Source organism: Campylobacter concisus (assembly GCF_002913765.1).
Taxonomy (GTDB): domain Bacteria; phylum Campylobacterota; class Campylobacteria; order Campylobacterales; family Campylobacteraceae; genus Campylobacter_A; species Campylobacter_A concisus_BB.
In genome coordinates this window covers 57,672-115,342 of the sequence record NZ_PPCH01000025.1, presented here as the reverse complement: position 1 = coordinate 115,342, position 57,671 = coordinate 57,672, and the positions used below count along the sequence as shown (strand labels likewise).

Genomic DNA, 57,671 nt, shown 5'->3' with positions numbered 1-57,671 from the left:
GGTCTATCGCCCAGATCAAATAGACAAAAAAACCTATCTTATAGATCTCAAAAACAATTTTTTTAAAACTATAGAATTTAATATTATAAAATGTTAATGGGACTAAGCAAAAAGACACTAAAAAAGTTACGGATGTTACTATAAACTGAGCAATAAATATAGACTCAATATTTTGATAGTAATAAAATATTAATATTGTTACAAATGGTCTAAGTATTTCATCTAAACTTTTTAAAAAATTAACTTTTTCAAATTCATGTTTAGAATTTAAAAAAATCTTAACATTTTCCGTATAATGTGAAAAAAAGAAATTTGCAGCTATTACAAGAATTACTGATGAACTAAGCTTAATATTTAATAGCAAAAGTATACTTGCACCTATAAACTGAATAATATGAGAAATAATGTTACTATATAAAAATAATTCATTCTCATTTTTTTTATCTACTATATATTTTGGTAATAAAATGACCGTACCATGCATAGAACCCAATTGTAATAACGGCAATAAAGACAATACCATCGTTATATAAACAAAAGTGCCATAGTCTCTTTCTGAAAGACTCTTGGCTATATATATAAATGATAAAAAAGACAATCCTTTTGAACATATAGCTATTAGTAAATTCTGTAAAATAACTTTTTGCAACTTATCTGCCCAATATTCTTTTTACAAATTCTTTCATGCCTAGCTTATCTAATAGCTTTATAATTGCCTCCCTAATATAATAAGGGTTCAACTTTAAAACATGTAAAATATAATCTCTTTTTAATTGATTTTCGACCTTAACCGCCCATTTCGTCATCTCTTTATCATAAATTACAATATTATCTCTCATACTCCAATCAATAAGCTTTTGAAGTAAAAAAGTGCACCTTTCATTACCATATATTACCCTCAAGCCTAATGATTCGAAAAAAACCTTTAAGTAGTAGTAGTAGTAGTAGTTATGCACATGTGCATTTTGAAAATACAAGATTGGATTAAAATATGTCTTTTGAATATCAAATATGCCTGGTACTTCTACCAATAAATATCCTTCATCAGAAATCAACTCTATAATTTTATTCATTGTATTTATTGGTTCATTAAAATGTTCCATAACATGAGATAAAATTATTAAGTCCTGAGATTTCTTTGGAGTTTTATCAATATCAAACTCGCCTTGATATAAATTTAATCCTTTATTTCGTCCGAACCTTAAATATTTTTCTCCAAAATCACAGCCAGATACTCTTTTACCGTTCTGATAAAAAGGGTATAAGATTCCACCAGCACCACATCCTATTTCAAAAACAGTATTAATATTGCAAATTTCAATATTCTCTTGTATAAGATTATAAAAAATTTGACCTCTTTGAACTTGCGAGTTGAAAAACTCCTCGCTAGCTAATTCCATACCAACATATATATCCCTATACTCATTTCTATAAAATTCTGAAGTTGAGTAGTCGTCGAGGCGTTCTTTTAGTCTAATGATTCCACATTTCTTGCAAAGTACATTACAGCACGGTATCCCATATCTATCTTTTTCTGCGACAACAATATCTGTAAATTCATTAGTGTTACCACATAGGCATGGATTAGACACTAATTTATATTCGCCATTTTTGATCTTAGTTTTAAATTTTAGTATAGTATCTTTTTGTAGCCCATTTAAAGGCACAATTGCTTTTTGATCATTTCTCCAAATTGGGAAATGTATGAGATTATTTATCATGGTAATTTCCTAAGACATGCTCAGCGAATTCTCTGACAGCACCATCTCCACCTTTTTTTGAAAGTACGATAATATTTAAGACGTCTTTAATCTCTTGTGTAGCATCTAAAGGACAAGCAGCTAATCCTACGCTTTGCAATAGTTCTTTACAGTTTATATCGTCTCCTACATATGCCACTTCGCTAAGTAAAATATTTTCATTTTGGCATATTCTTTTAACTGCTTCTAACTTACCATTATGCTCTATTCCTTGACGTAAAAAATCTACTTTTAACTTTTTAGCACGATTCTCTACTATTTTTGTATTTTCGCTTGTAATTATTCCTGTTTTTATACCGGCACGGTGCAATAGTTCAAATCCTTTTCCATCACGAGTATTAAATTTCTTCAGTTCATTACCATTTTCACCATAATACATTCCAGCATCCGTTAAAGTGCCATCGACATCAGATAAGAAAAGCTTTATAATTGGTTTTATTCTTTTTGACAAAATATATTTATACATCATTTTCTCAGCTATTGTCCAGTCATCTTCTTCGTCTATTTCAATAGCTGTAAATTCTTTCATCTCATAAATAGACACCTTGCCGCTTAAACGATTTTTATATCTTTTTATATTGCCTATACTATTTATATAAAATGCTCCATTCTCCATAAAGAGACCATAAAAATCTTGTCTACGTGGACGATTTTTAAAATCATAATTTATGGGATTCGCATCACCATTCCAAAAAAATCTCTTTGTCCTAACGCAAGTAAGCAACGAATCGGCTTTATTTTTTTTAAACAACTTTAATGCTTCATCAAAATCCTCTGTCTGTGTAAGAGGAGAAGTTGCTTGTACCAAAAAAAATAAGTCGTCCTCTCTAAAATTATTTTTATAAATAAATTCAAGCATTACAGATTCTGTACTAGATGTATCTTCAGCATTTTTAGGATCTCTGTCATATACTTCGACTTTTGTAAAATTAAAGTTATTTACAATTTCTTTTATTTTATCACAATCAGTAGCCACAAATATTCTATCGATATTAATTGAATTTTGAAGCGATAAAATAGTCCAGTAAACAAGTGGTTTGCCACAGAATGCTTTAATATTTTTAAGTGGTATAGATTTACTCCCACCTCTTACTGGAATAAACGCTATATTCATTATTATTTCCTATTTTTTAATTTTTCTCTTTGAATTTGTTCTATAAATAAAATTTCTTCTTTTTTATAGTGTAGTGCTTCATATGTAGCGTTAAGATCTCTTATAAGTTTTCTTAGACCATCTGGCTCAAGCGAAGCCGCATGATCAGTTCCTTTCCAAGTCCTATCCTTTGTAAAATGCCTTTCTATCCATCTAGCACCTAAAGTATAAGCCGCTACATCAAGCGCAATACCCAAATGATGTCCAGAAAATCCTATTTCATTTATTCTATGTTCATACTTTTCATAAAGCCGATTAATCTCAAGTAAAGAAACATCTTTTGCCGGTACAGGATAGCCTGAAGTACAAGAATAAATGAGCAATCTCGATTTTGCTTTATTTGTTTCTTCAAAAAAATTCACTATTTGTTCAATTTCATTTTTTGAAGTCATGCCAATAGAAAGCTGGACTTGCCCATTAAACTCATCTCGAAGAATTTTTAACATTTCAAAGTTGTTATTACAAGCTGACGGAACTTTTAAGAATTGTGGATTAAGAGATATCATCTCTCTTGCACTAGTTGTATCCCAAACTGAAGTAGAATAAACTATTCCGATATCATCACAATATTCTTTTAAAATTTTATGCTGCTCTAAATTAAATTCTAAATACTCTCTATGCTCACCATAAGTAGCACCATACGAATTCTCCGGAACAGGATGTGGAGCATTGTATTGTTCTTCTGTAAGCAACTCTTTATTATTTCTTTTTTGAAATTTTACATAATGAGCCCCCGCTTGCTTTGCTAAAAATATAAGCTCCTTCGCTATGTTAAGTTGTCCCATATGATTGCACCCAATTTCTGCAACCACTTTTGGTTCTATGTAGTCAAATTTAAATGACATTTACATCTTTCTCCTATTTATATTTTTTCTATTTTCTACCATATTTATCAGCATATCTGATAATATCATCCTCACCAAAATATTCCCCCAGCTGAATTTCAGATAGAACAATATTTTCATCACTATTATTAATAATTTGATGTTTGCATCCTCTTGGTATATAAATATATTTTCCAGGAAAAATATCAGATAAAGATTCATCCAATATCAATTTGCCTCTACCTTTTATTATAATCCAATGTTCTTCTCTTTTTTTATGTTCTTGGAGGCTTAACTCCTCTCCAGGAAATACTGTGATTATCTTGGCTTGCGCATTTGACGTTAAAATTACACTCTTATAAAAACCCCAAGGGCGATTATAGATTTCATGTTCCAAAACATAGTGGTCAAATGATGAAAAATCATACTTTAAGTCAAAACTTATATTCTCTAAAAGCATAATGTGAAATTGTTTTTTTGTAATCACATTAAGAAGTTTCATATTTTTATCCACTATCGGCAAAAAATCTATCTTATCGGATTTAAATTTCTCACATACATCATTGAAAGTTGATTCTAAAGACAAATATTCAAAATCAACATTTATAACCATATTAACTGTATCATATATAGTAAGTTCATTCAAGAAACCCTTTCTTATATCGCCGTCAGTTAGAACTCCTATAACAGAATTATTATTGTTAAGACAAATTAAAAATCTTTTTTTATTTTTTTGAAGTTTCAAAAGTGCAAATTTAATGTTTTCATTACAATATATCACAAAATTATTCATTAAAAATTTATCCCCATATTTCCTAAATACCACTTACAAAGTGTCTTTATTCCATCTTCAAGCTCTATTTTGTGCTTCCAGCCAAGAGAGTGGAGCTTAGACGGGTCAGTTAGTTTTAGTATCGTTCCATCAGGCTTGCTATAGTTAAAATATAGCTCACCTTTAAAGCCAATTATATTTTTAACCAAATTTGCTAGCTCATTTATCGAGATATCTTTGCCTGTGCCTATATTTATATGTGTATTTCTTATATCTTTGCTATTTTTATCATAAGTATCTTTAAAGTCTCTATTCTCCAGTAAAAACACACATGCATCAGCCATATCTTCTGAGTGTAGAAACTCTCGTCTAGGCTCTCCTGTGCCCCAAATTTCTACTCTATCTTTTGAAATACCAAATTTACCAAGATAAGCCATAGCTTCATTTATATCTCTTGCTTTTAGATCTTTTACCACTTCGTCAAATTTTTCTTCGCTTAAAAGCTTTGCTAGGTGTATCTTTCTTATAAGTGCTGGCAATACATGCGAGGTTTCTAGGTCAAAGTTATCATTTGGACCATACAAATTTGTAGGCATTACAGATATGAAATTTGTACCATATTGCAGATTATAGCTCTCACACATCTTCATGCCAGCTATTTTAGCAATCGCGTATGGCTCATTTGTGTATTCAAGTGGAGATGTCAAAAGCACCTCCTCGCTCATTGGCTGTGGAGCATCTTTAGGATATATGCAAGTACTTCCCAGAAATAATAGTTTTTTTACCTTATGCAGATAGCTTTGATGGATCACATTATTTTGAATTTGTAAATTTTCATATATAAAATCAGCCCTATACGTACTATTAGCCACTATTCCGCCGACCTTTGCAGCGGCCAGTACTACATACTCAGGTTTTTCTTTTTCAAAAAACTCACAAACTGCTTTTTGATCCATAAGATCAAGCTCGCTATGAGTTCTTGTGATTATATTTTCATAGCCTTTTGATTTTAAATTTCTCACTATAGCAGAGCCTACCAGACCCTTGTGCCCTGCTACATAAATTTTGCTATTTTTATCCATTTTTTACTCGAAATAGCTCATTATCTCATATCCACCATCTTTTAGATAGAGATCTTTTGTCATGAGCTTTAAGTCTGATTTCATCATGTCATTTACTAGATCTTGAAGATTAAATTCTCTCTTCCAGCCTAGTTTTTTCTCTGCCTTACTAGGATCTCCAAGTAGCAAATCAACCTCTGTTGGTCTAAAATATCTTGGATCCACGCAAACCACAGTTTGACCAACACTTAAATGAGATAAATTTAAATTTAACTCTTTTGCCTTTTCAAAATTTAGTGAGTCCACGACTCCTACCTCGTCTACACCAGCCCCTTCAAATCTCAAATTTATACCAGCATAGGCAAATGCAAATTTTACAAAATCTCTAACAGCTGTCGTTTGTCCAGTCGCTATCACCCAGTCTTCTGGCTCTGGAGCTTGCAGTATCATCCACATCATCTTCACATAGTCTTTTGCATGACCCCAGTCTCTTTTGGCGTCTAAATTTCCAAGATAAAGTTTGTCTTGAAGTCCAAGCGCTATCTTACTAGCTGCTCTTGTGATCTTTCTAGTGACAAATGTCTCGCCTCTAACTGGTGATTCATGATTAAACAATATACCATTACAAGCAAAAATGCCATAAGCCTCTCTATAATTAACCGTTATCCAATAAGCATACATCTTTGCGACAGCATAAGGGCTTCTTGGATAAAATGGCGTAGTCTCGCTCTGTGGTGTCTCTTGCACTTTTCCGTAAAGCTCAGAGGTAGATGCCTGATAAATTTTAGTCTTTTTTTCAAGCCCTAGTATCCTTATAGCTTCAAGTAGTCTAAGAGTGCCTGTACCATCAGCATTTGCGACATATTCTGGAGTCTCAAAGCTTACATGTACGTGGCTCATGGCAGCTAGGTTGTAAATTTCATCTGGCTGTACCTCTTGGATGATCCTTGTTAAATTCATAGAGTCCGTCATATCGCCATAGTGCAAGAAAAAGTTTCTATTATCAACATGTGGATCTTGATAAAGATGATCTATCCTATCTGTATTAAAAAGACTTGTTCTCCTTTTTATGCCATGGACTATATAACCTTTTTTTAGTAAAAATTCTGCCAGATACGATCCATCTTGGCCAGTTATACCAGTTATTAACGCTACTTTTTTATCCATAAATCACCTTTTAAAATCATCATCTAGGCGAATTATATCATCTTCGCCTGTATATTCGCCGACTTGAGCTTCTATTAAAATCACAGGGATCTTACCTTCATTAGACAACCTATGAACTTCACCCATTTTTATATAGATAGACTCATTAGGACAAACAAGTCTAGTTGTCTCGCCGATCGTTACTGTGGCACTACCTGATAGTACTATCCAGTGCTCATTTCTATGAAAATGCTTTTGCAAAGATAGCCTTTTACCAGGCTTTACCTCTATTATTTTTATCTTATAGCCATCTTGATTTTCAAGAACAGTGTAGTTTCCCCATGGTCTGTTCGTAGTAAGATGAGCATTGCAAAGCTCAGAGCTCTCTTCTTTTAAAATTTCTACTACATTTTTTACTTTTTGGCTTGAGGACTTTTTAGATATTAAAAGAGCATCTTTTGTATCAACTATAGTTAGATCATCAACATCTATTAAGGCTATTTTTTTGCCACTAGATAAAACTAGGTTATTGTGAGAATTTATCTGCACCAGGTCGCTATTTATTGTATTGCCATTGGCATCTTTTGGTAGCTGCTCATCCAAACTATCAAAGCTTCCAAGATCGCTCCAAGATGCATCTAGTGCTACCATTTTTACGATATCTGATTTTTCCATCACAGCATAATCTATGCTGTTTTGTGGGATATTTTGCATATCGGTAGAGTCTATTTTAATATCAAATTCATCTTTTTTTGCGTTATTGAAAGCTAGCTTACATGCTTCAAGTATCTCAGGGGCAAAAATTTTCATCTGATCCAGGAAAACACCTGCCTTAAAGACAAACATGCCTGAATTCCAGTAGAAATTCTGATCTTTTAGAAATTTAACTGCCCTTTCATAGTCTGGCTTTTCATAAAAAGCCTTTACATCACCGCTAAAACTCTCAATATAGCCAAATCCAGTCTCAGGCGAACTTGGTTTTATGCCAAAAGTAACTAAAAAATTTTGTTCAGCCAGCTCTTTTGCTACCTTTACGCTCTTTTGATACTCTTTAACATCCTTTATGAAATGATCAGATGGCGTTACTAAAACCACTTCATTTGGATCAAGTGCGAGACAAGCCAATGTGATCGCCGGAGCAGTATTTCTACCAACTGGCTCAAGCAGATATTTGAAATTTGTGATATTTAAATTTTCTATCTGATCCATTGCTAAGTAGTAATGATCAATATTTGTTATAACAAATGTCCTATCACAAATTTCACTATTTCGCAGTGCTGTTAGCTGGAAAAGAGACCTATCATCAAATAATTTAATAAATTGTTTTGGCATCAAAGTCCTGCTAATAGGCCATAATCGCGTACCAGAACCACCGCATAATAATATATTAGTCATAATTTATTTCAACTTTAAATTAATATTAAAAATTTTATTTAATTAAACCAAAAACTCACTTTTAAATAGATAAATTTGATGACCTTCACTCACTAGATCATAATAACTCTCTCATCTTATGCGTTAGCTCCAAGCTCGCTTCTATCTCGGCGCGTTTTGCCATGACACTTTCTATATTTATGCTTAAATTTAGCCCATTTTCATCGCCAAATTTCTTTAGCTCGCACCAAATTTCTTTGATGATCTCGCAGCTACTAGCTAAGTAGTCTGAGCTTAAATTTAGCCTCTCCTCAACCGAATTTGGCACGCTCACTCCGAGCCATTTGATAAATTCAAGCGTTTTTGCATTGCCAGCTGTGCTAAATGTAAGAAATATCGGCTCGCTTATCTTTGCAGTCGCGCAATCCTCTAAAAATTTACGCGCTAGCTGTGCGTCAAATATCGCTTGCGATATGAAAAATTTAGCCCCAGCTGTGATCTTTTCACGCATCCTTTGTGGCTCATCACCCTTTTTGCCGTGACGCTCTGCGATACAGACGCCGCCCACTGCTAACTCTTTAAATTCGCTAGCGATCTCATAGGCACGAGCTAAATTTAGCCTAACTTTTTGCGTGCTAGAAGTTGCCCCCACTAGAACGTTTAAATTTGAGCTTTGAGCCTTAAGTGCTGCACGAAATTCATCCTCGACGTATCCGCTAGCCACGCGGTAAAATATACTAGGTGTTGCGACGTTTAGGTACCTTTTGTAGTAAATTTCTGGGCTTAGCGTCCCACTAAACTCAAATGTCCTCTCGCTATCATTTCTCTCGCTCTCGTCTTGTACCTCGTAAAGCACGAGCCCGTCGGCCTTGATATCATTTATCCGCCCGCTCCAGCGCTCTGATATATCACGCAGCTTTGCCTCTTCAAATTCAGCCTTTGGCGGCGTTAGGCCATATAGCACGAACCCTTTTTCTTTATTTAAAATTTTCTCTTTTAGCATTTTCTCACTTTTGAACTAGATCAGCCCTCATCACCACACCAACAGAATTTCTTGACGACATGCAGACAAACTCGTCTTTTAGGTATTTCGCGTCGGCTCGCCAAAAGCTTACGATATTTGCCACGTCGGCATTTTGCTTTTTAGCAGCTATCATATATCTTTTTATGACAGCGACAAAAGCCTCTTGGCAATAGCCCTTTATATCTCCGCTATCAGTGATAAATCTTTGAACCTTTACATTTGCCTTGATGACGCTTTTATTTTGGTCGTTTGAGCCAAACTCAAGCCTCACATTTTCAAAGCCTGCTAGCTCTTTTTTGGTAGCTTCTAAATTTAAAGCCTCACTGATACTATAGATATTTGTTTGCTTGTACGCACCTTTGTTGAGTGGTATAGAGTGGCGTCCAGAACTACATCCGGACGCAAAGATAATTAATATTACAAATAGAAAAATCCTTTTCATTTTTCAAATCCTTTTTAATTAAATTTTATAGACCTCTTACGATCTTGACAGCTTCTACCATGTTTTTAAGGCTTGGCTCAACCTCTTCCCATTTTCTAGTTTTTAGGCCGCAATCTGGGTTGATCCAGAGTTGCTCTTTTGGCAAGACCTCAAGCAGAGCTTTGATCTGAGCGACGATCTCCTCGACACTTGGCACGCGTGGGCTGTGGATGTCGTAAACGCCAGGTCCGACCTCTTGTTTGTAGCCAACGGCTTTGAAAATTTTAAGTAGCTCGTTGCCACTTCTTGCAGTCTCGATACTGATAACATCAGCATCCATAGCTTCGATAGTCTTAATAATATCGTTAAATTCAGAGTAGCACATATGTGTGTGGATCTGAGTTTTTGCCTCAGCAGAGCTTACTGAAAGCTTAAAGCAATCAACCGCAAATTTCTCATAAGCTGGGATATTTTCGGCTCTTAGCGGATAGCCCTCTTTAAACGCTGCCTCATCGACTTGGATCACTCTGATGCCCGCATTTTGAAGGTCTGCGATCTCGTCGTAGATACAAAGTGCAAGCTGTTTTGCTACCTCGCTTCTTGGCAGATCGTCACGCACAAAGCTCCAGTTTAGCATAGTCACAGGACCTGTTAGCATGCCCTTCATTACGTGCTTTGTGATACTTTGAGCATATTTCATCCACTTAACAGTCATCGGCTCTGGGCGGCTTACGTCACCAAAGAGAAGTGGTGGCTTGACGCAGCGGCTGCCGTAGCTTTGTACCCAGCCATTTTGGCTAAATGCATATCCGCTGATCTGCTCGCCAAAGTATTCAACCATGTCGTTTCTCTCTGGCTCGCCATGTACTAGCACGTCTAGGCCGATATCTTCTTGGAATTTCACGCAGTGATCGATATATTTTTTGATGCCAGCTTCATAAGCGGCCGCGTCGATCTCGCCTTTTTTGAAATTTTGGCGAAGTACGCGAAGATCAACCGTTTGAGGGAAACTGCCTATCGTTGTTGTTGGCAATATGCCGTATTTTAGCGTTTCGCGTTGAATTTTGATGCGGTCTTCAAATTTCTCGTCACGCTCAAATTTGCTTAAATTTTTGATACGTTTTTGGACGCTTTCAGAGTGGATGAGCTTTGAAGTAGCACGAGTTTTAACGGCATTTTTGTTCTCTTCGTAAATTTTAGCCTCAGCCTCATTTAACTTCTCGCCATTTGCTAGTTTTGTGATGATCTTGATCTCATCAAGCTTCTCAACCGCAAAGCTTAACCAGCTTTTGATCTCAGGGTTTAAATTCTCTTCATATTTTAGAGTGTATGGCACGTGAAGAAGTGAGCATGAAGTGCCGATGTAAAAGTCTTTGCCGCCTATTTTTTCTGAAATTTCACGAACAAGTTTTACCTTCTCATCGATGTTGCTTTTCCAGATATTTCTGCCGTCGATCACGCCTGCAAATAGCGTCAAATGGCTATTTTTGATAGTCTCAAGGACTTCGAAATTTCTCTTGCCATGGATGAAGTCAAGCGCGATGCCATAAATTTTAGTTTTAGCCACTTCGCTAACTGCCTTGATCGCATGCTCAAAATATGTCGCAAACACGATTTTGATGTTGCTAGCAACGCCTGTTAGCTCGTTATAAACCTTTGTGATAAGTGGCAAAAGGTCGCTTTCGTTTTTGTCAGTTACAAAGATCGGCTCGTCAAACTGCACTAAAATCTCATCATCAAGCTTAGAAATTTGCTCAAGTAGCTTTTTATACTCGCCTACAAGCGCGTCAAGGTGCTTAAATGGGCAGCTGCCGTCAGTCGTCTTTGAAAGAGCCAAAAATGTGATAGGGCCGATCAAATTTACCTTGCCTTTTACGCCATTAGCCTTTGCCTCTTTGTATTCATTTAAAATTTTGTCCGCTTTTAGGCTAAATTTACTCTCGCTGCTAAGCTCTGGCACGATGTAGTGGTAGTTTGTGTTAAACCACTTTGTCATCTCCATCGCAACGCCATTTTTATTGCCTCTTGAGCAAGCAAAATATTGCTCTAAGCCGCTTAAATTTGCAAATCTTGGAGGCGTGGCGCCAAAAGCGATGATGTTATCAAGCATTAGGTCGTAAAATGAAAAATCATTAACGCTAATAGCCGAAATGCCAGCGTCTTGTTGATATTTCCAGTGTCTTTGGCGAAGCGTCTTTGCAGTCTCTTGCAAATTCTCTTCGCTAAAGCCCTCTTTACCAGCCCAAAAGCCCTCTAACGCGCGCTTTAACTCTCTTTTTTCTCCGATTCTTGGAAAACCTAAAACATAACTTTTTATCATTTTTATCCTTTTTAAATTTAAATTTATACTAAAAACTGCGCAAGGCACAGCAGCCTTGAATATTTTTATGCAGGTACAAGGAGGCTAGAATTACGAAACCGCCCCCTTATCCCTGCGACCCAAACCCACAGCACGTTCAATGTTGTTGCGCTGCGCACAAGTCTGGATCACACCGCACGTGGTGGATGACACCCGCTTCTTCTTAAGCTAAAGTAAAATTTATAAAAAACCCTGCTAAAAAGGTCCTTGCCAAATTTCAGGCATTGCTTAGCTTTGCTGTTAAAAATGCAGTTACAATGCAGCGGACCTGCTAGCAAAAATGGATTTATCTCAATGTGAAAAAATGTAAAATCATTTAAAAATTTGCGTGTTTTTTGAAAATCGCTGATATGTTTTTTGCCGAGATTAATGAGCTTTACGCATGGGACAAGGCATCAGCGTTTTTCCTTTGTAGTGAATTTTTGTCGCATTATAAACGCTCTTTGCCAAATTTTTGTTTAAAGTTTGGGCGCTACTAAATTTCGCGCCCAGAATATTTAGTCTTTTTTGCCTTTATTTAGGGATTTTAGCTTAGCATCCATATCGGCTGTAAGCATAGTAAAGACTTTGTTTGTAAGCTCCTGTGTTAAGTCCTTAGCCTCTTGCATAGTCTTTTGACTAAATTCATTTAAGAGTTTGTCCGCTTTTTTCTTATCTTTTTTATAAAGTTTTACATACTCATCTTCAAATTTAGCCTGTTTTACTGCCAACTCTTTTTCAAATTTAGCGTATGCCTCTTTAACCACTGGCGAATACTTCTCATAATCAGTCATCACAAGGGTTTGAAGCTTTCTATAAACCCAGTATATCGAAGTGTCATCAGCGTCATATGAGCCATCTGAGTAGCCTTTTATAAAGCCATCAAGCCCCTCGTAATACGGCAAATAAACGCTAAGATCAGCCATACCAAGAGCGACGTAGGTCACGCGTCCGATCTCTTTTGGTAGCCATGGGCGCACCTGCATGACGTGAGACTCGTATGTTCTAAAGACGCTTATAGCGCGGTAGATGTTTTTCTTATCTTCATCTTTGCTAGCGTAGTTATCAAACGCAGTGCCGTCGTAGTGGGCTCTCATCGCAGCTTTTAGATCTTCTACACTTAGTTTTTTCTCTGGTTTTAAAAATACTGGAAATTTCTGACCATCAGCGAAGTCTTGTTTTAGACTTGGGTTAAACATGCTTTGAACCCAGCAAACGCGTGGGTAGTTGTAGGTCATATCTCTCTCATCATCCCTTGTATAGGCCTTTGTAAAGTTAAATTCTCCGTCTTTTGCAGGGTCATAAGTCTTGTTATCGATCGCAAATTTGATGACATCTTTTGCTCCCATGAAATTTGGATCATTCTCTTTATAAGCGTGAAGTCTGCCTTGGTTTGCAGTGACAAAGTACTCATCTTGTGGGATCTTTGAAGCGATCCATTTATGGCCTGTGCCAGTTTCAAAGTACCAAAGCTCATTTGCATCGACAAATACCACGCCAAAGCCCTCGCCAGCTCCTTTTGTCTCAACTATCTCGCCAAGAAGCTTAACGCCCTCTTTTGCGCTCTTCATACGCGGCAAAAGCACGTCTGGGATGTCATCTTCTGTGATGCCAGTCTCTTCGTTGTATGGATCAACTTTTAAAAGCTCATCTTTTGCGTAGATGGTCTCAGTGCCACTTAGTCCTACGCCAGCCTCGTTGTAGCCGACTGCACCGTGAAGTTTTGTGTGTGAGTTTGCGATAGTTGTGTATCTCATGCCATCTTTTGGGAGCGGATATGTAAAGTCATTTGCGCCGTCATGTGCCTTTGAGCTGTGCATGCCAGTTTGGTTTTTCGTAGCTGGATGTATCAAAAAGACTTGTGCCTTTATAGCCTTGCTATCAGCGCTTCTAGCCACTAACATAGAGCCGTCGTTTGAAGCTTTATCTCCTACTAAAATGGTAGTGCATGCCAAGCTACTTGTGCCTAAAATCGCACTCATAGCGACGATTGATGCGAGAATTTTCCCTTTCATTTTTACTCCTTTAGTAAAATAAATTTCTTATATGTGATTATATGTCAAATTTAATAATTTAATTATAAATTTTAAAATTCTTTTAAGTTTAATGTAAATTTATTGCAAATTTGTCTAAGTGAAATTTAAATTTTCTAAAGGATTTTTCGCTATAATCCAAATCTTACGCACTTGCGTATAAAATTTCAAAAAGGATTAGCATGCCAAAGATGAAAACCGTTCGCGGTGCTGCTAAGCGCTTTAAAGTAGGTAAAAATAAGATAAAAAGAGGCTCTGCTTTTAGAAGCCACATCTTAACAAAAAAACCTACTAAGCGTATGAGAGATTTGCGTGGCCCAAAATACGTGGACAGCACAAATGTCCCAGCCGTTCGCAAAATGCTCGGCGTATAAAGCAGCGTAGATTTAAGTTTTTGACAAAAAAGTCATTCAAACTCCCCCAAATTTAGGGGCAAGACTCACTTTGTGAGCGCCAATTTGTAAAAGGATAAATATGGCAAGAGTAAAAACAGGCGTAGTTAGAAGAAGACGCCATAAGAAAGTTTTAAAGCTAGCACGTGGCTTTTTCAGTGCTAGACATAAACACTTTAGAAAAGCTAAAGAGCAACTAGAGAGAAGTTTAGTTTACGCATATCGCGACAGACGCCAGAAAAAACGTGATTTCAGACGTTTATGGATCGTTCGTATCAACGCAGCTTGCAGACTAAACGACATTAGCTATTCAAGATTTATCAACGGCTTAAACAAAGCTAAGATCGAACTTGATAGAAAAATTTTAGCTGATCTAGCTATGAATGACGCGAAGGCATTTGCGGCACTTGCAAAACAAGCAAAAGATGCTTTGAAATAACACCTTTTTCTCCGCTTCGGCGGAGATCTTCTTTTTTATACACTTTAAATTTTAATAACAAAAACTCTATAAAACTCTTTGTTTTAATTTACTACCCGCGACTTTTAAAAACTACTAGCCAAATTTAACTACCAGTAGCCAAAGTAGCTAAATTTTGATACTCGTATCAAAGCAGTATTTAAAAGCTTCAGTAAATAAAATTTCGGAGGAGTTTTTTACACCCCACTAAATTTCATATAAATTTATTCTTGAGATATTTAAGTAGCTAAACTCTTAAATGGTTTGTATTTAAATTTTAATCAGCGCCGCTATAAATTTAGTTCAGCCATTAAGTGCAAATTTAGTGATATAAATTTGAAAATTTGCTTGCTCTGACTAACCCAAAGCAAGCGTAAAAATCGCTCTAAAAGCTAAATTTCGATACTCGTATCAAAGCAGTGTTTCACCGCTCCGCTAAATAAGATTTTGCCGCTTTCTAGCCTAAGGCCAAGCTCCTCGCCGCTTTTTGGATAGACTTTTAGGCTTTGCGCTGCGTTTAAATTTAAAGTAGCGCCGTAAAAGCAAGCTGCCATGCCAGTGCCACAAGCTAGCGTCTCGTCCTCCACGCCCCTTTCATAGGTTCTCACCTTTAAAACTCCGCCATCAAATTTGGCTAAATTTACATTTGCATTGTATTTTTGGCGAAGCGCCCTGCACTCTTTGACGTCAAATTCATCTAAATTTCGAGTGAAATTTACAAGATGAGGCACGCCAGTATCGTAAAAGTACCAAGTTTTGCCGTTTTCATTTAGTGGCTCGCTTAAAATTTTTGGGTTTGTTAGCACGACCTCGACGCACTCATCTTTCACGCTTGCCATCACCTCGCCGCTACCAGTTAGCAGAGCAAATTCGCTTGAACTAACAAGGCCGTTTAGATAGGCATATCTAGCAGCCGCACGCGAGCCGTTGCCACACATCGCGGCGTAGCTTCCATCACTGTTGTAAAACTCCCATTTTACGCCCTTTTCGTAAGGCAAAAGTACGATGAGCCCGTCAGCTCCCACGCCGTTTGTTCGGCTGCAAATTTGCCTTGCAAGCTCGCTTCTATCTTTGCTCAAAAATGTATGAAATATGACAAAATCGTTGCCGCTAGCGTTGTATTTTGAGACTTGCATGAGCCATCCTTTTATTTTTTGCGTGATTTTACTAAAATTTGGATAAGAGTTATTAATAAATTTAAAGGAGCCGTTTTGAAGGGCTACATCTTAAATTTAGAAAAAGAGTTTTCTTTGATAGAAAATGGCTTTAAAGAGCAAGAAAGAAGGGCTTTGGCTGACTATAAAGCAAAGGGAGCAGAGCGCTGCAAAGAGCTTGCATACCTAGCATACGGCTCGAAGTTCTATCAAGTGCGGATGTATGCGGTTTTTCTCTTTGGACACCTATCAGATAACGAATAAATTTTGACGTTTATGAGAGATCAGGTTTCAAAAGATGAAAACTGGAGGGTTCAAGAGGTGCTAGCAAAGGCGTTTGACGAGTTTTGTAAAAAAGTTGGCTACGAGCAGGCACTTTTAACGATCGATGAGTGGCTAAAAAGCGGCAACGCAAATGCAAAAAGAGCCGTAAGCGAGGGGCTTAGGATATGGACAAATAGGCCCTATTTTAAAGATAACCCAGATGAGGCCATTAGGCGCCTAGCCAGCCTAAAAGAAGACGAGAGCGAGTATCTTAGAAAGTCGGTTGGCAACGCTCTAAAAGATATAAGCAAGAAATTTCCAAATTTAGTAAAAGCCGAGCTTGATAGCTGGGATTTAGCTAGTAAAGAGGCCATGCAAACATATAAATTTGCTAGTAAATTTATCAAGAAATAGCGCAAATTTGGCCTAGAAATTTCTCTAGCTCAAGCTGTAAATTCTCCATGTCGCTGCTATTATCTATAACAAATTTTGCCATTTTTCGCTTTTGCTCGATGTCCATCTGAAGCTCTACTCTAGCTTTTGCATCCTCTAAATTTAAACCATTTCGGCTCATTAGACGGCTTAGTAAAAGCTCTTTTGGCGCGTAGATCACAGCTACATTTTTAAACTCGCTGTAGCGCTCCTTTTTTTCAAAAAACAAAGGGATATCGACAAAATAAACTTGCCTCAAACGCTCAAGCTGCGAAGCTTTGAAAAAAATTTCAGCTTTTATCTTTGGATGTAAAATTTGCTCTAAATTTTTAAGCTTTTTTGGCCCGTTAAAGACGATAGCACCCAGTTTTTTGCGATCTATCTTGCCAGCCTCATCTAAAATTTGCTCGCCAAAAGTTTTTACTATCTCGCATTTGCAAATTTCAAGCTGTTCGTGCGCGATGAGGTCCGCATCTATCACACTAAAACCTCGCTCTTTTAGTAAATTTACAACCGTGCTTTTGCCGCTGGCTATCGAGCCTGTGATGACGTAGGCGTTTGGAAATTTCTGCAAACTCGCTCCATTTTTGAAAATTGATAACAATTTTAGCAACTTTTGGCTAAAGTTTTAAAAAATAACCAAAAGGGCGAAAATGATAAGTTATAAAGATGCCGGAGTCGATATAGATGCTGGAAATAGCTTTGTTGAGGCGATCAAGCCTTTCGTAAAATCTACGCAAACACCAAACGTCATAGGCGGCATCGGATCATTTTCAGGTGCGGTCAGACTGCCAAGCGGATATAAAAATCCAGCCATTTTAGGCGCGACCGACGGCGTTGGCACGAAGCTTCGCCTAGCTATCGACGCTAAAAAATTTGACGGCGTTGGCGAGGATCTAGTCGCTATGTGCGTAAATGACCTCATCTGCAACTTCGCCACACCACTCTTTTTCCTCGACTACTACGCGACTGCAAAGCTTGAGATAGAAAGCGCCAAAGAGGTGGTAAAAAGTATCGCAAACGGCTGCAAAAAGGCGCAGTGCGCGCTGATCGGCGGTGAGACAGCCGAGATGCCGTCGATGTATGAAAAGGGCGACTTTGACCTTGCTGGATTTGCCGTGGGTATCGCTGAGGCTGACGAGATAGATAGAAGCAAATTTGTAAAATCTGATGACGTTTTAGTCGCACTTCCAAGTAGTGGCCTGCACTCAAATGGCTTCTCTCTTGCAAGAAAAGTTGTAAGCGAGCTTGGGCTAAAATTTGATGAAAAAGTGGATGAGTGCAAGCTCATCGACGTGCTTCTTGAGCCAACTAGAATTTACGTTAGCGACTTTTTAAAATTAAAAGATAAGATCACAGCGATGGCACATATAACAGGTGGCGGCATAGTTGAAAACTTGCCTCGCGTCTTTCCTGCTGGACTTGGTGCGAAGGTGCAAAAAAACGCTATAAAATCGCCTGAAATTTTTAAAATCTTAGCTCAAAAAGTAGAAGAAAGCGAGATGATGAGGACATTTAACATGGGCGTTGGCATGATCCTTGTTGTGCCTAAAGAAAACGTAGATGCTGTGCTAGTAAATAGCGATGGTTACGTGATCGGCGAAGTGGTAAGTGGCAAAGGCGTTGAGCTAGTTTGATGCAAGAATTTAGCAAAAAACGCCTGCTAAGGACCGAAAATAAGAGCTATTTTTTCTTAGTGTTTATGCGTGTATAGGCTGTTTTGGCGTGCTAAAAAGCGAGATAAAAAAGCTTGATCTTTATAATCACTGGTGTGAGGGCGAGTGCGTCTATACTGTGCTTTGCGCCACGCATGATAACGGCTAGAAATTTAGCCAAATTTTTATAAATACAGGAAAGTAACTTGGCAAAACAAAAGGCAAAAATCGCACCGATCTGGGCTAGAGTAAAGGCCTTTATCATCGATCTTTTCATCATCGGTATGCCAATATTTTACATCAGCACATATCTCGTTCTTGGCGGTAAAGAGGAATTTTTAAACAACCAGCTTGCCATCTTTGTGGTAAATAGCATCATCTCACTTATAATGTGCCTCTTTTTTAGCATAAAGGCGCAAACTCCGGGCTACAAAGCGCAAGAAATTTATCTCATAAATTTACAAACTGGCAAAAAACTAAGCTTTTTTCACGCGATCTTGCGTCAAATTTGCTTTGCATTTGCTGGCTTTAGCGTCATCGGACTTTGCCTTTGCTTTTTTAGAAAAGACAAGCTAAATTTACACGACATCATAACCCACTCAGCCGCCGTGCAAAAAGCAGCTTAAATTTAATTCACTCCGTGCCAAAGAAAGCGGTTTTTACCTAGCTTTGTGTTGATACTCTCTTTTATAATGGAGCAAATATACTCTTTTAAAAGCCATATATGTCTTGCCCTTTGCTAGATCGTCGCTGAGAAACTACATCCTATCCAACTCATCGCAAGTGAGCTAATTCTATATGCTTATTGTTTTTATTTTTGTAGCATCCTATTTTTAAATTTTATGGTTAGCCAAAGGTATATATCGTTCTATCACAAAATAATACGCATTTATCAATGTAAATTTAGCTTATGAAGTGTTATTTCGAATTTTGGTCATAAATCGCCTAAGCTAGCGATATAAATATAGAGAAAAACAAGGTCAAAAATGAGAAAATTTAACTACAAGCCACGAAAATTTTTAATTAAATTTGAGTGAAATTTAAGCGCTTTGCGAGTAGAGTTTGACCTCGTTTATCAAAAACTCATAGACCCTTTGCTGCACTAAAATTTCCTCCTCGCAGCCACTCATCAAGCGGCGAAGGTGCGAAAAGTCTATCTTTTTAGCATATCTTTTGTGATCTTTCATATCTTTATCTATACTTAAAAGAAGTGTGTCAAGCGTGATCCTATCGCTTCTTTTGACCCTTGCCACATACTCTCTAACGGTTTGGATTAAGAAGTCTTTTCTAGTCTGATCGTTTTCATAAATTTCACTTACGATGTCGTTTAAGATGGAAAAATCATCCTCGTCTGGGTCAAATTTAGCCGAGATAATCGCAGCAAAAATTTTGGCACGAAACTCTAACGACTTGTGGTGATAGATGAAAAAATCCCTAAAAGCCGATAAAAAACGAAGCTTGATCTTTCCTGGCATTGCCCTACTTTTGGTGAAATTTATGTGAGATTATATACTCTTAAAGCTAAATTTTTAAAAATGTAACTATAAAACTAAATTTAAGTATAGTTTTTGTATGATTGCGAAGCTCCTTCTTAGACCTGTGCAATGCTTTTTATGAGCACCGCTTCAGGGTGGGAACACAGCAGAGCACTTGTATTAAGTGTGTGCCGCAGTCATCTGAGAGGGGGTCTTTCTAAACCAAAATGCTCATTAAAATCATCGCAAATTTCTAAAAAATCCACTCCATCGATCTTAGGTTTTTCGCTAAAAAATTTATACATATTATTAAAGCCATCGGTTAGCTCTTTTGACTTGACGCCGTAGCTTATAGAAATTCCAGCTTCGATGTAGGCTGAGAGCTTGTCGCAGTATTTTAGCGCTTTGCCATCTATCGGGTTAAATTTATCCTCATTTACGTTCTCCATAGTCCCTTCGTGGCAGATGATCTTGCGCTCATAAGTCCTATTTTCAAACTCATCTTTGATAAATTTCTCGCCATCTTTTCTGATGCCAAGGATGTAGCTAAACTCATCTTTTATCTTTTCTGGTACAAATGGCAAAATCCTCTCATCAATAAGCCTCATCTCATACTCACTGATGATCTCATTTAGCCCCTTTACGCCGTATTTTACAGGGCTTATGATATCTCTTGTGAGGCTCTCTGGTAGGTCGTGAAATAGTGCGCAAAAGAAGTTATTTTCTAAACGTTTTTTGCAAGCTTTTGCTTTTAGTGAGTAAAAGTAGCTAAGTATCGCAACAACTAGCATGTGTCCTAAGACCGCAGTTTCAGGGATGCGTGGCGTTTGTGCCCAGCGCTTTTGAAACCTTAGCCTGCCGCTTAGATCAACAAGGCGGGCTAATTTTTGATTCATAGCGATCTTTCTAACGCCAATTAACTCGTAATAATCCTCCATCTCCTCCTCAACCTTCGCCTTAAGCTCGTCGATATCGCTTAAAAACTGGCTCGTTTGATAGACGATAGAAAATTCCCACCTCGTGGCAAGATAGCTCGCTGCTTTTAGTATAAGGCGCTCTTTTTCGTGAGTTTTGTCGTTTTTATAGTGGTTTTTAAACCTCTCCAAAAACTCGCCGTCCTCGATATCTGAGATGAGCGTCTCAAGATTGCTTAAAACCCAGCTATTTATCTGCTCTTTTTTTGTCTTTTGGATGTGGTGAAAGACGTCAGGGCGTATGTCTGTGACTACGACCCTACTTAAAAACTCAAAAATTCCAGCCTCGATGATGTAGTTCATGTCGGCATTTTGCTCTTGTTTTGCTATGAAATAAGCGATGATAAATTTATGAGCCTGCTTGTCAAGCTCGACTAAATTTGTCATCTTTGGATAGTCGTTCCAACGTGATATAGATGCTGCTTTAAAGATATGTTCTATAAGCTTAGCACTTATCATTATTTATCCTTTTTGACTACTTTTGGCTTCTTATCATCAGCGTAGCTTATCTTTCTAAAGCCCTCTTTGTTTGAGCTTCTTCTTGGCTTGTCATCTTTTTTAAATTTATCATCTCTGCTGCCTCTACTACTAGCGCGATCGCTTGTGCTACGTCTCTCGCGCGGCTTGTCGCTAAAGCTTCTCTCCCTACTTCTTGGAGCGTATTCTTTCTCTTCAGCTGGCTTTTTTACCACTAGATCAGAGCTGATCTCAATAATCGTATGGACATTTCCACGTGGGTTGAAGTCACCAACTATCTTCATAAATTTAGGCTCAAGTTTTTTCTCTAAAACAGAGTAAATTTCATTTATACTATCTTCGTGGCTGATGTTGCGGTTCATAAAGCTATTTATATAAAGCTTTATCGCTTTTAGCTCGACAACTAGCTTATTTGGGACATACTCAAGATATATGGTCGCAAAGTCAGGATAACCAGAGCGAGGGCAAAGGCAGCAAAACTCAGGCAGAGTGATCTTTATGACATAGTCCCTTGTTTGTTTATTTTCCCAGACCTCAAGGTCACTCTCTACGTCAAATTCTTTTAAAATTTTCTCGCCATACTTCATCTCTTCGCTCATTTTTTATCCTTTTTCTTTTAAATATCCAAGTGTTTAACGTCTTTTGCGTGGTCTTGGATGTAGTTTCTTCTTGGTTCGACCTCATCGCCCATGAAGAGATTAAACGTATCAGAAGCGCTTATAGCGTCGTTTATATCGATCTTTAAAAGTCTTCTGTTCTCAGGGTTCATCGTAGTCTCCCAAAGCTGCTCAGGGTTCATCTCACCAAGACCTTTGTAGCGCTGGATATATGCACCTTTTTTTGCATTTTTCTCTACTTCATCAAGCACGTCTATAACGTCACTATGCAAGTCTAGGCCACGCTCTTTTATCTTTTGGCTGATGTAAAGCGCCTCTTCATAGAGTGAATTTGTAAATAAATTTTCATTTACCACAAGCTCTTCTAGGCCACTTTCAGTTTGGACATAAATTCTAACCTCATCATCGCTAACGTAGTGGTTTAGGATGTTGTGTCCCTCAGCTTTTAAGAAGTCTCTTAAAATTTCAAAAATTTCATTGTAGCTTTTTGAAACGATGTCTGGATTTTCTATCATATAGCGGATCGCTGAAAGGACGTTAAAGCGTTTTTCAAGCTCTTTTAAGACGCTTCTATAAGCTGCAACGATCTTTAAAAAGTCAATCAAATCCGCACTGCCAATGCCCTCTATATCAACGCCCTCGATGCCAGTTTCGATAAGAAATTCGTTTAGTGCCTTTTCATCTTTTAGATAAATTTCTTTCTTACCTTTTTTATAGCGGTAAAGTGGCGGCTGAGCTAGGTAGATGTGGCCGTTTTCTACAACTTTATTTAAAAATCTAAAGAAGAAAGTTAAAAGTAGTGTTTGGATATGGCTACCATCGACATCGGCGTCGGTCATTATGATGATCTTATGATATCTAAGCTTTTCAGCGTCAAATTCATCTCCGATACCACAACCTAGCGCTGTTATCATATTTTTTATCTCGTCAGACTTTAAAATTTTATCTAGTCTTGCCTTTTCAACGTTTAGAATTTTACCCTTAAGCGGCAATATCGCTTGAAAAACTCTATCACGTCCCTGTTTTGCAGAACCGCCCGCAGAGTCGCCCTCCACTAGGTATAGCTCACTAATTACTGGATCTTTGCTCTGACAATCAGCTAGTTTACCAGGGAGTGTGCCTACGCTCATACTCTCTTTTTTGCGAGTTAGATCCCTAGCTTTTTTAGCGGCCTCGCGACCACGAGCTGCCATTAGAGCTTTATCCATTATCGCTCTTGCTTCGATAGGATTTTCTTCAAAGTACTTTGTAAGCACGTCAAAAACCATCTTTTGAACGATAGGTTTTACATAGCTTGAGCCTAGTTTGCCCTTTGTTTGTCCCTCAAACTGCGGCTCTGGCACCTTTACGCTCACAACTGCTATTAGTCCCTCGCGGATATCTTCGCCAGTTATCTTTGTATCTTTTTCGCGTGCAGCAGCATTTGCTTGAACGTAGTTTGTGATAACTCTTGTAAGGCCCGCTCTAAAGCCAGCCTCGTGAGTACCGCCGTCTGGAGTTTTGATGTTATTTACAAAGCTTAGTAAATTTTCACTATAAGTGTCATTATAAAGCAGCGCAAAATCAACCATAACATCATCTTCGCCACCACTAAATGATACTGCTTTGCTGACAGCGTTTGCCTTGTTCATATCAGTCACAAAGCTCTCTAATCCGCCCTCAAAATGAAAGCTCTCGCTTCTGCCATTTCTTTGATCTTTGAAATTTATAGTTATCTTTGGGTTTAGATAGGCTAGCTCGCGAAATCTTTTTACTAAAATTTCATCGTCAAATTCAGTCACTTCAAATATGCTATCATCTGGCCAAAACTCGACTTGCGTGCCTGTGCGGTTTGTAGTTTTTATCACTTCAAGGTCGCTTTGAGGGATACCACATGAAAACTCTTGCCTATGAAGTTTGCCATCGCGTTTGATATTTACGACTAGTTTTTTAGAAAGGGCATTTACGACAGATACACCAACGCCGTGAAGACCGCCAGAGACTTTATAAGTATCCTTGTCAAATTTACCACCAGCGTGAAGCACAGTTAGAACAACAGTCGCAGCTGAAATTTTCTCAGTCGGGTGCATATCTACTGGGATACCACGACCATTATCACTAATGATCGCTGAGCCCTCACGTGTAAGCTCAACATCTATCGTATCGCAGTATCCTGCCATCGCTTCGTCGATAGAGTTATCAACGACTTCGTAGATCATGTGGTGAAGACCGCTTATGTTAGTATCACCTATATACATACCCGGGCGCTTCCTGACCGCCTCAAGCCCTTTTAGTACTTTAATATTTTCTGCGCCGTAATTATTTTCCATCATAAACCTTTTTTAACTTATATATTTAATGGACTTATAACCGTTAAAAGCTCTTTTGAGCTAACAACGAAAGGTAAATTTTTATCTTTAAATCCAAACTCAAATTTCTCATCTTCTATGCTTTGTAAGAAGTCTATTAAATTTCTATTTTTTACATTTATGCTGATATCTTCTTCAAGTCCTGTTTGAAACTCTATCATCGTTTTGGCTTCAGAGTTGTCCTCTATGATGCTCTCAAACGTGATGCTCTCTTTTGAAAAAGTTATCTTCATCTGATCGCTTAGCATAGAAATAGTCTTGATACCCTCAACCATCTTATCTCTGCTTAGCTCAAATCTTATAGCGATATCTTTTGGTATAACACGCTCATAGTCAGGGAATTTGCCGTTTATCAGCTTTGTGAAAAACTCAAAATTTTGGCTTTGAGCGATGAGGACGTTTTCATCATAGTAAATTTCTATCTTGTCGAAAAATAGCTTTTGAATTTCATTTATCGCTTTTTTAGGGATGATTAGTGAAAACTCATTGCTCGCTTCATTTGCAAATTTAAATACAGCTAGCCTTTTTGTATCGGTACCTACTATATTTATATAGTTTTGTTTTATGTCTAGTAAAGCGCCATTTAGCTCAAATTTAGGGTTGTTGCTATCGATGCATGGCAAAATTTTCTTTAAGCTTCTGCCTAGCATTATGGCGTCTATGTCAAATTTAGCCTTGCCATCTATCGTTGGAAACTCTGGGAAGTCTTCAAATTTATACATTGGAAGTTTGTATTTTGAGTTTTTTTGCTTGATGTAAAGATAGTTATTAACAGTTTCAAGCGTTACCTCTTCATCTTTTAGGCTTTTGATAATGTCAAGTAGCTTTTTACCATTAGCAGTTGCATAGCCCTCATCAACGATCTTTACGTTGCTTAGTTTATATGCTAGTCCTATCTCATGATCAGTCGCTTTTATGTTTAAAACTCCATCTTTTGCAGAGATATAGATGTGAGAAGTGATAGCACTAAGATCTCTTTTTTCGAGATATGGATTAGTGTTTGTTACTATGCTCTCAAGCATGTTTTTGTTTATTAAAACCTTCATTAAATACTCCCTCTTATTTTTAATTTTCTTTTTGTTGTATTAGTTGGTAGCGTGAAAGTGTGAAAACCATCTTTTCTCACGCCAGCATCGTTATTTAAAATGTGAAAAGAATTTTTCATTTCTTCACATTTATTCACGAATTTCATTCTGTTTTTATCCTTTTGTTAAAATTTTGTTCTTTATCTCAGTCACTCTGAGGTTGAAAATTTCGTTGCTCTCCATGAGCTCGTTTATCTTTTTTATATTGTGACTAACGGCGCTATGGTCTTTCATACCAAAATAGTTTGCTATCTGCGGCATCGAATTTGTAGTAAGCATCTTTGCAAGGTAGATGATGATGCGTCTAGCCTCGACGATGTTTTGCACTCTTGACTTGCTTTTTATGTCGCTTGGCTTGATATTTAGCTCTTTGCTCACGATCTCTATAATGGTCTCTAAATTTATATTTTCATGCTTCTCTTTGATGAGATCTTTTAGTGTGTTTTTGGCAAATTCAAGCGTTATCTCAACTCTCATCAAGCTTGCATAGGCGTTTAAATTTATGATAGCGCCCTCGATCTCACGGATATTATCGCCCATATTTGTAGCGATGTAGTCGATGACCTCTTTGTTTAGATAAATTTTGTCAAATTCACATTTTTTGATGATGATAGCTATCTTTGTATCAAGCTCAGGTGGCGTGATATCAGCCATTATGCTTTGTTCAAACCTAGACTTTAGCCTCTCATCAAAGCCTTTTAGTATCTTTGCTGGGCGGTCTGAGGTCATGACGATCTGACCTTTTTTGGCGATGAGCTCGTTAAAGGTGTTGAAAAACTCCTCTTGAATTTTATCGGTTTTACCTAGAAACTGCACGTCGTCTATTAGTAAAACGTCGCAGTTTCGGTACTTTTCACGAAATTTAGTCATCGAGTGGCTATTTAGATGCGTGGTAAAATCAATCATAAACTGATCACTCGTCACGCAGATGACGACCTTACCTTGATCTAGGCAGTAGTTGCCAACTGACTGAAGCAAGTGCGTCTTACCAAGGCCAGTTGTGCCATAGATAAAAAGTGGGTTGTAAAGCACGCCAGGTTTGTCCGCGACTGCTTTTGCGTTTAGAAATGCAAACTGATTTGAGTCGCCGCAGACAAAATTTTCAAATGTATATCCAGGGTTTAAAATGCTACTTTGCGCCTTGATCTGCTTTACATTTACTTGGTTTTGCTTTATGTTTTTTAGCTTTGTTTGGCTAGTTATCTCGACTTCTGGCTTTTTGCCGGTTTTTACTTCATAAAGGTAGGCGATCTTTTCAGCGTATCTAGTTTTTATAAATTTAGCCATCAACTCACTCGTGGCGTTAAAAACTATAAAATCTTCGTTTGAAGCCTTTTCGTTAAATTTTAATTGTTTGATGTAGCAGTCAAATTCATTAGCGGATATTTTTGTCTGTAAAAGCTCTAAAATCTCGTCTGCTAGCAAATTTAAACCCTTTTGAAGTAATTAATTTTATTAGCGATTTTATCTTAAATTTAATAAAACCTTTGTTAAACTCCGACAAACTTTTTCACGGCGTGAAAAAGTCGTGAAAAAGTATTGAAAAGATTGTGATGAAAATTTTAGGAATCGACCCAGGCACTAAAAATTGCGGTTACGCGATACTTGAAAAGAGTAAATTTAAAACTATACTTCTTGAAGCTGGGCTTATAAAGATAAAGCCAAACACACTTCAATACCAAATAACAGAACTTTGCGAGGGGCTTGATCTCATCTTTAAAAACCATAAATTTGACGAGGTCGCGATAGAGGACATCTTCTTTGCCTACAACCCAAAAACGGTCTTAAAGCTCGCTCAGTTTCGTGGGGCACTTAGTCTTAAAATTTTGCAGCTTCATGGCGACTTTGCCGAGTATACGCCGCTTCAAGTAAAAAAAACTGTCACTGGCAAGGCAAAGGCTGACAAAGAGCAGGTGGCATTTATGGTGAAGAAAATTTTAGGTATAAATAAAGAGATAAAACCGCTTGATATCACCGATGCTATCGCGATCGCGCTAACTCACGCGAATAATTTAAGAATAAACTAAATTTGATAGGAAAAATATGGCAACACTAAAAGCTTTACTAATAGGAGATGTGAAAAACTACGGTTCGCAAAACGCAACTGATAAGCTAAATTTACCTTGGAGCTCAGCTATTTTTAAAGTAGCTCAAAATGGCGAAATTTTCGCAAATGAGCTTGGCTTTGAGGGCGATAGCGTCGCTGATACGAAGCATCACGGTGGCCCTGAAAAGGCTGTTTTTGCAAATTCGTTTGCAAACTATGCCGAGTGGGGGAGCTTTTTAGGATTAAAAAATATGGCTTATGGTGCGATGGGAGAGAATTTATGTATTGATGGGTTTGATGAGAGCTGCGTCTATGTGGGCGATATCCATAAGATCGGCTCGCTTGTGCTTCAAGTCTCGCAGCCTAGAAAGCCATGCTTTAAGCTCTCAAAAAGATGGGGCAATGAAAATATGGCAACTCACATCTTTGAAACAGGTCTTACTGGCTGGTACTACCGCGTCCTTACACCAGGCTCATGCAAAGCAGGCGACGCGATAGAGGTTATAGAGAGTGACCCAGTTCATATGAGCATTTTAGAGATAAATAGGCTCTTTTACGCGCCAAATGAAAATTTAAATTTACTTGAGAAATTTAACGCCCTCACCACTCTTACAAATGGCTGGCATGATGATATGAAAAGACGCATCGAGGGAATTTACAGCACTGAATTTATGAGAACACTATAAACATTTATACTTTTGCTCCGATTTTGTTTTACAAATAAATTTCAAACAAAATTTAAAGGAGCAGAGGTGTTTCGTTCTATCACAAATAAGATAGCACTCGCCTTGATGGTTTTACTCATCATCTCGTTTTGCGCTATCTCGGCGGTTAGTTATTTTACTTCAAAGGACAAGATCGTTGAACTTGTCAGTGGCAAAGAGGATCAAGTCCTTAAAGATATAAAGAGTGTTGCAAATACTTTTTTTGATGAAAATTTAGAGTATATCAAGAAAATTTCATCAGCAGTTGAAGACGCTCAAAGTGGCGATGAGATAATGAACTTTGTCTTATTAGAAAAAAAGGTCGCAAACTCTGCGGTGAAATATGTCTATTACGGCGATGAGGACGGACACTTCTTTCAGTCAGATGGTAAAAGAACAACCGTAGCTGACAACTACGACCCAAGAACTAGAGGCTGGTATAAGAGCACAAAAGAGAAAAATAAAGAAATTTATACCGAGCCAAGGGTCACTTCTACAAACGATCTTGTTATGAGTTTTACTGCTCCTGTTACTAAAAATGGTAAATTTGTTGGCGTTGTTGGTATAGATATAGATGTAAAGAAAGTTAGTGACAAGATCATCGAGATAGGCAACACTGGCGATGGTGGATATGCCTATATAATGAAAAAAGATGGCACTATGCTCTTTTCTGACGTAGCTTCAGAAGTTGGCACTATCTTACCAGCTACAAAGGTCGTCTCAGAAAAATATGCCAATAAAGAATTTGACGAAAATGGTCTTATCTCATATAAAAACTCTAAAGACCAAGATGTGACGGCTAAAATTTTACCTATCAACGATGATGGCTGGCTAGCAACCGTTGCCATAGGTGCGGATACATTTTCAAAGCATACTATGCCTATCTTAAAAGCGCAGCTAACCCTTGCTGTGGTATTTATAGTAATACTTTCAGCCATTGTATTTTTCCTACTAAAACGCTCGCTTAAACCTATCAGCGTTATCCAAGAGAAGCTCTCTGATACATTTAAATTTATCACCTATGAGAGCAGCACTGCCCCAAGCAAGCTAGATATCCACACTACTGATGAATTTGGCGTGATGAGCGAGGAGATAAACAAAAACATAGACAAAGTCATAGCTGGCATCAAAAAAGATAACACCATGCTTGAAGAGCTAAATGTAGCTGCAAATAACATGATAAGAGGAAATTTAGGCGTCAAACTAAGTGAGAATCCAAATAACCCATCACTTATCAAGCTAAAAGATCTGCTAAACACTTTCTTTAGCTCTATCAGTCAAAATTTAGGTAGCGTCATAAATATCCTAAAAGCCTACTCAAATAATGACTACACCGCTAAGATCGAGCTAAGAGATGACATAGAGGCTGATCTAAAAGCTATGATGGTTGGCATAAATAATGCAGGAGACGCTATAAGCGCTATGCTAAATAGCAACCTAAATCAAGCTCAAATCTTAGAAGAAAAAGCAACTATGCTTGCTGAGTCTATGAGAAATTTAACTGATGGTGCGAGCAAACAAGCTGACTCTATCCAAGAGAGCGCGGCTGCGGTTGAGCAGATGAGTAGCTCGATGAATGCTATCTCACAAAAGACAGGAGATGTCATAAGACAAAGTGAAGAGATCAAAAACATCATCGTCATCATCCGTGACATCGCTGATCAGACAAATTTACTAGCTCTAAATGCCGCCATAGAAGCTGCTCGTGCAGGAGAGCATGGACGTGGCTTTGCGGTCGTGGCCGATGAGGTTAGAAAACTAGCTGAAAGGACACAAAAAAGTCTAGGCGAGATCGAGGCAAATACAAATGTGCTAGCTCAATCAATAAACGAGATGAGTGAGAGCATAAAAGAGCAAGCTGAGGGCATAAATATGATAAATAGAAGTGTCGCTCAAATAGATAATGTCACAAAAGAAAATAGAAGCGTCGTTAGTAACACAAATGAAGTAACTAGCGAGATAGACAGCATGGCAAAGGTCATACTAACAGACGTTAGAAAAAATAAATTTTAATACCCAAAAATACTACTAGGCTCATGTAAATTTACGTGGGCCTTTAAATTTTTAAATCTTTTTTACGCTAAAATTACCAAAAATTTAAAGGAGAATATATGCCACTACTTGATAGTTTTTGCGTAGATCATGTGAAGATGAAAGCCCCAGGAGTTAGACTAGCAAAGAGCATGAAGACCCCAAAGGGCGATGATATCAGCGTTTTTGACTTGAGATTTTGCAAGCCGAATGAGGAAATTTTGCCAGAAAAAGGCACTCACACTTTAGAGCACCTATTTGCTGGTTTTATGAGAAACCATTTAAATGGCAACGGCGTGGAGATCATAGACATCTCACCGATGGGCTGTAGGACTGGCTTTTATATGAGTGTGATCGGCACACCTAGCGAAGAAGCTGTAAAAAAGGCATGGCTAGCCTCTATGAATGATATCTTAGAAGTCAAAGATCAAGATAAAATCCCAGAGCTAAATAAATTTCAATGTGGCACTTACAAGATGCACTCACTTGATGAAGCGCACGCCATAGCAAAGAAAATTCTAGATCAGGGTCTAGTTATCATAAATAACGAAGAGATCAAACTCGATCTTGACGCTATGGGACTAAAAAAGCACTGATTTGAAGCCAGCTAAACAAGAAAATCAAGCCTATCTAAAAGAGCAAATTTTAACCTATCTTGGTAACAAACGCTCTCTTTTAGGCTTTATCGAGCGAGGCGTAAAATACGCAAAAGACGAGCTTAAAAAAGAGAAGCTTAGCTGCTGCGACCTCTTTAGTGGAAGCGGAGTGGTGGCTAGGTTTTTAAAGCAAAATAGCGAATTTCTAGTCGCAAACGACTTGGAGCTTTATAGCTTCATCACAAACTCATGCTACCTGCAAAACGCCACAAATGAGCTAAGAGATGAGATAAATTTCTGGCAAAAAAAGCTTGAAAAAGAGATAGAAAAGAGCCTTTCTGAGGGCTTTATAACAAGGCTTTATGCCCCGCAAGATGACGAAAATATAGCTTTTGGCGAGCGGGTCTTTTACACAAGAAAAAATGCCAAATTCATCGACACTGCAAGAAGGCTCATAGATGAGATGTTGCCAGAGGAGATGAGAAAATTTTTCATAGCTCCACTACTTTATAATGCAAGCGTTCATGCAAATACGAGTGGAATTTTTAAAGGTTTTCATAAAAATAAAGAGGGCATCGGTCAGTTTGGTGGCAGGGGGCAAAATGCCATCTCAAGGATCACTTCTGATATAAATTTGACTAAGCCTATTTTTTCAAATTTCAGCGTGCCATTTGAGGTCTATCAAAAGGACGCAAATTTACTGGCAAAAGAGCTTGATGGCCTTGATCTAGTCTATCTTGACCCACCTTATAACCAGCATCCATACGGCTCAAACTACTTCATGCTAAATCTCATCGCAAGCTATGAGGAGCCAAGTAAAATTTCAAAGGTTTCAGGTATCGCAAAGGACTGGAACAGGTCAGTTTTTAATAAAAAATCATCAGCAAGCGAGGCATTTTTCGAGCTGATAGCAAATTTAAAGGCTAAATTTGTGCTCATCTCGTTTAACTCAGAGGGCTTTATCAACCAAGATGAATTTGACAAAAACCTAAATAAAATGGGCAAAGTTCATCTACTTCGCCAAAAGTATAATGCCTACCGTGGCAGCAGAAATTTAAAAGCTAGAAACATCCACGTAGACGAACTTCTTTACGTTTTGAAAAAGTAAATTTAGACAAAAACACAATAAAACAAAAAATGATATAATCCCCAAAAAAACAAAAAGGCATACTATGCAAACAATAACAATAATAGGCGATAACATCAGTCAAAAAGCTATTGAGGCATTTAAAGCGATGGCACAAGCTATGGATCCAAAATATAAGATAAAGTATGTCAATAGTTCAAAAGAGCAAGAGATACCGACAGAGCAGACACTACTTGATCTAAAAAACGCAAAAAGTGTTGGATTTTACAAAAATCATGATGACTTGATCAATGAAATAAAACAAGAAAATCATTGATGAGAATTTTAGAAATTTTTAGCACTTATAAAAAGGATTTGAAGTTAGTTTTAAAGCAAGGATGGGATGAAAAAGCGATTTCAAAGGTGGTTTTTCAACTACAAAATGATGAAAAATTAGCTGATGATTTAAAAGATCATCAGCTTACTGGAAGTTTGAAAGAATTTAGAGAGTGCCACGTTTTTGGAGATTTGGTAATAATTTATCAAAGAGATGATGAAATTTTAAAGCTTTTTAAAATAGGCAGGCACCAAGATATTTTTAAAAGATATTAGAACACTTTTTAAATTTATACTTTGGTATTGCTTTGCACTTCATTTTAACCCTCATCATCTGGCAAGCACTTCTCAAAGATAAATTTATGCTCATTTGGCAAGGCATCGTAGATAGCATTTGCTAAATTTCTTATCTCCCAAAGGGCTGACTTTGAGCTTCTTAGAGAGATGAAATTTTGCAAGCTTCTAGCGTTTATGCTCCATGTAAGCTCAGTTTTATAGCACTCTGGCAAGCAGTATTTAACTATATCAAGGCTTTTTGTAGTTGAAGCTAAAATTTCACGTAAATTTTCAAGCGCTTTTATGCTCGCGTTATCGACCATTTCGTCATTTGTTAGCACGATAAATTTAGCCGCACGCTCAAACTGCCCTACTTCAAATTTCTCCTCTTTTTTTAGCTCTTTTAGCGTGTAGCGGGTTGATTTGACGCTTAGGCTTGCTAAGCGGTGGCGGGCTAGCTCCTGAAGTAGTGCGCGCGAGATGCCTTGGATGTAGAAGTTGTAGTAAAGATGCTCTAGTGTTGATGCGTGTTTAAATTTATTACCCACTCTGTCTATCAGCTCGACATCTTTTTCGCCGCCATTATCGCCTTTTTCAAAGCTTTGCCAGCATGTGCGGATCGCGTGAGAGCAGATATTTAGTGGGGTGTGATTTAGAAGTGTTACTTGCATATTTTCTCTTTTTGTGAATTTTTTTAGCATTTTACAAAAAGAAGCCTGATTTTATTTGTAAATTTAAAAGGGAGCGAGCGCCCCCTTTATTATTGTTTTAGTTGAAGAAGTGTGTTTAGCATCTCATCACTTGTTGTGATCGTTTTTGAGTTTGCTTGAAAGCCTCTTTGGATGACGATAAGATCTGTTAGCGCACGGCTTAGATCGACGTTACTAGCTTCTAGTTTTGAAGCTGCGATCGTTCCTTTATCGCCTGTGCCTGCTGCGCCGATGACTGCTTCGCCTGAGTTTGCAGTTTGTGAAAAGACGTTTCCGCCCTCACTTTGAAGACCCTCGTTGTTTGTAAAGCTAGCAAGTGCCACTTGAGCTAGACCAAAGCTTTGTCCGTTTGTAAAAGCACCGATGATAGTGCCGGTCTCATCGATCTTTAGGTCATTTAGTGTGCCACCTGTGTAGCCATCTTGTGAGATAGACTCAGTTGAAGAGTCTTTATCAAAGCTTGTTAGTCCGTTAAAGTCTGTTCCCAAGCCAAAATTTAAACTAACATTTTGGCCGCTTTGTGAGCCGTTGTTAGCTGAAAATGTTATCGTAGCTGGGTGAAAACTTGCAAGTGAGCCGTTTGAGTTAAATCTCAATGAGCCAGTTACGACGTTATCTGGACCCTCGCCTGTGTAGTTTATCTTAGCAGGTTCTGGCACTTGGATGATCATATTCCACTCTGTACCACCATCTGTTGTAGTGCCTGTCTTTGCCCATCTGATACTAACTGTGTGTTTTGAGCCAAGTGAGTCAAAAATTTCAGCCGTTGAGCCGTGGCTTGACATCATCATCTTACCACTTGCTCTTAGTGCTTGACCTGGGCTTAGTGCGCCATCAAGTGCTTTCATGATATTTGTAAAGCGAACGTTTTCATTGACTGCTGCGTTATTTGTGCCTTGAGCTGGTTTTGTAAGACCAGTTGTGGTCATATAAAGTGCTTGATCAGCCATTTCGTTTGTAGGGTTTTCTAGTTGAAATTGACCTAGTTTATTTACAGTGATCTTTACGCCGTCGTTTGTATCATCTCCAGCTGCTGCTTGAAGTGCTGCGATACCGGCTGCGTGTTTTTGATCAGGTGTGCCTGCTGCTGCTGCATAAGCGTTGTTATATGCTAGTGCATAAGCTGGATTTGTTATAGCTGCGCCACCTGTACCTGGAGCTACCTTGTGAGCAGCAGTTGCAAGTTTTGCTGCATCAAGTGCGTCAGAATTTGCATTGATCTGACCATCGCCGTTATAATCAACGTGGTTTCTAGCATCCTCTTGCATAGCAGCGCGAAGATCTTCTGTTGTTGTTATTTGTCTTGCGATTTTGTCGTTGTTTGGATGAACAGCTGTTGTTTGTGAGCTTGTATAGACATATTGATAAGCTGTGATGATATCTTTACTAGCTAGACCGCCAACTGTGTTTCCAGCATTTACTGTTAGGTGGATGTTTTTTGTCTCTTCAGTTGTACCTGAGTTGTTTCTGTTTATAAGTGTTAGTTTGTTGCCCTCTGAAATTTCAGCTCTAACGCCAGTTTTATTGTACTGAGCGTTGATAGCAGCGGCAACGTCACTGATACTTGTCATCGTGCCAGCTTGAGTTTTGATATTTTGTCCATTTAGTGTTATATCAAGTGTAGCTGGTGGGTTGATCTGACCGATGTTTTGTGCTAGAGCGCTACCTACGCTAAATTTTTCAGTCTTAGCATTTGCGTAGCTTACCCAGATACCTTGTCCATCTCTTAGTGCAAGTCCGTTTCCAAGCTCGTCAAATGTAACACCAAGATCGACGCCACGCTCTGTTAAAATTTGCTCGTTTCTTGAGTTTGTATAAAATTCGTCGTTGTTTGTATCATTTTCGTTGTGAACTTCGTTGGCATTTAAAATTCCATCATTATTGTAGTCACGTCCGCCTGCAACTGAGTCAAGTGCATATATAGGTGTGCTTCTTTGACCGATGCTGTTACCTGAGTCAAGATTGCCTTTTATTTTAACTTCTGTTGTCGCTCTTGCTGGAGTTGTAAGACCTTCTTTGATGACGATGTTGCTTATAGGGCCTGTTGAGTCGATAGTGCCAGTCTCATCATCTCTAGTCCAGCCTTGAACGATGTAGCCGCTATTATTTACGAAGTTACCAGCCTTATCACGGACGAAGTCGCCATTTCTTGTATAGTATCTTGTCGTTCCGCCATCTGGAGAGACGACAAAGAAGCCATTTCCTTGAAGAGCAAGGTCAGTTTGCTTATCAGTGGCTGTTAGTGTGCCTTGTGAGAAAATTCTTGTAGTTGAGTTTATAGTCGTTCCTAGACCTATTTGCATAGCGTTTTGACCGCCTAGCTGACCTTGTGGAGCGGTAGCAACTCTTGGAGTTTGGCTTAGTATATCAGCAAAATTTGCTCGGTTGTATTTAAAACCATAAGTATTGACGTTTGCGATATTGTTGCCTTCTACGTCCATGGCTATCTGGTGGGCTTGTAGGCCTGAAACACCAGACCAAAGTGATCTCATCATGAGCTTATCCTTTTTCTCGTTTTAAAATTTTTTATGATCTTTCTAAAGCAAAAGATGTTCCAAAATTTATATCGGCAAAAATAATAGTTACTGAGGATATTTTAAATTTGGTAGATTGTGTTTATAGATTGATATGATAGTGATAGTCTGTTCGCTCTCTTCTATAACGAATACAACAACATATCCCTTGAAGATCAAGTCTCTTACTTGAGTATCTTTCATAGTTAGGTTTTCTCTGTAAGAGTATGGTCTTTCAGGGATTTTTATGATTTCGTTTTTTAGACTATCGCGAAAGGTATATGCACGATCCTTGCTATCTTGTTTTATGAATTTTAATATCTCTTTTAAATTCTCTTTAAAATCTTCTGTAAAAAGAATTTTCATCTTAAATTTTGCCTTCTATTATGGCATCGGTTTCAGCGATAATATCATCAAGAGTGCAATATTTAAGCTCGCCACGTCTATGTTTTGCGATCAGCTCTTTCAAATTTTGTTCATTTTCTTTATTTATATAGTAGTCGTTATAATCTACAAATTCAACCCTTGCATGAGGGTTTATTCGTTTTATCTCTTGAACCGCTTTTTGTAAAATTTGAGCTATCTGTGGTGTCTCTTCGGTAACTAGCATACCTATCATTTTTACTCCTTACATAATTTTGGTTGTTTTTTATCTATCATAATTTATCCAAGTATCATGGCTCCTACGACGCCACCGATGATAAGTGGGATGTTAAAAAATACAAATGTAGGCACGCAAGTATCATATATGTGGTTGTGCTCACCATCAGCGTTTAGACCGCTCGTTGGTCCAAGTGTGCTGTCGCTTGCTGGGCTTCCAGCGTCGCCTAGAGCTGCTGCTATACCAACTAGCAAGATGATAGCTGGCACGCCAAAGCCAAGGCTAAGACAAAGTGGCACGTAGATAGAGGCTAAGATAGGGATAGTACCAAAGCTAGTGCCTATGCCCATCGTGACTAAAAGTCCGATAAGTAACATCAAAAATGCTCCGCCTATCTTGCCGCCAGATACCAAACTAGCGTATTTTACAAGCTCGTCTATACCGCCACTCTCTCTTAAAATGGTGCCATACCCTGCAGCAACAAGCATAATAAATGCGATAAAGCCCATCATAGCAAGGCCATTATCCATGATCTTATCTACTTTTTTGTATTCGATGCCTCCAAAAACGACCATGACTAAAAGTCCAAGTAACGCGCCAAGTGGCAAGAGTGAAGTGTAAATTTGCACGACAAAGGCGACAACTGCACCAGCTAAGACCGCCCACTCTTTTTTAGTCATCTCAAGGCTTTTTGCGCGCTCGATCTCATCAAGTTCAGCCTTTTCAAATTTAGAAGTTTTATAAATCCTTTTTTTACTATAAAAAAGTATGGCTAAGATGAGCCCCACAAACATCGAAGCCCCACCTATCCACATGACTGATGAGATGTCTGAGATGGTTGTATTTATGCCGTTGTTTGCTAGCTCTTTTTTAAGGATATTGTGAAAAAGCAGACCAAAGCCAACGCTAATGCTCACATAAGGCGCTTGCAGTCCAAATGTAAGAGCGCAAGCCACCGCACGTCTATCTATGCCCATTTTGTTCATAAGAGCAAGAAGTGGCGGGATCAAGATAGGTATGAAGGCTATATGAACTGGGATCAAGTTTTGAGACAAACAAGCGATAAACGCGATAGTTAGCGTAAAAATGACCTTATTTGAGCTAAGAAATTTACTCATTGCATTTATCAAAATGGCTGTTAAATTTGTATTTGCGATGGCAGCTGCAAGAGCACCTAGCAAGATGTAACTAAGCGATGTCTCAAGGTTGCCTTGCATGCCGCTTATAAGGCTTTGCGTGGTCTCTTTTAAGGCCGTAAAAAAGCTCTCAAAACCGCTTGCCAAACCACTTTCAAATCCACTAAAACCATGCTTATACATGACACCAGCAACAAGGGCTGAGATAAGGATAGAAAGCAGGATGTTAAAGCGCAGCAAACATAGCACCGTCATCACCAAAATGCTAAAAACAACAGGGTTAAAGAGAAGCATGAGTGTCCTTTTTGTATGAGTGCAAGAATTATACAAGCGTGGGGCTTATTAAATTTTAAAAAGAGTGGCTTAAGTGGGTATGTGTTAAGATTTTTGGCAAATTTTAAAAGGAAAAAGCGATGGATTTAGAGAAAATTTATAAGGATGCTGGGGCGTATTTAGAGGGGCACTTTTTGCTAAGTAGTGGCAACCACTCGCAGTTTTATCTGCAAAGTGCAAAGGTGCTTGAAGATCCTGCTCTTGCAGCAAAGCTAGCAGATGAGCTAGCGCGTGTGATAGAGAAATTTGGCATTAAATTTGATAGTGTTTGTTCTCCTGCACTTGGTGGAATTTTAGCTGGATATGAGCTAGCTCGTGCGGCGAAAAAGCGTTTTATATTTACAGAGCGCGTTGATAGGGTGATGAGCTTAAGGCGCGGCTTTGAAGTTAAAAAGGGCGAGAAATTTATAGTCTGTGAGGACATCATAACAACTGGTGGCTCAGCGCTTGAAGCAGCCCACGTGATAGAGAGCCTTGGTGGCGAGGTGGTTGGCTTTGCGGCACTTGCAAACCGCGGATTTTGCAAGGTTTCAAATTTAGGCAATGAAGCTAAGGCAAATGCAAAACTGCCAAGTGACAAGCCATTTTTTGCTTTAGGGAATTTTGAATTTGAAATTTACGAGCCAGAGCACTGTCCGCTTTGCAAGAGTGGTAGTAAGGCGATTAAGCCTGGAAGCAGAGGCAACTAAATTTTATAAAATTTTATCACTCAAAGCTTAAGATAGTAATATTTGTAACTTATTCGTTATTTTGGGCTTTGAATAAATTCTCTCATCAAATTTATTCTTTTTTTCTTAAATTTCAAAAGTTAATTTATAATTAAGATTTGAATGTATAAAATGGCACGTAAATTTTTAGGAGATCCCAAAATGCAAGGATGTGTGCTATGAAAATATCTACAAAGATAATTCTCACTTTTGTTTTTTCAGTTTTACTTGTCAGCTGTTTGCTCATCTTTTTAAATAGCAAATTTTCAAGCGATCTAACTCAGTTTTTCACCCATAAGTCCTACGACGAGCTGGTAAATGCCAGAAAAGAAAATTTAAAAGATGACGTTGAGACGATTAATCAAATGATGCGTGAAATTTATAATGGCGGCAAAGAAAAAGGGCTAAGCGACGATGAGATAAAACAAGAAATTTTTAGAGTCGTCTCAAAGCTAAAATTCTTTAGCGACAAGACCGGCTATATCTTCATCTACGACTACGACGGCGTTGTTTTGATGCACCCTGAAAAGCCATCGCTTGTGGGTAAAAATTTAATCGGCTTAAAAGATCCAAAAGGGCTACTTCTTATAAAAGAGCTCATCGAAAAGGCTAAACAAGGCGGTGGCTTTGTCACATTTGGCTGGGCGAAAAAAGAGGGCGAGGAGCCAGTGGAGAAGCTTGGCTATGCTGCAAATTTTGAGCCATATAAGTGGATGCTAGGAAGTGGCGTATATGTCGATGACTTGGCTGATGAGATAGAAAAGACAAAGGTCGTGTTAAACGAGCAAAACAGCCAAAATACAAAAACATTTATCATCGCTTGTGCCCTGATCACGGTTGTTTTGATAGCTGTCGTGCTATTTATCTTAAGTAGGGCGATCATCAAACCTATAAAAAATATCGTTGCAAATTTAACCGAGATGTCAGATGAGATAAAAAGTGGCAAGGGCGATCTTACTAAAAAGCTTGAAGTTAGTGGCAAAGATGAAATTTCAAACATCAAAAGCTCGATAAATGACCTAACAAGCGAGCTAAGATCAGTGATAGAGAGTGTTAAAGGCCTAGCGCATGAGAACTCTTCTATCGCCGAGCAGCTCTCCTCAACCTCAGCTCAAACCACAAATTTAACCAACAAATCTTCTCTAATCGTCACAGATACGACAAATATGGCAAAAACCATGTCAGAAGAGATAAAAAGCTCATTTGAAGAGGCTAAGAAGAGCAAAGAAAATCTTGAAAGAACCTGTCTATACATAAATGAAGTCTCAAACGATGTTTTGGGACTTAGTAAAAATGTAGATGAGGCTGCAAATAGCGAAATTTCACTTGCTAGCTCGATGAAGAGCCTAGCTGATCAAGCTAAAAATGTAAAAGATGTCTTAAATATCATTGATGACATCGCTGATCAGACAAATTTACTTGCCCTAAATGCCGCCATAGAAGCAGCGCGCGCAGGTGAGCACGGACGTGGCTTTGCAGTCGTGGCTGATGAGGTTAGACAGCTAGCTGAACGCACGCAAAATAGCCTAAGCGAGATAAATGCAACTATAAATTTAATCGTTGAAGCGATCTCAAACTCAAGCCATACCATCGGCGATAATGCCAAAAAAGCTGGCGAGCTTTGCAAAAAATCAGCCCAGATAAATGAAAAAATAGAAAATATGAATCTGCTAATGAACGAGACTGTTAGCTTAAATGAGACCTCTACGAGGGATTATATAGAGACTGGAAATAAGGTCGAAGAGCTGATAAAAGGCATCGTAAATATCGATGAAATTTCAAAACAAAACTCAAAAAGTATGGATGAAATCTCACTTGCAGCTGCTCATCTTTCAAAGATGACTGATAATCTAAACACTAGCCTTTCAAAATTTAGAACCTGATAAATTTAGCCAAATATTTGGCTAAATTTAATTTTATCTTTTAACTTCTTTGCTTAAGTAGTGAGCCGATTTTTTACTTTAAGCTTACGATTATGATGTAAATTTATGAAATAGTTTTTATTTTGTGTTATTTAAGTCGGCTTTTTGGCTTAAGAGATGAGATGACGTATGCAAGAGTATGATATTTTAGATGTTTTATCAAACAAAAAGGTTCTTTGCTTAGAGGATGAAGAGGCGATTTTGCGAAATATCTGCGCTTCGCTGGAGCTATTTTTTGCTGAGGTTAAAGGCGTCACAGACGGCTTTGATGCGCTTGAGCTTTCAATGAGCGGGGCGTATGACGCGCTAGTGCTTGATATCAGCGTGCCAAACATCGATGGTCTTGAGATCGCTAAAAAAGTAAGAGCTATCAATCAAAAAATCCCTATCGTGATATTATCTAGCCACGTCGAGCAAGAGTATCTGTGGCGCGCGGTTGAGCTAAAGATCACAAGATATCTTGCAAAACCATACGATAAAAAATCTTTTGTTAAAGCGCTTGAAGATGTGGCTTTTGAGCTAGTTGGACGCACACCAACTATCAGGCTAAATGACGAGCTTGAGTATGATTTTGGCAAAAAAGCGCTTTACGTAAATGGCGAAATTTCTCATCTAAGCAAGAGCGAGAGCAAGCTTTTGGAGTACTTTTTAAACAACAAAAACAAAACTATCACTTATGAGCAAATTTTTGACTACATCTGGGACTACGAGCAGCCGACAAAAGAGGCGATAAAGACCATCGTAAAAGAGCTTAGAAGAAAGCTTGGCAAAGATGTGATCAAAAATTTATACGGCGTGGGCTACCTTTGTGAGATATAAATTTCAGCTAATTGTCGGTGCTTTTATCTTTGTCTATCTGCTAGTTTCAGCGCTTGTTTTAAATTTCTACAACGATCTTGCGATGAAAGACGCCAAAAAAGAGGCGTATTATGTTTTAGAGGGCATAAATTCTGTAAGAGAGTACATCGCTGGAGTTCAGCGCCCACTAATCGAGCAGTTAAAAGAGCAGGGCATCTTAAAAGAGGACTTTTTTGACGAGAGACTTTTGTCATCTTCATATATAAGCCGTGAAATTTACAATATCCAAAAGAAAAAATACAACCTTGAATTTGACTACAAGCTAGTTGCCATCGCTCCACTAAATAAAGCCCATCAGCCAAATGAATTTGAAGCTGGCGTCTTGCACGGCTTTAAAGAGAATAAATTTAAAGAATTTGTAAAGATAATAAAAGATGAAAATGGCTCACAGCTCTTTGTGGGTCTGCCTATAAAAAACCAAAGTCCAAGCTGTCTAGCCTGTCATAGCAGCGCAAATGCCCCACAACAAATGCTAGAAAAATACGGCATGGAGGGCATAGAGATCCCAGACGTGAACGAAACGGTCGCGATGATCTCGTTTAAGATACCAATCCGCGCCATTTTTACCTACCACTTGCAAGAGGTCATCGTCATAATGAGCGCTATAACGCTTATCTTTGGGCTATTTTTGCTACTTGTTTATAAGATGCATAGGCGAGGCGAGGAGAGCAAAAAGCAGACTGAGCAGCTGATGATACATCAAAGCCGCCTAGCCTCTATGGGCGAGATGATAGGCAATATCTCGCACCAGTGGAAGCAGCCACTAGCACAGATAAGCTCAGCTTTGATAAATTTAGAGCTTTACCAGGAGAGAAAAAAGCTTGATGAAGCGAAAATTTATGAGTTTATAGAAGAGACAAGCAAGCAGATAAATTTCATGTCAGAAACCGTTGATGACTTTAAAAATTTCTTTAGTCCAAATACCTTGAGAAAAGAATTTAAGGTGCTTGAAGTGATAAATCAAACGATAAAAATTTTAAACGCAACGCTTAAAAAGTATCAGATCGAAGTGCAGTTAGACGTGAGAGAAAATTTTGAACTGTTTGCAAATTTCAATGAGATAATCCAAATTCTAATAAATATCATAAACAACGCCAAAGACGCATTTAAGCAAAGCTACACAAAGCCAAGAGTGATAAAGATAAGCGCCTTTTTAAAAGATAATCGCAAGAATTTGTGCGTGCAAAATAACGCAGGAGCGATAAAAAATTCATTTTTAAAGGTTATTTTTGAGCCACACTTTAGCACAAAAGAGAGTGGTAGTGGGCTTGGGCTATATATGAGCCGCCTTATCGCTCGCAAAAACAACGCCCTAATCTTTGCTAAAAATGTGGATGAAAACCACGTTGCATTTACAATTAGTTTCGAAAATTTATAATTTGTTAATTTTCCCCCTTTTCTGCCCTTTTTTGGTGTTAAGATTATCAGTATGAAATCATTTTGATTTTAGGATAAAAATTCAAAGGAGGAGACGTGAGAAACTTACACAAAGCCTTAGCAGGCTTACTCATGGGTGTTAGTATCTTTGCTTCACAAGCCTGTTGCGAAGAGCATAATATGCAGATGTCCGATAAAGCACGTGATGTTATCGCAAATCCTAAAGGCACACTGCAAAGTAGAGGTGTTGTCTCCTTGCAAGACTACGTCGTAGAAGAGCAAGAGATGTATAACTGGCTATTTAAAAACCACCCTATTTTTACAAAGTATGGTGGCAAAACCGTCGGCAAAATGGTCGTTCATGACCGCGGCTTAGAGTGGCTTGCCGAGGGACATGGCTTTGATATGTCAAAGCTTAGTAAAAGAGATGGTGGTAAGGGCTATAGCTCTATGATGTATAGAATTCCAGCCACCTCATCACTTCAGTTTCCTAATAAATTTGTAGGACCAGAAAAGTGCGGTGAGTGTCACCCAGCTCAGTATGAGGTCTGGAGCAGATCTCGCCACGCAACTACTATGCGCTTCCCTGGCGAGCACCCAGAGGTCAATAACAACCTAACTGAGCCAGTATTTGACAAAGATACCGCTTCTATCCTACCAAAAGGTATCACTCCAGATGTTATCTACGCAACCGTTGGTCACTTAAGAACCAAGATGGGCTACGTCGATGCATGGCTACTTCGTGGTACTTACTACGTTGAGGGTGGTTTGCTAAGAGATGGCACAGGTCAGATCGTAGCTGGCGGTAACCAATGGCAAAGAACATGGGCGTTAAATTTAGACGACGCAACTGTTAAAAAGATAAAAGAGCTTGTCCCAGAATTTCCTGGCACGCTTGAAGAGTATGGCGATAATGGCGGATATGTCAGAGGTCTAGCCTCATACGCCGCAAAACATAAAAAATCGATGTTTTTCCAAGCAAACTCATCATATTGCGAGGTTTGCCACCCAGTTAAATTTGACTTTAAGTCAAAAGCAGAATTTTACGCAGCACTTGGTAATGCCAAAGAGCTTCAAAAACACACTATCTCAAAAGGCGTAAGCTGTGAGGAGTGCCACGGAGCTGGCGGTCACCTTGATGGAGCTACAAATTTTAGAACATCAAACTGCGAACGCTGTCACCAAAGATTTAACTTTAGCCCAGATCTAATGCGAGCTAATCCGCTTAACAACGGCAAGCTTGATCTCTCACTTAGCTCTAAATTTAAATCAATGGGACCAGGATGCGGCTCAGAAGGCTCTCAATCATACTTTACCGCTCACTACGATAAAGGTATGAGATGCGTCACTTGCCACGATCCACACGACAACACAGGTCCAGTTGTAGGCGATAAGAGCGTAACTGGCATGAACTACAACCCAGATCAAGGCTATCTAAGTGCGTTCTACACTAAACCAAAGATCAAAAAAGATTGTAAAGATTGTCACGAGACTCAAGCATATATCGCATCAAAAGCAGATACACACAAAAACAACACTTGTGCATCTTGCCACATGCCATTTATGATGAGCTGCGAGAATTTCTACGCTGTTCAGTTCCAAGACAACGCTGGCTTTGATACTCAAAGACGCTCTCACATCTGGAAGATCATGGTCGATCCAAAAGAGAAATCTCTAGTCCCAGGCGACGCTGCTAAAGGTCCAAGAGATGCTAAAGATTGGCACTTTGAGAGAGATAAAAATGGCCACAACTATGTTGATTTGATGTGGGCATGTGCTAGAACATCTTGGGCTGATAAAGATATGAAAGATAATAAAGGCTGCCATAGCCCAGTGCTATCTGAGCTAAAACCAACACTTCACTTCAAAAACCAAAAACAAGTTTATGATGAGGTTATGGGATGGCAAACTCCAGTTAAAAATGAATTCTCAGAGGTCAAAATAGGCATCGAGGGAATTTACTCACTACTAGAGACTAAAAAGCTAGATCCAAGTGATAAAGCAAGAGTTTATGAGCTTGTCCAAAACGCTCAAGAGATCATCGACATGGTCGAAAAAGATGGTTCGTGGGGTATGCACGGATTTAAATTTACTAAACAAAGACTAGATGCATCTAAAGAGTATATAAAAGAAGCTCAGAGAATTCTAAACAAAAATTTATAGCATTTAGGGGCTAGTTTTAGCCCCTTTAATCTTAAGGGTTTGAAATGAAAAATGGGTTTTTAAAATGTTCGCTACTTCTTAGCCTAAGCGTGGCTAGCCTCTTAGCAAATGTCGATACAAACGACTCTTATGCCATAGGCGCAACAAGTGGTGGATATGTTTTAAAAGGACTGCTAGATCAAAAGCAACTAGGTGTTGGCTATGACACTGATGCAGTGATAAAAGGCTTTAGCGACGCGCTAAAGAGCGAGCTAAAACTAAGTGATGATGAGATAGCAAAGCTACTAAACAAAAGAGCTGAAAGCTTAGAGAAGATAGTAAAAGAAAAAGAGGCAGCCAAGCTAAAAGAGAATTTAGCCCAAGGCAAAGCCTATATGGAAAAAAATGCAAAAAACAAAAATGTAAAAACAACAAAATCAAATTTACAATATGAGATCATAAAAGGTGGCTCAAAAGGGGCTACACCAAAGCCTGAGAGCATCATCATAGTAAATTATAAAGCAAGCTTTGTCGATGGCAAGGTCTTTGACGAGACAAAAGAGGCTCCAGCTCATCTTTCGATGCTAAATTTGATCCCTGGACTTGAAGAGGGACTTATGCTTATGAAAGAGGGCGAGAAGTTTAAATTTGTCATCCCGCCTGAGCTTGCATACGGCGATAGCGGCATGGAGGGGATACCTGGTGGCGAGACTATCGTTTTTGAGATAGAGCTTATTAAGGTCTTAAAGCCTAGCGAACTAGCTGAGGCAGCAAGAAAAATTCATGAAAAAGAGCAAAATGAGGGCATTAAAAAGCCTCATTAAGGCATAAATGGAGTTAAAAATGCAAAATCAAAATAGCAGAAGAGCCTTTTTTAAACGCATGGCAGTTGTGGCTGCTGGTGCTAGCGTGGCAAGTAGTGGTTTTGCTTTTAAGAGTGAAGAGAGTGCGAAAAAACCACATTTTGGCATGATATTTGACCAAAACAAATGCGTCGGCTGCACGGACTGCGAAGTGGCATGTAGAAAGGTAAATTTAGTCCCAAAAGGGCAGATGAGACTTTTTGTAGAGGATAAGACTGATCCAAAGAATTTGCTCGATAAAAGATATGTAAGAGTATCTTGTCAGCAGTGTGAGGATGCGCCTTGCGTGGCTGTTTGCCCAACAAAGGCCTGTCACAAGGACATAAAAACTGGCATCCAAACTACAAACATAGATGACTGCATCGCCTGTAAATACTGCATCGTAGCCTGTCCTTACGACGTGAGATATATCGATAAAGTCAATCACTCAGCCCAAAGCTGTAACTTCTGCATAGATACAAATTTAAAGGATAAAAAAGATCCAGCCTGCGTCGAGGCGTGCAGATATGAGGCTTTGGTCTTTGGCGATTTAAATGATGAGAGCTCGCACATTAGCCAGCTTTTAGCTGTCAAAGATAGCATAAGACTAAGAGCAGAACTTGGCACAAAACCAAGCCTTAGATATATTCCTAAAGTAAAAGCGGGGGTGTAAGATGGATGGTGCATTAAATTTCACTGCGACATTTTCGCACGCAGTTGAGTGGGGCTGGCCGATCGCTGTTTATCTTTTGCTAGCTGGTATGAGTGGCGGAGCGCTAATAGCTGCCATAGTTCTAAAGCGCTACAAAAGGCAAGATGGCTTTAGTCCATTTTTCAAGGCTGCTTCGCTTTTGGCCTTTGTTAGCATCATGCTTGGTATGGTTTGCTTGATAGCTGACCTTGAAAAGCCACTTTTGTTTTGGAAAATTTTGATCAACTACAACTTCACATCGGTTATGTCTATCGGTGTAGCAGGACTTTGCGTGTTTATACCGCTTAGCTTTTTGATGTGTCTATACGCTTTTAATGCGGAGTTAAAGTCATTTTGCGGCTTTTTTGATGGCGTGATGAAAATTTTATCGCCACTTTATCCGCTTTTAAGTGCGCTTTGCCTGCTTTTTGCGGTTATCATTTGCGCATATACAGGCTTTTTGATCTCGGTGCTCATTAGATTTCCACTTTTAAACACCGCCGTTTTACCAGCGCTTTTCATAGCTTCAGGGCTTAGTGCTGGCATAAGTGGTAGCAGCTTGATAGCGGCACTATTTTTCAAAGAAGATCCACACTCAAGCGACCTTGGCTCGCTTCATGGCGTGGAGTTTTACGTCTTATGCGCTGAAATTTTACTCATTTTAATGCTTTTTGTATCGCTTTTGCTTGGCTCAAGCTATCAGCAAGGCGCAGCAGTTGCATTTTATAGTGGCGTTTGGGCTAAATTCTTCTGGCTTGGGGTTGTTTTAGTTGGCTTTATCTTGCCTCTTGTTTTAAATTTCGCACTTGGCAAGATGAAATTTAGCTTCTACCTTGGCTCATTTGCAGCAGTCGTTGGCGTTTTATTGCTTAGGGTTTTTATACTTTATGCAGGACAGACTTATAGCATTTAAGGCTTAAGGGCAGGTGATGAAAATTTTAAACATTTATCGCTTGTCTTTAATATTATTATTTATCCTTGCTTTTGGTGCAGGGGCGGCGACCTTTTTGGAAAATTTTTATGACACACAGACGGCTAGAGTGCTTGTTTATGAAGCGCTCTGGTACGAGTGCGTCATGGCAGCTTGTGCCATTTGTTTAGCCATTAGCATCGTAAAAACCAAGATGTATAAGAAATTTGGTGCATTTTTGATACATCTTGCTTTTATTCTGATCTTCATCGGTGCTGCGCTTACAAGATACTTTGGCGAAGAGGGCGTTATGCATCTTAGAGTGGGCGAGAGTGGCAGCTATATGCAAAGCACAAAGCCATATTTGAGAGTGCAAATTTCAAATGAAAGTTTTGAATATCCACTAAGACTTAGTCTGCTTGGCAAAAACGACTTTCGCTTCAAAAAAGATATAAATGGCAAAGAATTTGAGATAAAGATAACTGGCTACAAAAAAGATGAGAAAAACGCTCCAGCCACGCTTAGCATAGAGGCTGGCTTTGCTGGGCAAAAGAGCAAGAGCGCCAAGCTAAAAGGTGGCGCTGGATACGATCTTGAGCCAAGCATTTTAAGCTTTGACGGGCAAGAGGCGAAATTTTACTTTAGCTCAAGGGCGATAAATTTACCATTTTCGCTAAGGCTTGATAAATTTATCCTAGAGCGCTACACAGGGCTAAATAGCCCATCATCTTACACGAGCAGGGTAAATATCGCAGGCAGCGAGCATGAAATTTCACTAAATCACCCACTAAGCATCATGGGCTATAAAATTTTTCAGTCATCATACGATGCTGACGAGCTTGGAAGCGCCTTTGAGATCAGCTTTGATCCTGGCAAAGTGCCAACTTACATCGGATATTTTCTGCTTTGTCTTGGCTTTGTGGGAAATTTATTTAGCAAAAAGAGCCGATTTTTTAGACTTTGTAACTTCATAAAAGGCACGCAGTTTGCATTTTTAGCCCTGCTTTTACTAAATGCTACGCCAAATTTCGCAAGCGATGAGGCTACAAATTTTAAAGCTCACGCAGATAAATTTGCCAAAATTTTAGTTCAAACTGATAGCAGGATCGCCCCAGCTAGCTCTTACACAAGGGCAGTTCTTAGCAAAATTTCAACCAAAACCACGCTCTTTGGGCTTAGTAGCGATGAGCTGATGCTCTCTTTTGCCATCTCGCCACAAGAGTGGATGGATAAAAAGATAGTAAAGATCACGAGCGAGCGTGTGGGCGAGCTTCTTGGCGTTAGCGAGAAATTTGCTAGCTTTAATGACGTTTTTAACGAAAATGGCGAGTATAAGTTGGCTAAATTTGTAGAAGCTGCCAATGAAAAATCCGCCTCAAAAAGAGATAAATTTGATAGCGATGTCATTAAATTTGATGAGAGGCTAAATGTCTTATACCTTGCGCTAAAGGGTGAAATTTTAAAATTTATCCCCGCTAAAAATGGTAAAGCGATCACGTGGCTAGGCGTAAATGAAGCATTTATCAAAGATGAAATTTCAAACGAGTTTAAAAGCGTTTTAGGCGCTTACATAGAAAATTTAAGCCTTTGCGTAAAAAGTGGCGAGTGCGCGGGCGCCGATAAGAGCTTGGAGCAAATTTCAAGCTATCAAAGAAGCACTCTAGGCTATCTTGCGCCAAGCGAGGCAAAGGCCAGCATTGAAGTGCTTTATAACCAAATGGAGATATTTAAATTTCTTATCTATTTTTACATGATCCTAGCTCTTGCTTCGCTTGCCCTTGGCTTTTATAGGATATTTTTTGGGAGAAAATTTAGATTTGAAAGAGCGCTTAGCCTTGCATTTTTCACTGCCTTTGCGGTGCATGCTCTAAATTTAGCCCTACGCGCTTACATCTCAGGTCACGCACCTTGGAGTGATGCTTATGAGAGTTTAGTCTATATCTCGCTTATAAGCGTGCTAGCTGGAGTGCTATTTTTCAAGCATCAAAGCTTCGCACTAGGCGCTGCTTCGCTCTTTGCAAGTGTTAGCTTGCTCGTTGCTCATCTAAATTTTATAAACCCACAGATAACAAATTTAGTCCCAGTTTTAAAGTCATTTTGGCTTAGCGTGCATGTAAGCGTCATCACAGCAAGCTACGGCTTTTTGGGCTTTGGCTTTGTGCTAGGTCTTGTGGGACTTATATTAATGGCTCTAAAAAATGACAAAAACGAGCAAAAGCTTAGCGAGCAGATAAGATACCTAGCTGCCACCGACGAGCTAAGCCTCATCATAGGTCTTAGCTTGCTAACTATCGGAAATTTCTTAGGCGGCGTCTGGGCGAATGAGAGCTGGGGCAGATACTGGGGCTGGGACAGCAAAGAGAGCTGGTCATACATCACGATCATCGTCTATGCCATAGTGCTTCATCTAAGATTTATACCAAAGCTAAGGGGCGTTTTTGCCTTTTTAACAGCTAGCGTGCTATCATTTGCTTCGGTGCTTTTTACATATTTTGGAGTAAATTTCTATCTTAGCGGGCTTCACTCATACGCAAATGGCGAAAGCTTTGGCGTTTCTGGGCTGATATATTTGATCTTAGCGGCTCTTGCCTTGCTGATCGCCCTAGCCTACCGCGGCAGAGATATAAAAGTAGTTTAGGAGATATGATGAAGAGTTTGGTTTTACTGGCTGCTAGTTTGTGCGTTTTAAATGCTGGCTACATCAAAGAGGCTTTAAGCGCAAAAGATGATCACAACAAACTAGCACAAATTTATGAAGATGCTTGTGATAAAGAGAAAAAGGCATCAGGCTGCTACAACCTAGCTGTGCTTTACGGCAGGGGTGATGGCAACGTCAAAAAGGACGAGGCAAAGGCGGCGATGCTCTATGAAAAGGCTTGCGAGCAAAATTTCTCTATGGCTTGTAGCAACCTTGGCTACGTCTATGAAAATGGTAAAGGCGTAGAAAAAGACCTAGCAAAAGCGGTCAAACTATATGAAAAAGCATGTAACGACAACGAGGGCTGCACCGAGCTTGGCTTGCTTTATGCAAACGGCACTGGCGTAGAAAAAGACCTAAAAAAGGCAAAAGAGCTTTACGAGAAGGCTTGCAAGGCAGGGGACGGCATGGGATGTAGCAACCTTGGCTACTTGTATGCTCAAGGCGAGGGTGCCGAGAAAGACTACGCAAAAGCTAAATCATACTACGAAATGGCCTGCGCAAACGAAGCTGGCATAGGGTGTGATAATCTTGGCTTTTTATATGTTTATGGTCAAGGGGTTGAACAAAACCTTACAAAAGCGACAAAACTTTACGAGCAAGCGTGCATATACGCCTATGAAAAGGGCTGCAACAACTACGCTATCATGCTAGCTGAGGGCAAAGGCGTGAAAGAGGACGTAAAAAAAGCACGTGAAATTTTCACTAAAAGCTGCAAAAATGGACTAAAAGAGGCGTGCGAGAATTTAGAAATTTTAGGAAAGAATTGATGAGTTTTAAAAAGTGGGGCAATAAAGAGGCAAGCCTAGAGGCGCTATATGCGCTTGATAGTGCCTTTTTGGAGCCAGATGAAGAGTATCTAAGGCTCATTTCTAAAAGAGAGGATGAAAATAGCCTAAGATACGTGGTAGATAACGGGCAGGGTGATCTGCTCGATGTGATATTTACGCGTGAGGCGGTGCTTGTTAGAGGGTTTGACCATGAAAATGAGCTAAATTCGCTAAGCACAGACAAAAGCGTGGTAGAGCAAATTTATAGTGGCGAGGCTGCTAAATTTCGCTCTTACTTCTTGCCAGATGAGATAGAGCAGACGACCTTTTTTATCTGGTATGACGGGGCGGAGCATCAAAATTTAGTCAGTGGCAATAACGGCGGACGCTGGCTGCTTGGGTATGCCTTTGATGAGTTTGATAAATTTAGCGAGTTTGTAAAGGGCTATTACGAGATAGACTTTGATGATGAGATGTTAAAAAAGCTCTATGAAAAGGGCGAGTTAGAAAAAGAGAAACTAAAGGAGATAAGATGAAATTTATAGCTTTGTTGTTTAGCGCAGTTTTTGCCTTGTGGGCTGGAAATTTGACGAGTGAGGCAAACATAAACGCCTATAAAGGGGCAAAAGAGCGCATCGAGCTACCAAAGGATGCAAGATGTGCGGTGTGTGGCATGCCTATAAAAAACAAGCAGTGGGCGACGCTTATCAAGGCTGGTGGCAAGGACTATTACTTTGATGGCGTAAAAGATATGGCGCACTTTTACTTTGCAGATGAGGTGGCGAAAGAGGCTTACGTGAGTGATTATTACACACTTGAAAAACTCGATGCAAAAGAGGCGTTTTACGTTCATGGCTCAAACGTTTTTGGACCGATGGGCGAGGAGTTTATCCCGTTTAAAGACGAAGCAAAGGCAAATAGCTTTATGAAAGATCACGCTGGCAAAGGTGTCATAAAATTTGACGAGATAAAGACATTTATCGGTAAATAAAGTGAAATTTCTAGCATTTTTGGCGTTATTTTTTGGGCTCTCATATACGCTTTTAGCAGCGCACTACCTTAGCTTTGACCACAAAGCAAAGCAAGATGAGCTAAGAGAAATTTCAAAGATAACAAGGGCAAATTTAGCTTCTAGCTTTAGCCTAAAAGAGCAAAATGGCTTTGTCTATGATAAGTAGAAATTTCATAAACTACGCCGTGGTGCTGCTCTTTAAAGACAAAAAGGATCATCTCTTTAGCTTTTGCCTCTTTGCGCTCATTATCTTTGTGCTAAGCTCGGTGCTTTTCATCTCTGGCTCGATCCAGCATGATCTCATAAGCTTAGTAAAAGATAGATCAAGCATCGTTGTTAGCGCGTTTCGTGCTGGTAAAAACGATCTCATGCACCCTGGCTACATCTATGATATCTCAAAGATCGATGGCGTGGCTGACGTTAGGGGTGTGGTTGATGGGGAGTATTATTTCGTGCAAAAGCGCGTCTGGTTTCATCTATATGAGGACGATAGCTTGAAAGAAGATGAGATGATCGTGGGTGAGGGCGTAAAAGCTGCTATGAACGAGCTTTACTACAACGAGAGCTTTAACTTCTTAACAGAAGAGCGCATGATACCAGTAAAGATAGTAAAAACCATGCCAAAACAAAGCGCTCTTATCTCAAATAACGCTATATTTTTGCATCCAAATACCTTGCGAGCTATCTTAAATTTAAAAGATGAAGAATATACAAAGCTCTATGTCGATGTGCCAAACAGCGAAGAGATCAGCCAAGTGGCCTTAAAAATAGAAAATTTATATCCAAATTCATTTGCCATTAGCATAGAAGACGAGGTGGCAAACATTAGGCATCTTTACTACTATAAGGGCGGAATTTTTATGAGTATTTATGTTAGCGTTATGCTCATTTTTTTCGTGCTGCTTAAAAACCAAATTTCACTTGCTTATGGCAGTAAAAAGCGTGAGATAGCCATTTTGCGAAGTATCGGCTTTAGTATAAAAGAGATCATTTTTTTAAAATTTATACAAAATTTCATCGTTAGCGTTAGCGCATTTTTGCTTGGCGTTATGTTAGCTTATCTCTTTGTGTTTGTTTTTAATGCTCCTTTTTTAAAGGGGATATTTTTAGGCGATGAGCTTTTAAATTTTACAAATTTCACGCCTATTTTGGAGTTTGATAAGCTCTTTTTGATCTTTGTCTTTGGTGTCATACCATTTTTGGCATTCGTGCTTATCCCATCGTGGCGTGTGGCGTGTGGCGACATAAATGAGGGGCTAAAATGATAAATGTAAAAGGCGTTAGCCTAGTCTATAACCAAGGCAAACAAAACGAGTTTTGCGCTCTAAAAAATATAAATTTAGATGTTAATAACGGCGAGTTAGTGATACTAAAAGGCGTTAGCGGAAGTGGCAAAAGCACCCTACTCTCGCTCATAGCCCTACTTCAAAAGCCAACTAACGGGGAGATTTTGATAGACGGCACTAACATAGCAAAGTTGCCTGACGCATTTTGCTCTGAGTTTAGGCACAAAAGGCTTGGGCTTGTCTTTCAAAATTTTAACCTCATAGAGGGTTTAAGCGTATATGAAAATTTGTTAGCTCCGTTTGCTCTAACAAATTTCAAGGCAAACGTGCGTGAAGAGATGATAAAAAAGGCTCTAAGCCTCGCAAATATATCTCACAAAAGAGATGAAAACGTATCAAATTTAAGCGGTGGCGAGCGCCAAAGATGTGCGGTGGCTAGGGCTTTATCAATGGACGCTGATATCATTTTGGCTGATGAGCCAACGGCAAATTTAGATAGGCAAAATTCGCGTGCATTTTTAGGCCTACTTGAGTCATTTAAGGCGCTTAAAAAAAGCGTCATAGTCGCCACTCACGATAGCATTTTTGACGAGCTAAGCGCAACAGATAGGACTCTTAGCCTACAAAACGGAGAGATAGTATGAGCGTATTTTTATCAAACGCCGTTATCGCCTTTTTGTTAGCGGAGTTTGTGCTGTTAGTTTTGATGAGTATTTCGCTATTTTACGTCGTTAGGATCGTGAAGTCGTGGGACTATAACGTACTAACATCGCTTCAATACTCACTTGAAAAGCAAAACTACCTTGTAAATACGATCTTGCTATTTAGCGTCTGCACAAAGATCGTTTTGTTTATATTTTTCGCACTTTGTCTAAACGAGCTCTCTGACATCGTGCCAGGGGCTATGTGCTCAGCTGGCGTGATCGGCTCAAATAAATTTGGCGGCATCTTGATGCTCACTAAAATTTTGCTGATATTTGGGCTTGGTATCTGGCTGGTTATAAATAAACTCGACTTGCAGGCTCTAAATTTCCCATATCTAAAGAAAAAATATGCCATTTTCATCTGCCTTTTTGTGATGATACTGCTCGAGCTTGGCATAGAAATTTCGTTTTTTTATAACATCCCGCTAAAAGTGCCAGTCTTTTGCTGCTCTGTCACTTTTCAAGCTCCAAAGCTGCCATTTGGCTATACAAATTTTGGCTTAGTAAGCGTATTTTTCGTGCTATTTTTTGTCATTTTGGTGCTAAATTTCTTAAAGCAAAGCATGGCAAGCTTTGTGGCAAATTTGCTATTTTTGGTGCTTAGCTACTACGCTATCACCTACTTTTTTGGGCTTTACGTTTACGAGCAGCCAAATCATAAGTGCCCATACTGCATGCTAAGAAGCGACTATTTCTACGTTGGCTACCTCATCTGGGGCACTTTGTTTTTGGGCATTTTTTACGGCCTCATGCCATATCTTGTGGAGATCATCACAAAGACAAACTACTCGCACAAGCTTAAATTTTCATCGATCTGGCTAAGTGTTTGCGTGCTGATATGCTCGCTTTACGTGCTCAAATATTATTTGTTAAGAGGATTTTTATTTTGATAAAGCAAATTTTTTCTCTTTGTTTGTTAGCTCTAGTCTTGGCCGTGCTCGCCTATAATGCCGACATAAGCGATGATAAAATTTTAGTCCTAAATAACGGCAAATTTGAGCCCATAGAGCAGCTAACGCCAAATAAATTTATATGTTATGAGAGCAGGACGCTCATCGCTGATAACAACGACACAGCTCAGGCGATCATGTCAAATGGCGACATCTACTTTTTTAACGACGTCACAAATTCTTTCATCTGGTATATGGCGCAAAAGAGCAAAGATAAGATCAAACTATATGTCTATTCAAGAGATACAAACCGCTACATCCCAGCGCAAGATGCTTGGTACTCGAGGGTCGATATCACGCCGATGGGATACGGCATAGGAGCGTATGAGTTTCACACGTATGGTATAAACGACAACTATTTTAAAGAGGTTTTGCTCTACGCAGCACGCGGCGAGACGCTGCTAAATCCATACATAAACATCCTACTTTCAGAAAATAAGATATAAATTTACGAAGTTAGTCGATTTGTTTTAGATGATTGATAGTTTTACTCATAGTTTTAAATATGATCTCAATCTTTTCATCATTATCATCTGTGGCAATCATTTTATTAAGATAGTCGCACCCATCTTGGAAGCCTAGAGCGCAAGCTTTAAAAACGTATCTTTTTGCCGAGGTATAGTCCTGCTTTACGCCTTTACCTAGCGCATATAAAACGCCTAAGTTATGGCAAGCTTCGGCGATGTTGCCGTCACAAGCCTTTTTGTATAGATTGATAGCCTTGATATAGTCTTGTCCTATGCCTTGATCTTTTATGTATAAAGCCCCTAAATTTAGGCAGCTACCAGCAAATCCGCCATCACATGATCGTTTATACAGCTCAGCTGCTTTGCGGTAGTCTTGCTTTACACCTTTAGCATCCTCGTATAAAATTCCTAAATTGTGACAAGCACGGGCGACATTATTGTCGCAAGCTTTTTGCCATTGCTTGGCAGCTTTATCAAACTCGCCTTTATTATAAGCTTCAAGCCCAAGCTCGAAAAGATCTTTAGAGAAGCCAGTAGTTAGTAAGATCACGGATAAAAGAACAATCTTTTTCATTTCTTCTTCATTTTTATAAATTTAGCTTGCCTCTTTGTTAGAGAAACAAGCCTAATGTTAGTATCTAACGTTATTGACTTTTAAAAAGTCTCTTAGGTCCTCGTATTCGCTATTTTCGAAGTAGCGCCATTTGCCAGGCTTTAGCATATCAAGGCTAACACGTCCAAAACTAACACGTTTTAGATCCATCACTTCAAGGTCAAAGTAGCCAAAGAATCGGCGTAGCTCTCTGTTTTGACCCTCGTTGATGATGACCTTTAGTTTTGTGTAGCCACCGCTTGAGCCAAAGACTTTGTAGGCTAGAAATGGCTTAAATTCCATTGATTTTATAGTGGTTTTTGCGTGAGCGCCTTTGGTGGCGTCCTTGGCGAAAAAGCCATTTGTCATAGCTTCTATCACCTCTTTTGTTACCTCGCCTTTTACTTTTAGGTAGTATTCGCGCTCTAAGTCGCTATTCATTAGCGCTGTGGCGATCGCTGGGGCGTCAGTTAGTAAAAGTAGCCCCTCGCTTGCGTAGTCTAAGCGTCCCACGCTAACAAATTTTGCAAATTTCTTATCTAACGTGTCATAGATCGTCTTTCGTCCGCGGTCATCTTTTTTGCTAACTAGCTCGCCCTTTTGTTTGTGATAAACGATAACGGTAAATTCCTTTTTTAGTTTTATCAAACGGCCGTTTATACGCACCTTGTCATCTTCATCTACGCTTGTGGCAAGGTCGCTAACCACACGCCCTGCTATGCTAACCTTGCCAGCTTTTATCAGCTCATCTGCCTCACGGCGTGAGTAGTTTGTGTTATGTGAGATAAATTTATTTAGTCTTATTTTTTCCATTTTATAGTCCTAAATTTGCAAGGTCGTGGATGTGTAAAACGCCTACAGGCACACCATTTTCTACGACAGCAAGAAGCTGAATTTTATACTTTTCTATTAAAGCTAACGCATCTACTGCTAACATCTCTTTGTCGTTTATCTCTTTTGGATGCAAGGTTGCAAATTTCATCGCTGGCTCGTCTAAGTCAAAATCCTCTCTCATAAGCGCGCGCCTAAGATCGCCGTCACTTAAAAGAGCGTCTAGCACGCCATCTTTATCGACGATGAGAACAGTGCCAAGCTTGCCATGTGTCATAGTATCGATGGCGCTTTTTAGGCTTGCATTCCAGCGGACTATCGGCAAATTTTCGCTTCTCATCACATCTTTGACCTTCAAAAATAGCCTCTTGCCAAGGCTGCCACCTGGATGAAAATTTGCAAAGTCCTCTTTTTTAAAGCCTCTCTTTTGCATTAAACAAACAGCTAACGCATCTCCAAGAGCTAACGTTAGCGTGGTTGATGCCGTTGGGGCGGCATTTAGTGGGCACGCCTCTTTCTCTACATTTATATCTATAAAAGCGTCGCTAAATTTACCAAGTGAGCTTGTCTTGCTCCTTGCCATGGCGACGATTTTCACGCCAAAGCGCTTTACGTGAGGCAAAATTTTGATAAGCTCATCGCTCTCGCCACTAAAACTAATGGCTAACAAAATATCGTCTTTTTCTATCATGCCAAGGTCGCCATGCATGGCCTCTGTCGGATGCAAGAAAAAGCTTGGCGTACCAGTGCTTGCAAGCGTGGCAGCGATCTTTGCGCCCACGTGACCGCTCTTGCCCACACCAGTGACTATGACCTTACCCTTTGCATTAAATATCAAATTTACAGCATCTTCTATCTCTACGCTTTTAGCGTGTCTTAAAAGCTCGTTTGCCTCTATCTCTAAGACTTCAGCGGCGATTTGGTTGGCTTTTTGCATAAATTTTCCTTACATTAGATAGATGATCGGCACGATAGTTGGGTACTTTTTGACCTTTCTAAATATGTGCTTTCTGATCACTTGACGCACTTGTGACTCGAGCAGTCTACTATCTTTCAAAAGCTCCTCTTTGACGTTGCTTAGATACTGCTCCAAAACGCCCTCCATCTCTTTTCTAAACTCGGCGTCTTGCTTGTCGCCCACAAGGCCGTAGCTGATGACGCGAGGCTTGTTGATGAGTTTTGCACCGTGACGTGAAATTTGAGCGATTATCATGACGACGCCTGCTTCGGCGAGGTTTTGTCTGTCGATGACGACGTCGTCTGCGATTTGTTTATTTATTTGATTGTCTATGAAGACTTTGCCAGTTTTTACCGTTTTTACACGTTT

59 protein-coding genes, 1 other RNA gene and 1 pseudogene (2 of these 61 cut by a window edge) are annotated in these 57,671 nt (G+C 39.0%); 32 read left to right on the top strand and 29 right to left on the bottom strand.

Going from position 1 to position 57,671, the window contains the following annotated elements:
- The 12 genes from CYO89_RS07325 to CYO89_RS07265 all read right to left on the bottom strand — a co-directional run.
- Positions 1-649, bottom strand: partial view of a lipopolysaccharide biosynthesis protein gene (locus CYO89_RS07325; protein ID WP_103597807.1) — the 5' portion only. The gene continues 584 nt to the left of window position 1, outside the view; 649 of the gene's 1,233 nt are visible here — the first part of the coding sequence; the start codon lies at positions 647-649; the stop codon falls past the left edge of the window.
- Position 650: 1 nt separating this feature from the next.
- Positions 651-1,721, bottom strand: coding sequence for a class I SAM-dependent methyltransferase (locus tag CYO89_RS07320; protein ID WP_103597806.1), 1,071 nt, complete (start codon positions 1,719-1,721; stop codon positions 651-653).
- Positions 1,711-2,874 carry an acylneuraminate cytidylyltransferase gene (locus CYO89_RS07315; RefSeq protein ID WP_103597805.1) on the bottom strand — a complete coding sequence of 388 codons (1,164 nt, stop codon included), beginning with the start codon at positions 2,872-2,874 and terminating at the stop codon, positions 1,711-1,713. The genes CYO89_RS07320 and CYO89_RS07315 overlap by 11 nt, the downstream gene beginning before the upstream one ends.
- Before the next feature lie 2 nt (positions 2,875-2,876).
- On the bottom strand, positions 2,877-3,758 hold the full coding sequence (locus tag CYO89_RS07310) for an N-acetylneuraminate synthase family protein (RefSeq protein ID WP_103597804.1): 882 nt from the start codon (positions 3,756-3,758) through the stop codon (positions 2,877-2,879).
- Positions 3,759-3,786: 28 nt separating this feature from the next.
- Positions 3,787-4,530 carry a CBS domain-containing protein gene (locus CYO89_RS07305; protein WP_103597803.1) on the bottom strand — a complete coding sequence of 248 codons (744 nt, stop codon included), beginning with the start codon at positions 4,528-4,530 and terminating at the stop codon, positions 3,787-3,789.
- Complete coding sequence (locus CYO89_RS07300; protein ID WP_103597802.1) at positions 4,530-5,591, bottom strand: GDP-L-fucose synthase family protein; 1,062 nt, start codon at positions 5,589-5,591, stop codon at positions 4,530-4,532. The genes CYO89_RS07305 and CYO89_RS07300 overlap by 1 nt, the downstream gene beginning before the upstream one ends.
- Positions 5,592-5,594: 3 nt before the next feature.
- Positions 5,595-6,737, bottom strand: coding sequence for a GDP-mannose 4,6-dehydratase (gene gmd / locus CYO89_RS07295; RefSeq protein WP_103597801.1), 1,143 nt, complete (start codon positions 6,735-6,737; stop codon positions 5,595-5,597).
- 3 nt (positions 6,738-6,740) lie between these two features.
- Positions 6,741-8,111 carry a mannose-1-phosphate guanylyltransferase/mannose-6-phosphate isomerase gene (locus CYO89_RS07290; RefSeq protein ID WP_103597800.1) on the bottom strand — a complete coding sequence of 457 codons (1,371 nt, stop codon included), beginning with the start codon at positions 8,109-8,111 and terminating at the stop codon, positions 6,741-6,743.
- Between the two features lie 97 nt (positions 8,112-8,208).
- Positions 8,209-9,093, bottom strand: a complete 885-nt coding sequence (locus tag CYO89_RS07285) for a methylenetetrahydrofolate reductase (protein WP_103597799.1) — start codon at positions 9,091-9,093, stop codon at positions 8,209-8,211.
- Between the two features lie 4 nt (positions 9,094-9,097).
- Entirely contained in the window at positions 9,098-9,556 is a 459-nt protein-coding gene (locus CYO89_RS07280; protein ID WP_103597798.1) for a hypothetical protein, read from the bottom strand.
- Between the two features lie 25 nt (positions 9,557-9,581).
- The gene (gene metE, locus CYO89_RS07275) at positions 9,582-11,855 is read right to left on the bottom strand and encodes a 5-methyltetrahydropteroyltriglutamate--homocysteine S-methyltransferase (protein ID WP_103597797.1); all 2,274 of its coding nucleotides are present in this window, start codon (positions 11,853-11,855) and stop codon (positions 9,582-9,584) included.
- 536 nt (positions 11,856-12,391) lie between these two features.
- Positions 12,392-13,888 carry a C69 family dipeptidase gene (locus CYO89_RS07265; protein ID WP_103597796.1) on the bottom strand — a complete coding sequence of 499 codons (1,497 nt, stop codon included), beginning with the start codon at positions 13,886-13,888 and terminating at the stop codon, positions 12,392-12,394.
- A 200-nt stretch (positions 13,889-14,088) separates the two neighbouring features.
- Between CYO89_RS07265 and rpmI the strand changes: the two genes are divergently transcribed.
- Together rpmI and rplT are read left to right on the top strand one after the other, a co-directional pair.
- Positions 14,089-14,280, top strand: coding sequence for a 50S ribosomal protein L35 (gene rpmI / locus CYO89_RS07260; protein WP_004317422.1), 192 nt, complete (start codon positions 14,089-14,091; stop codon positions 14,278-14,280).
- A 100-nt stretch (positions 14,281-14,380) separates the two neighbouring features.
- The gene (rplT, locus tag CYO89_RS07255) at positions 14,381-14,737 is read left to right on the top strand and encodes a 50S ribosomal protein L20 (RefSeq protein WP_004317321.1); all 357 of its coding nucleotides are present in this window, start codon (positions 14,381-14,383) and stop codon (positions 14,735-14,737) included.
- A gap of 410 nt (positions 14,738-15,147) precedes the next feature.
- Here the strand turns inward: rplT and dapF are convergent, their stop codons facing one another.
- Complete coding sequence (gene dapF, locus CYO89_RS07250; RefSeq protein WP_103597795.1) at positions 15,148-15,891, bottom strand: diaminopimelate epimerase; 744 nt, start codon at positions 15,889-15,891, stop codon at positions 15,148-15,150.
- Positions 15,892-15,966: 75 nt separating this feature from the next.
- Between dapF and CYO89_RS10610 the strand changes: the two genes are divergently transcribed.
- Positions 15,967-16,173: a hypothetical protein gene (locus CYO89_RS10610; RefSeq protein WP_258032549.1), complete on the top strand. Its 207-nt coding sequence runs from the start codon at positions 15,967-15,969 to the stop codon at positions 16,171-16,173.
- A gap of 12 nt (positions 16,174-16,185) precedes the next feature.
- Positions 16,186-16,587, top strand: a complete 402-nt coding sequence (locus CYO89_RS10605; RefSeq protein WP_258032560.1) for a DNA alkylation repair protein — start codon at positions 16,186-16,188, stop codon at positions 16,585-16,587.
- On the opposite strand, the gene coaE is transcribed toward CYO89_RS10605, so the two are convergent.
- On the bottom strand, positions 16,577-17,179 hold the full coding sequence (coaE, locus tag CYO89_RS07240; protein ID WP_103597794.1) for a dephospho-CoA kinase: 603 nt from the start codon (positions 17,177-17,179) through the stop codon (positions 16,577-16,579). The two genes, CYO89_RS10605 and coaE, sit on opposite strands and share 11 nt — an antisense overlap.
- A gap of 79 nt (positions 17,180-17,258) precedes the next feature.
- Between coaE and purM the strand changes: the two genes are divergently transcribed.
- Both purM and CYO89_RS07230 read left to right on the top strand, forming a co-directional pair.
- Entirely contained in the window at positions 17,259-18,242 is a 984-nt protein-coding gene (gene purM, locus CYO89_RS07235) for a phosphoribosylformylglycinamidine cyclo-ligase (RefSeq protein WP_103597793.1), read from the top strand.
- Positions 18,243-18,466: 224 nt separating this feature from the next.
- A complete protein-coding gene (locus tag CYO89_RS07230; RefSeq protein WP_103597792.1) occupies positions 18,467-18,886 on the top strand; it encodes an RDD family protein in 420 nt (139 codons plus the stop codon).
- 414 nt (positions 18,887-19,300) lie between these two features.
- On the opposite strand, the gene CYO89_RS07220 is transcribed toward CYO89_RS07230, so the two are convergent.
- On the bottom strand, positions 19,301-19,735 hold the full coding sequence (locus CYO89_RS07220; protein ID WP_103597791.1) for a hypothetical protein: 435 nt from the start codon (positions 19,733-19,735) through the stop codon (positions 19,301-19,303).
- A 113-nt stretch (positions 19,736-19,848) separates the two neighbouring features.
- Between CYO89_RS07220 and ffs the strand changes: the two genes are divergently transcribed.
- Positions 19,849-19,946: signal recognition particle sRNA small type (gene ffs / locus CYO89_RS07215), an RNA gene on the top strand.
- Here the strand turns inward: ffs and CYO89_RS07210 are convergent.
- The 5 genes from CYO89_RS07210 to dnaA all read right to left on the bottom strand — a co-directional run bounded on the left by CYO89_RS07210 (position 19,933) and on the right by dnaA (position 26,661).
- Complete coding sequence (locus CYO89_RS07210; RefSeq protein WP_021092473.1) at positions 19,933-21,168, bottom strand: HD domain-containing protein; 1,236 nt, start codon at positions 21,166-21,168, stop codon at positions 19,933-19,935. The genes ffs and CYO89_RS07210 overlap by 14 nt on opposite strands.
- The gene (gene queF / locus CYO89_RS07205; RefSeq protein WP_258032548.1) at positions 21,168-21,785 is read right to left on the bottom strand and encodes a preQ(1) synthase; all 618 of its coding nucleotides are present in this window, start codon (positions 21,783-21,785) and stop codon (positions 21,168-21,170) included. Before queF ends, CYO89_RS07210 begins: the two co-directional genes overlap by 1 nt.
- 17 nt (positions 21,786-21,802) lie before the next feature.
- Entirely contained in the window at positions 21,803-24,112 is a 2,310-nt protein-coding gene (gene gyrB, locus CYO89_RS07200) for a DNA topoisomerase (ATP-hydrolyzing) subunit B (protein ID WP_103597790.1), read from the bottom strand.
- Between the two features lie 17 nt (positions 24,113-24,129).
- Positions 24,130-25,197, bottom strand: a complete 1,068-nt coding sequence (gene dnaN / locus CYO89_RS07195; RefSeq protein WP_103597789.1) for a DNA polymerase III subunit beta — start codon at positions 25,195-25,197, stop codon at positions 24,130-24,132.
- A gap of 153 nt (positions 25,198-25,350) precedes the next feature.
- Positions 25,351-26,661: a chromosomal replication initiator protein DnaA gene (gene dnaA / locus CYO89_RS07190; RefSeq protein ID WP_002940543.1), complete on the bottom strand. Its 1,311-nt coding sequence runs from the start codon at positions 26,659-26,661 to the stop codon at positions 25,351-25,353.
- 122 nt (positions 26,662-26,783) lie between these two features.
- On the opposite strand from dnaA, the gene ruvC reads away from it, so the two are divergent.
- The 8 genes and pseudogenes from ruvC to CYO89_RS07155 all read left to right on the top strand — a co-directional run bounded on the left by ruvC (position 26,784) and on the right by CYO89_RS07155 (position 32,292).
- A complete protein-coding gene (gene ruvC / locus CYO89_RS07185; RefSeq protein ID WP_087583362.1) occupies positions 26,784-27,263 on the top strand; it encodes a crossover junction endodeoxyribonuclease RuvC in 480 nt (159 codons plus the stop codon).
- Between the two features lie 16 nt (positions 27,264-27,279).
- Entirely contained in the window at positions 27,280-27,969 is a 690-nt protein-coding gene (locus CYO89_RS07180; RefSeq protein WP_103597788.1) for an MOSC domain-containing protein, read from the top strand.
- 105 nt (positions 27,970-28,074) lie between these two features.
- Positions 28,075-28,809: pseudogene (locus CYO89_RS10765) on the top strand (cache domain-containing protein); the annotation flags it as partial.
- Positions 28,810-28,863: 54 nt separating this feature from the next.
- The gene (locus CYO89_RS10760; RefSeq protein WP_430516211.1) at positions 28,864-30,000 is read left to right on the top strand and encodes a methyl-accepting chemotaxis protein; all 1,137 of its coding nucleotides are present in this window, start codon (positions 28,864-28,866) and stop codon (positions 29,998-30,000) included.
- Positions 30,001-30,098: 98 nt separating this feature from the next.
- A complete protein-coding gene (gene luxS, locus CYO89_RS07170) occupies positions 30,099-30,614 on the top strand; it encodes an S-ribosylhomocysteine lyase (protein WP_103597786.1) in 516 nt (171 codons plus the stop codon).
- Between the two features lies 1 nt (position 30,615).
- Positions 30,616-31,722, top strand: a complete 1,107-nt coding sequence (locus CYO89_RS07165; protein WP_103597785.1) for a DNA adenine methylase — start codon at positions 30,616-30,618, stop codon at positions 31,720-31,722.
- Between the two features lie 64 nt (positions 31,723-31,786).
- Complete coding sequence (locus tag CYO89_RS07160) at positions 31,787-32,017, top strand: hypothetical protein (protein WP_021088739.1); 231 nt, start codon at positions 31,787-31,789, stop codon at positions 32,015-32,017.
- Positions 32,017-32,292, top strand: coding sequence for a type II toxin-antitoxin system RelE/ParE family toxin (locus tag CYO89_RS07155; RefSeq protein WP_012140681.1), 276 nt, complete (start codon positions 32,017-32,019; stop codon positions 32,290-32,292). The genes CYO89_RS07160 and CYO89_RS07155 overlap by 1 nt, the downstream gene beginning before the upstream one ends.
- A 44-nt stretch (positions 32,293-32,336) precedes the next feature.
- On the opposite strand, the gene thyX is transcribed toward CYO89_RS07155, so the two are convergent.
- From thyX to CYO89_RS07130, 5 genes are all read right to left on the bottom strand, one after another.
- The gene (thyX, locus tag CYO89_RS07150; RefSeq protein WP_103597784.1) at positions 32,337-32,963 is read right to left on the bottom strand and encodes an FAD-dependent thymidylate synthase; all 627 of its coding nucleotides are present in this window, start codon (positions 32,961-32,963) and stop codon (positions 32,337-32,339) included.
- 89 nt (positions 32,964-33,052) lie between these two features.
- A complete protein-coding gene (flgE, locus tag CYO89_RS07145) occupies positions 33,053-35,497 on the bottom strand; it encodes a flagellar hook protein FlgE (protein ID WP_103573372.1) in 2,445 nt (814 codons plus the stop codon).
- An 87-nt stretch (positions 35,498-35,584) separates the two neighbouring features.
- A complete protein-coding gene (locus CYO89_RS07140) occupies positions 35,585-35,881 on the bottom strand; it encodes a type II toxin-antitoxin system RelE/ParE family toxin (RefSeq protein ID WP_103597783.1) in 297 nt (98 codons plus the stop codon).
- A gap of 1 nt (position 35,882) precedes the next feature.
- Positions 35,883-36,134: a hypothetical protein gene (locus CYO89_RS07135; protein WP_103597782.1), complete on the bottom strand. Its 252-nt coding sequence runs from the start codon at positions 36,132-36,134 to the stop codon at positions 35,883-35,885.
- Positions 36,135-36,178: 44 nt separating this feature from the next.
- Positions 36,179-37,546 carry a Na+/H+ antiporter NhaC family protein gene (locus CYO89_RS07130; RefSeq protein WP_103597781.1) on the bottom strand — a complete coding sequence of 456 codons (1,368 nt, stop codon included), beginning with the start codon at positions 37,544-37,546 and terminating at the stop codon, positions 36,179-36,181.
- Positions 37,547-37,665: 119 nt separating this feature from the next.
- Between CYO89_RS07130 and pyrE the strand changes: the two genes are divergently transcribed.
- From pyrE to CYO89_RS07045, 17 genes are all read left to right on the top strand, one after another.
- On the top strand, positions 37,666-38,274 hold the full coding sequence (gene pyrE, locus CYO89_RS07125; RefSeq protein ID WP_103597780.1) for an orotate phosphoribosyltransferase: 609 nt from the start codon (positions 37,666-37,668) through the stop codon (positions 38,272-38,274).
- Between the two features lie 188 nt (positions 38,275-38,462).
- The gene (locus CYO89_RS07120; protein WP_410369144.1) at positions 38,463-40,175 is read left to right on the top strand and encodes a methyl-accepting chemotaxis protein; all 1,713 of its coding nucleotides are present in this window, start codon (positions 38,463-38,465) and stop codon (positions 40,173-40,175) included.
- Between the two features lie 168 nt (positions 40,176-40,343).
- Entirely contained in the window at positions 40,344-41,033 is a 690-nt protein-coding gene (locus CYO89_RS07115) for a response regulator transcription factor (protein WP_103597778.1), read from the top strand.
- Positions 41,023-42,450 (top strand): c-type heme family protein, encoded by a 1,428-nt coding sequence (locus CYO89_RS07110; protein WP_103597777.1) that lies wholly within the window; start codon positions 41,023-41,025, stop codon positions 42,448-42,450. Before CYO89_RS07115 ends, CYO89_RS07110 begins: the two co-directional genes overlap by 11 nt.
- A gap of 95 nt (positions 42,451-42,545) precedes the next feature.
- Positions 42,546-44,612, top strand: coding sequence for a multiheme c-type cytochrome (locus tag CYO89_RS07105; protein ID WP_021092629.1), 2,067 nt, complete (start codon positions 42,546-42,548; stop codon positions 44,610-44,612).
- Between the two features lie 44 nt (positions 44,613-44,656).
- Positions 44,657-45,415 carry an FKBP-type peptidyl-prolyl cis-trans isomerase gene (locus tag CYO89_RS07100; protein ID WP_103597776.1) on the top strand — a complete coding sequence of 253 codons (759 nt, stop codon included), beginning with the start codon at positions 44,657-44,659 and terminating at the stop codon, positions 45,413-45,415.
- A gap of 19 nt (positions 45,416-45,434) precedes the next feature.
- Positions 45,435-46,106, top strand: coding sequence for a 4Fe-4S dicluster domain-containing protein (locus CYO89_RS07095; RefSeq protein ID WP_009295155.1), 672 nt, complete (start codon positions 45,435-45,437; stop codon positions 46,104-46,106).
- A gap of 1 nt (position 46,107) precedes the next feature.
- Positions 46,108-47,037, top strand: coding sequence for an NrfD/PsrC family molybdoenzyme membrane anchor subunit (nrfD, locus tag CYO89_RS07090; RefSeq protein WP_103597775.1), 930 nt, complete (start codon positions 46,108-46,110; stop codon positions 47,035-47,037).
- Positions 47,038-47,053: 16 nt separating this feature from the next.
- Entirely contained in the window at positions 47,054-49,672 is a 2,619-nt protein-coding gene (gene ccsA / locus CYO89_RS07085; protein ID WP_103597774.1) for a cytochrome c biogenesis protein, read from the top strand.
- A gap of 8 nt (positions 49,673-49,680) precedes the next feature.
- Entirely contained in the window at positions 49,681-50,502 is an 822-nt protein-coding gene (locus CYO89_RS07080) for an SEL1-like repeat protein (protein ID WP_103597773.1), read from the top strand.
- Positions 50,502-51,038 (top strand): hypothetical protein, encoded by a 537-nt coding sequence (locus tag CYO89_RS07075; protein ID WP_103597772.1) that lies wholly within the window; start codon positions 50,502-50,504, stop codon positions 51,036-51,038. Before CYO89_RS07080 ends, CYO89_RS07075 begins: the two co-directional genes overlap by 1 nt.
- Positions 51,035-51,493: a nitrous oxide reductase accessory protein NosL gene (locus CYO89_RS07070; protein WP_103597771.1), complete on the top strand. Its 459-nt coding sequence runs from the start codon at positions 51,035-51,037 to the stop codon at positions 51,491-51,493. The genes CYO89_RS07075 and CYO89_RS07070 overlap by 4 nt, the downstream gene beginning before the upstream one ends.
- Before the next feature lies 1 nt (position 51,494).
- Positions 51,495-51,680 (top strand): hypothetical protein, encoded by a 186-nt coding sequence (locus tag CYO89_RS07065; RefSeq protein ID WP_103597770.1) that lies wholly within the window; start codon positions 51,495-51,497, stop codon positions 51,678-51,680.
- Positions 51,670-52,779: an ABC transporter permease gene (locus CYO89_RS07060; RefSeq protein WP_103598051.1), complete on the top strand. Its 1,110-nt coding sequence runs from the start codon at positions 51,670-51,672 to the stop codon at positions 52,777-52,779. The genes CYO89_RS07065 and CYO89_RS07060 overlap by 11 nt, the downstream gene beginning before the upstream one ends.
- Positions 52,776-53,444, top strand: coding sequence for an ABC transporter ATP-binding protein (locus tag CYO89_RS07055; protein ID WP_103597769.1), 669 nt, complete (start codon positions 52,776-52,778; stop codon positions 53,442-53,444). The genes CYO89_RS07060 and CYO89_RS07055 overlap by 4 nt, the downstream gene beginning before the upstream one ends.
- A complete protein-coding gene (locus tag CYO89_RS07050; protein ID WP_103597768.1) occupies positions 53,441-54,394 on the top strand; it encodes a hypothetical protein in 954 nt (317 codons plus the stop codon). The genes CYO89_RS07055 and CYO89_RS07050 overlap by 4 nt, the downstream gene beginning before the upstream one ends.
- On the top strand, positions 54,391-54,900 hold the full coding sequence (locus CYO89_RS07045) for a hypothetical protein (RefSeq protein ID WP_103597767.1): 510 nt from the start codon (positions 54,391-54,393) through the stop codon (positions 54,898-54,900). Before CYO89_RS07050 ends, CYO89_RS07045 begins: the two co-directional genes overlap by 4 nt.
- Before the next feature lie 10 nt (positions 54,901-54,910).
- On the opposite strand, the gene CYO89_RS07040 is transcribed toward CYO89_RS07045, so the two are convergent.
- The 4 genes in view from CYO89_RS07040 to CYO89_RS07025 are tightly spaced (at most 57 nt apart) and all read right to left on the bottom strand, a layout consistent with a single transcriptional unit that may run on beyond the window.
- Positions 54,911-55,495, bottom strand: coding sequence for a tetratricopeptide repeat protein (locus tag CYO89_RS07040; protein WP_103597766.1), 585 nt, complete (start codon positions 55,493-55,495; stop codon positions 54,911-54,913).
- Between the two features lie 57 nt (positions 55,496-55,552).
- Entirely contained in the window at positions 55,553-56,317 is a 765-nt protein-coding gene (locus CYO89_RS07035; protein ID WP_232524030.1) for a pseudouridine synthase, read from the bottom strand.
- A 10-nt stretch (positions 56,318-56,327) separates the two neighbouring features.
- Positions 56,328-57,281, bottom strand: coding sequence for a KpsF/GutQ family sugar-phosphate isomerase (locus tag CYO89_RS07030; protein WP_103597764.1), 954 nt, complete (start codon positions 57,279-57,281; stop codon positions 56,328-56,330).
- 9 nt (positions 57,282-57,290) lie between these two features.
- Positions 57,291-57,671, bottom strand: the 3' portion of a protein-coding gene (locus tag CYO89_RS07025; RefSeq protein ID WP_181001818.1) for a ribonuclease J. It continues 1,773 nt past the right edge of the window; 381 of the gene's 2,154 nt are visible here — the last part of the coding sequence; its start codon lies beyond the right edge, outside the window — the gene reads right to left on this strand; the stop codon is at positions 57,291-57,293.

What these genes read in the sequence shown, in the direction of transcription:
- rplT (WP_004317321.1), top strand. Translation starts at nt 14,381, where the DNA reads ATGGCAAGAGTAAAAACAGGCGTAGTTAGAAGAAGACGCCATAAGAAA.
- gyrB (WP_103597790.1), bottom strand. Translation starts at nt 24,112, where the DNA reads ATGGAAAATAATTACGGCGCAGAAAATATTAAAGTACTAAAAGGGCTT.
- CYO89_RS07155 (WP_012140681.1), top strand. Translation starts at nt 32,017, where the DNA reads ATGAGAATTTTAGAAATTTTTAGCACTTATAAAAAGGATTTGAAGTTA.
- gmd (WP_103597801.1), bottom strand. Translation starts at nt 6,737, where the DNA reads ATGGATAAAAAAGTAGCGTTAATAACTGGTATAACTGGCCAAGATGGA.
- CYO89_RS07050 (WP_103597768.1), top strand. Translation starts at nt 53,441, where the DNA reads ATGAGCGTATTTTTATCAAACGCCGTTATCGCCTTTTTGTTAGCGGAG.
- CYO89_RS07310 (WP_103597804.1), bottom strand. Translation starts at nt 3,758, where the DNA reads ATGTCATTTAAATTTGACTACATAGAACCAAAAGTGGTTGCAGAAATT.
- CYO89_RS07075 (WP_103597772.1), top strand. Translation starts at nt 50,502, where the DNA reads ATGAGTTTTAAAAAGTGGGGCAATAAAGAGGCAAGCCTAGAGGCGCTA.
- CYO89_RS07055 (WP_103597769.1), top strand. Translation starts at nt 52,776, where the DNA reads ATGATAAATGTAAAAGGCGTTAGCCTAGTCTATAACCAAGGCAAACAA.
- CYO89_RS07040 (WP_103597766.1), bottom strand. Translation starts at nt 55,495, where the DNA reads ATGAAAAAGATTGTTCTTTTATCCGTGATCTTACTAACTACTGGCTTC.
- CYO89_RS07135 (WP_103597782.1), bottom strand. Translation starts at nt 36,134, where the DNA reads ATGATAGGTATGCTAGTTACCGAAGAGACACCACAGATAGCTCAAATT.
- CYO89_RS07060 (WP_103598051.1), top strand. Translation starts at nt 51,670, where the DNA reads ATGATAAGTAGAAATTTCATAAACTACGCCGTGGTGCTGCTCTTTAAA.
- CYO89_RS07300 (WP_103597802.1), bottom strand. Translation starts at nt 5,591, where the DNA reads ATGGATAAAAATAGCAAAATTTATGTAGCAGGGCACAAGGGTCTGGTA.
- CYO89_RS10605 (WP_258032560.1), top strand. Translation starts at nt 16,186, where the DNA reads ATGAGAGATCAGGTTTCAAAAGATGAAAACTGGAGGGTTCAAGAGGTG.
- CYO89_RS07160 (WP_021088739.1), top strand. Translation starts at nt 31,787, where the DNA reads ATGCAAACAATAACAATAATAGGCGATAACATCAGTCAAAAAGCTATT.
- pyrE (WP_103597780.1), top strand. Translation starts at nt 37,666, where the DNA reads ATGGATTTAGAGAAAATTTATAAGGATGCTGGGGCGTATTTAGAGGGG.
- CYO89_RS07140 (WP_103597783.1), bottom strand. Translation starts at nt 35,881, where the DNA reads ATGAAAATTCTTTTTACAGAAGATTTTAAAGAGAATTTAAAAGAGATA.
- CYO89_RS07100 (WP_103597776.1), top strand. Translation starts at nt 44,657, where the DNA reads ATGAAAAATGGGTTTTTAAAATGTTCGCTACTTCTTAGCCTAAGCGTG.
- luxS (WP_103597786.1), top strand. Translation starts at nt 30,099, where the DNA reads ATGCCACTACTTGATAGTTTTTGCGTAGATCATGTGAAGATGAAAGCC.
- ccsA (WP_103597774.1), top strand. Translation starts at nt 47,054, where the DNA reads ATGAAAATTTTAAACATTTATCGCTTGTCTTTAATATTATTATTTATC.
- CYO89_RS07130 (WP_103597781.1), bottom strand. Translation starts at nt 37,546, where the DNA reads ATGCTTCTCTTTAACCCTGTTGTTTTTAGCATTTTGGTGATGACGGTG.
- dnaN (WP_103597789.1), bottom strand. Translation starts at nt 25,197, where the DNA reads ATGAAGGTTTTAATAAACAAAAACATGCTTGAGAGCATAGTAACAAAC.
- CYO89_RS07285 (WP_103597799.1), bottom strand. Translation starts at nt 9,093, where the DNA reads ATGCTAAAAGAGAAAATTTTAAATAAAGAAAAAGGGTTCGTGCTATAT.
- CYO89_RS07290 (WP_103597800.1), bottom strand. Translation starts at nt 8,111, where the DNA reads ATGACTAATATATTATTATGCGGTGGTTCTGGTACGCGATTATGGCCT.
- CYO89_RS07265 (WP_103597796.1), bottom strand. Translation starts at nt 13,888, where the DNA reads ATGAAAGGGAAAATTCTCGCATCAATCGTCGCTATGAGTGCGATTTTA.
- purM (WP_103597793.1), top strand. Translation starts at nt 17,259, where the DNA reads ATGATAAGTTATAAAGATGCCGGAGTCGATATAGATGCTGGAAATAGC.
- CYO89_RS07180 (WP_103597788.1), top strand. Translation starts at nt 27,280, where the DNA reads ATGGCAACACTAAAAGCTTTACTAATAGGAGATGTGAAAAACTACGGT.
- CYO89_RS07120 (WP_410369144.1), top strand. Translation starts at nt 38,463, where the DNA reads ATGTGTGCTATGAAAATATCTACAAAGATAATTCTCACTTTTGTTTTT.
- rpmI (WP_004317422.1), top strand. Translation starts at nt 14,089, where the DNA reads ATGCCAAAGATGAAAACCGTTCGCGGTGCTGCTAAGCGCTTTAAAGTA.
- CYO89_RS07210 (WP_021092473.1), bottom strand. Translation starts at nt 21,168, where the DNA reads ATGATAAGTGCTAAGCTTATAGAACATATCTTTAAAGCAGCATCTATA.
- CYO89_RS07280 (WP_103597798.1), bottom strand. Translation starts at nt 9,556, where the DNA reads ATGAAAAGGATTTTTCTATTTGTAATATTAATTATCTTTGCGTCCGGA.
- CYO89_RS07080 (WP_103597773.1), top strand. Translation starts at nt 49,681, where the DNA reads ATGAAGAGTTTGGTTTTACTGGCTGCTAGTTTGTGCGTTTTAAATGCT.
- flgE (WP_103573372.1), bottom strand. Translation starts at nt 35,497, where the DNA reads ATGATGAGATCACTTTGGTCTGGTGTTTCAGGCCTACAAGCCCACCAG.
- CYO89_RS10760 (WP_430516211.1), top strand. Translation starts at nt 28,864, where the DNA reads ATGCCTATCTTAAAAGCGCAGCTAACCCTTGCTGTGGTATTTATAGTA.
- CYO89_RS07115 (WP_103597778.1), top strand. Translation starts at nt 40,344, where the DNA reads ATGCAAGAGTATGATATTTTAGATGTTTTATCAAACAAAAAGGTTCTT.
- CYO89_RS07095 (WP_009295155.1), top strand. Translation starts at nt 45,435, where the DNA reads ATGCAAAATCAAAATAGCAGAAGAGCCTTTTTTAAACGCATGGCAGTT.
- queF (WP_258032548.1), bottom strand. Translation starts at nt 21,785, where the DNA reads ATGAGCGAAGAGATGAAGTATGGCGAGAAAATTTTAAAAGAATTTGAC.
- CYO89_RS07320 (WP_103597806.1), bottom strand. Translation starts at nt 1,721, where the DNA reads ATGATAAATAATCTCATACATTTCCCAATTTGGAGAAATGATCAAAAA.
- nrfD (WP_103597775.1), top strand. Translation starts at nt 46,108, where the DNA reads ATGGATGGTGCATTAAATTTCACTGCGACATTTTCGCACGCAGTTGAG.
- dapF (WP_103597795.1), bottom strand. Translation starts at nt 15,891, where the DNA reads ATGCAAGTCTCAAAATACAACGCTAGCGGCAACGATTTTGTCATATTT.
- CYO89_RS07305 (WP_103597803.1), bottom strand. Translation starts at nt 4,530, where the DNA reads ATGAATAATTTTGTGATATATTGTAATGAAAACATTAAATTTGCACTT.
- metE (WP_103597797.1), bottom strand. Translation starts at nt 11,855, where the DNA reads ATGATAAAAAGTTATGTTTTAGGTTTTCCAAGAATCGGAGAAAAAAGA.
- CYO89_RS07070 (WP_103597771.1), top strand. Translation starts at nt 51,035, where the DNA reads ATGAAATTTATAGCTTTGTTGTTTAGCGCAGTTTTTGCCTTGTGGGCT.
- thyX (WP_103597784.1), bottom strand. Translation starts at nt 32,963, where the DNA reads ATGCAAGTAACACTTCTAAATCACACCCCACTAAATATCTGCTCTCAC.
- CYO89_RS07220 (WP_103597791.1), bottom strand. Translation starts at nt 19,735, where the DNA reads ATGCCAGGAAAGATCAAGCTTCGTTTTTTATCGGCTTTTAGGGATTTT.
- CYO89_RS07030 (WP_103597764.1), bottom strand. Translation starts at nt 57,281, where the DNA reads ATGCAAAAAGCCAACCAAATCGCCGCTGAAGTCTTAGAGATAGAGGCA.
- CYO89_RS07315 (WP_103597805.1), bottom strand. Translation starts at nt 2,874, where the DNA reads ATGAATATAGCGTTTATTCCAGTAAGAGGTGGGAGTAAATCTATACCA.